At 73.0% G+C, this 56,916-nt stretch carries 50 protein-coding genes (1 of these 50 only partly in view); 26 read left to right on the forward strand and 24 right to left on the reverse strand.

What is annotated here, in order from left to right:
* Window positions 1-81: 81 nt before the first annotated feature.
* Window positions 82-597 (forward strand): pyridoxamine 5'-phosphate oxidase family protein, encoded by a 516-nt coding sequence (locus tag JQN72_RS13535; protein WP_204135655.1) that lies wholly within the window; start codon window positions 82-84, stop codon window positions 595-597.
* A 49-nt stretch (window positions 598-646) separates the two neighbouring features.
* Here the strand turns inward: JQN72_RS13535 and JQN72_RS13540 are convergent, their stop codons facing one another.
* Together JQN72_RS13540 and JQN72_RS13545 are read right to left on the reverse strand one after the other, a co-directional pair.
* Window positions 647-1,024, reverse strand: coding sequence for a hypothetical protein (locus JQN72_RS13540; protein ID WP_204135656.1), 378 nt, complete (start codon window positions 1,022-1,024; stop codon window positions 647-649).
* 314 nt (window positions 1,025-1,338) lie between these two features.
* On the reverse strand, window positions 1,339-1,989 hold the full coding sequence (locus JQN72_RS13545; RefSeq protein ID WP_204135657.1) for a nucleoside/nucleotide kinase family protein: 651 nt from the start codon (window positions 1,987-1,989) through the stop codon (window positions 1,339-1,341).
* A gap of 190 nt (window positions 1,990-2,179) precedes the next feature.
* On the opposite strand from JQN72_RS13545, the gene JQN72_RS13550 reads away from it, so the two are divergent.
* Window positions 2,180-3,364, forward strand: a complete 1,185-nt coding sequence (locus JQN72_RS13550; RefSeq protein ID WP_204135658.1) for a YibE/F family protein — start codon at window positions 2,180-2,182, stop codon at window positions 3,362-3,364.
* Entirely contained in the window at window positions 3,361-4,608 is a 1,248-nt protein-coding gene (locus JQN72_RS13555) for an arginine deiminase (protein ID WP_204135659.1), read from the forward strand. The genes JQN72_RS13550 and JQN72_RS13555 overlap by 4 nt, the downstream gene beginning before the upstream one ends.
* Window positions 4,609-4,646: 38 nt before the next feature.
* Here JQN72_RS13555 and JQN72_RS13560 read toward each other — a convergent pair whose 3' ends face one another.
* The 3 genes from JQN72_RS13560 to JQN72_RS13570 all read right to left on the reverse strand — a co-directional run bounded on the left by JQN72_RS13560 (window position 4,647) and on the right by JQN72_RS13570 (window position 6,501).
* Window positions 4,647-5,303 carry an SDR family oxidoreductase gene (locus JQN72_RS13560; protein WP_204135660.1) on the reverse strand — a complete coding sequence of 219 codons (657 nt, stop codon included), beginning with the start codon at window positions 5,301-5,303 and terminating at the stop codon, window positions 4,647-4,649.
* Window positions 5,304-5,502: 199 nt separating this feature from the next.
* On the reverse strand, window positions 5,503-5,688 hold the full coding sequence (locus tag JQN72_RS13565; protein WP_204135661.1) for a hypothetical protein: 186 nt from the start codon (window positions 5,686-5,688) through the stop codon (window positions 5,503-5,505).
* Between the two features lie 105 nt (window positions 5,689-5,793).
* Window positions 5,794-6,501 (reverse strand): GntR family transcriptional regulator, encoded by a 708-nt coding sequence (locus tag JQN72_RS13570; RefSeq protein WP_307812678.1) that lies wholly within the window; start codon window positions 6,499-6,501, stop codon window positions 5,794-5,796.
* A gap of 82 nt (window positions 6,502-6,583) precedes the next feature.
* On the opposite strand from JQN72_RS13570, the gene JQN72_RS13575 reads away from it, so the two are divergent.
* Genes JQN72_RS13575 through JQN72_RS13595 form a run of 5 tightly spaced genes read left to right on the forward strand, consistent with a single transcriptional unit; the run spans window position 6,584 to window position 10,877 of the window.
* Window positions 6,584-7,819: an NRAMP family divalent metal transporter gene (locus JQN72_RS13575; protein WP_204135662.1), complete on the forward strand. Its 1,236-nt coding sequence runs from the start codon at window positions 6,584-6,586 to the stop codon at window positions 7,817-7,819.
* Window positions 7,816-8,583, forward strand: a complete 768-nt coding sequence (locus JQN72_RS13580) for a 5-oxoprolinase subunit PxpA (protein ID WP_307812679.1) — start codon at window positions 7,816-7,818, stop codon at window positions 8,581-8,583. The genes JQN72_RS13575 and JQN72_RS13580 overlap by 4 nt, the downstream gene beginning before the upstream one ends.
* A gap of 10 nt (window positions 8,584-8,593) precedes the next feature.
* Window positions 8,594-9,211: an allophanate hydrolase subunit 1 gene (locus JQN72_RS13585; RefSeq protein WP_307812681.1), complete on the forward strand. Its 618-nt coding sequence runs from the start codon at window positions 8,594-8,596 to the stop codon at window positions 9,209-9,211.
* A complete protein-coding gene (locus tag JQN72_RS13590) occupies window positions 9,208-10,071 on the forward strand; it encodes a biotin-dependent carboxyltransferase family protein (protein WP_204135664.1) in 864 nt (287 codons plus the stop codon). Before JQN72_RS13585 ends, JQN72_RS13590 begins: the two co-directional genes overlap by 4 nt.
* Window positions 10,068-10,877, forward strand: coding sequence for a putative hydro-lyase (locus JQN72_RS13595; RefSeq protein ID WP_204135665.1), 810 nt, complete (start codon window positions 10,068-10,070; stop codon window positions 10,875-10,877). The genes JQN72_RS13590 and JQN72_RS13595 overlap by 4 nt, the downstream gene beginning before the upstream one ends.
* Window positions 10,878-10,911: 34 nt before the next feature.
* On the opposite strand, the gene JQN72_RS13600 is transcribed toward JQN72_RS13595, so the two are convergent.
* Complete coding sequence (locus JQN72_RS13600) at window positions 10,912-11,967, reverse strand: hypothetical protein (protein ID WP_204135666.1); 1,056 nt, start codon at window positions 11,965-11,967, stop codon at window positions 10,912-10,914.
* A gap of 78 nt (window positions 11,968-12,045) precedes the next feature.
* Between JQN72_RS13600 and JQN72_RS13605 the strand changes: the two genes are divergently transcribed.
* Window positions 12,046-12,624 (forward strand): TetR/AcrR family transcriptional regulator, encoded by a 579-nt coding sequence (locus tag JQN72_RS13605; RefSeq protein WP_204135667.1) that lies wholly within the window; start codon window positions 12,046-12,048, stop codon window positions 12,622-12,624.
* A 31-nt stretch (window positions 12,625-12,655) separates the two neighbouring features.
* Here the strand turns inward: JQN72_RS13605 and JQN72_RS13610 are convergent, their stop codons facing one another.
* A complete protein-coding gene (locus tag JQN72_RS13610; protein WP_204135668.1) occupies window positions 12,656-13,840 on the reverse strand; it encodes an MFS transporter in 1,185 nt (394 codons plus the stop codon).
* 46 nt (window positions 13,841-13,886) lie between these two features.
* Between JQN72_RS13610 and JQN72_RS13615 the strand changes: the two genes are divergently transcribed.
* Window positions 13,887-14,498 (forward strand): TetR/AcrR family transcriptional regulator, encoded by a 612-nt coding sequence (locus JQN72_RS13615; RefSeq protein WP_204135669.1) that lies wholly within the window; start codon window positions 13,887-13,889, stop codon window positions 14,496-14,498.
* A gap of 33 nt (window positions 14,499-14,531) precedes the next feature.
* Here JQN72_RS13615 and JQN72_RS13620 read toward each other — a convergent pair whose 3' ends face one another.
* A complete protein-coding gene (locus tag JQN72_RS13620; RefSeq protein ID WP_204135670.1) occupies window positions 14,532-14,996 on the reverse strand; it encodes a MarR family winged helix-turn-helix transcriptional regulator in 465 nt (154 codons plus the stop codon).
* Between the two features lie 66 nt (window positions 14,997-15,062).
* On the opposite strand from JQN72_RS13620, the gene JQN72_RS13625 reads away from it, so the two are divergent.
* Window positions 15,063-15,431, forward strand: a complete 369-nt coding sequence (locus tag JQN72_RS13625; RefSeq protein WP_204135671.1) for a VOC family protein — start codon at window positions 15,063-15,065, stop codon at window positions 15,429-15,431.
* Window positions 15,432-15,450: 19 nt separating this feature from the next.
* Here the strand turns inward: JQN72_RS13625 and JQN72_RS13630 are convergent, their stop codons facing one another.
* Entirely contained in the window at window positions 15,451-17,088 is a 1,638-nt protein-coding gene (locus tag JQN72_RS13630; RefSeq protein ID WP_204135672.1) for a glycerol-3-phosphate dehydrogenase/oxidase, read from the reverse strand.
* 163 nt (window positions 17,089-17,251) lie between these two features.
* Window positions 17,252-18,166: an oxidoreductase gene (locus tag JQN72_RS13635; RefSeq protein ID WP_204135673.1), complete on the reverse strand. Its 915-nt coding sequence runs from the start codon at window positions 18,164-18,166 to the stop codon at window positions 17,252-17,254.
* A 257-nt stretch (window positions 18,167-18,423) separates the two neighbouring features.
* Between JQN72_RS13635 and JQN72_RS13640 the strand changes: the two genes are divergently transcribed.
* The 6 genes from JQN72_RS13640 to JQN72_RS13665 all read left to right on the forward strand — a co-directional run bounded on the left by JQN72_RS13640 (window position 18,424) and on the right by JQN72_RS13665 (window position 24,794).
* Entirely contained in the window at window positions 18,424-19,590 is a 1,167-nt protein-coding gene (locus JQN72_RS13640) for a PP2C family protein-serine/threonine phosphatase (protein WP_204135674.1), read from the forward strand.
* Complete coding sequence (locus JQN72_RS13645; RefSeq protein ID WP_204135675.1) at window positions 19,587-21,536, forward strand: glycosyltransferase family 2 protein; 1,950 nt, start codon at window positions 19,587-19,589, stop codon at window positions 21,534-21,536. Before JQN72_RS13640 ends, JQN72_RS13645 begins: the two co-directional genes overlap by 4 nt.
* A complete protein-coding gene (locus tag JQN72_RS13650) occupies window positions 21,536-21,868 on the forward strand; it encodes an STAS domain-containing protein (protein WP_204135775.1) in 333 nt (110 codons plus the stop codon). Before JQN72_RS13645 ends, JQN72_RS13650 begins: the two co-directional genes overlap by 1 nt.
* Window positions 21,858-22,268 carry an ATP-binding protein gene (locus tag JQN72_RS13655; protein WP_204135676.1) on the forward strand — a complete coding sequence of 137 codons (411 nt, stop codon included), beginning with the start codon at window positions 21,858-21,860 and terminating at the stop codon, window positions 22,266-22,268. The genes JQN72_RS13650 and JQN72_RS13655 overlap by 11 nt, the downstream gene beginning before the upstream one ends.
* A 139-nt stretch (window positions 22,269-22,407) precedes the next feature.
* Window positions 22,408-24,153 carry a PHP domain-containing protein gene (locus JQN72_RS13660; protein ID WP_307812683.1) on the forward strand — a complete coding sequence of 582 codons (1,746 nt, stop codon included), beginning with the start codon at window positions 22,408-22,410 and terminating at the stop codon, window positions 24,151-24,153.
* A 23-nt stretch (window positions 24,154-24,176) separates the two neighbouring features.
* Window positions 24,177-24,794 carry a hypothetical protein gene (locus tag JQN72_RS13665; RefSeq protein ID WP_204135677.1) on the forward strand — a complete coding sequence of 206 codons (618 nt, stop codon included), beginning with the start codon at window positions 24,177-24,179 and terminating at the stop codon, window positions 24,792-24,794.
* Between the two features lie 15 nt (window positions 24,795-24,809).
* Here JQN72_RS13665 and JQN72_RS13670 read toward each other — a convergent pair whose 3' ends face one another.
* Together JQN72_RS13670 and JQN72_RS13675 are read right to left on the reverse strand one after the other, a co-directional pair.
* Window positions 24,810-25,505, reverse strand: coding sequence for a DUF429 domain-containing protein (locus JQN72_RS13670; RefSeq protein WP_204135678.1), 696 nt, complete (start codon window positions 25,503-25,505; stop codon window positions 24,810-24,812).
* Window positions 25,502-27,106: a hypothetical protein gene (locus JQN72_RS13675; RefSeq protein WP_204135679.1), complete on the reverse strand. Its 1,605-nt coding sequence runs from the start codon at window positions 27,104-27,106 to the stop codon at window positions 25,502-25,504. The genes JQN72_RS13670 and JQN72_RS13675 overlap by 4 nt, the downstream gene beginning before the upstream one ends.
* Window positions 27,107-27,323: 217 nt before the next feature.
* Between JQN72_RS13675 and JQN72_RS13680 the strand changes: the two genes are divergently transcribed.
* Window positions 27,324-29,714: an FdhF/YdeP family oxidoreductase gene (locus tag JQN72_RS13680; RefSeq protein WP_239100645.1), complete on the forward strand. Its 2,391-nt coding sequence runs from the start codon at window positions 27,324-27,326 to the stop codon at window positions 29,712-29,714.
* A gap of 21 nt (window positions 29,715-29,735) precedes the next feature.
* Here the strand turns inward: JQN72_RS13680 and JQN72_RS18950 are convergent, their stop codons facing one another.
* Both JQN72_RS18950 and JQN72_RS13690 read right to left on the reverse strand, forming a co-directional pair.
* A complete protein-coding gene (locus tag JQN72_RS18950) occupies window positions 29,736-31,544 on the reverse strand; it encodes a glycerophosphodiester phosphodiesterase family protein (protein WP_307812684.1) in 1,809 nt (602 codons plus the stop codon).
* 69 nt (window positions 31,545-31,613) lie between these two features.
* Entirely contained in the window at window positions 31,614-33,101 is a 1,488-nt protein-coding gene (locus tag JQN72_RS13690) for an MDR family MFS transporter (protein ID WP_204135681.1), read from the reverse strand.
* 80 nt (window positions 33,102-33,181) lie between these two features.
* Here JQN72_RS13690 and JQN72_RS13695 point away from each other — a divergent pair, with 80 nt between their 5' ends.
* A complete protein-coding gene (locus JQN72_RS13695; protein WP_204135682.1) occupies window positions 33,182-33,625 on the forward strand; it encodes a PPOX class F420-dependent oxidoreductase in 444 nt (147 codons plus the stop codon).
* A gap of 96 nt (window positions 33,626-33,721) precedes the next feature.
* Here JQN72_RS13695 and JQN72_RS13700 read toward each other — a convergent pair whose 3' ends face one another.
* A complete protein-coding gene (locus tag JQN72_RS13700; RefSeq protein WP_204135683.1) occupies window positions 33,722-34,120 on the reverse strand; it encodes an SRPBCC family protein in 399 nt (132 codons plus the stop codon).
* An 81-nt stretch (window positions 34,121-34,201) separates the two neighbouring features.
* Here JQN72_RS13700 and JQN72_RS13705 point away from each other — a divergent pair, with 81 nt between their 5' ends.
* A complete protein-coding gene (locus JQN72_RS13705) occupies window positions 34,202-35,212 on the forward strand; it encodes a DUF5914 domain-containing protein (RefSeq protein WP_204135684.1) in 1,011 nt (336 codons plus the stop codon).
* A gap of 190 nt (window positions 35,213-35,402) precedes the next feature.
* Here the strand turns inward: JQN72_RS13705 and JQN72_RS13710 are convergent, their stop codons facing one another.
* Genes JQN72_RS13710 through JQN72_RS13745 form a run of 7 tightly spaced genes read right to left on the reverse strand, consistent with a single transcriptional unit; the run spans window position 35,403 to window position 42,529 of the window.
* Window positions 35,403-37,022, reverse strand: a complete 1,620-nt coding sequence (locus tag JQN72_RS13710) for an NAD(P)/FAD-dependent oxidoreductase (protein ID WP_204135685.1) — start codon at window positions 37,020-37,022, stop codon at window positions 35,403-35,405.
* Window positions 37,019-37,759 carry a class I SAM-dependent methyltransferase gene (locus JQN72_RS13715; protein ID WP_204135686.1) on the reverse strand — a complete coding sequence of 247 codons (741 nt, stop codon included), beginning with the start codon at window positions 37,757-37,759 and terminating at the stop codon, window positions 37,019-37,021. The genes JQN72_RS13710 and JQN72_RS13715 overlap by 4 nt, the downstream gene beginning before the upstream one ends.
* A complete protein-coding gene (locus tag JQN72_RS13720) occupies window positions 37,746-38,084 on the reverse strand; it encodes a lycopene cyclase domain-containing protein (RefSeq protein ID WP_204135687.1) in 339 nt (112 codons plus the stop codon). Before JQN72_RS13720 ends, JQN72_RS13715 begins: the two co-directional genes overlap by 14 nt.
* Window positions 38,077-38,418 (reverse strand): lycopene cyclase domain-containing protein, encoded by a 342-nt coding sequence (locus JQN72_RS13725; protein WP_204135688.1) that lies wholly within the window; start codon window positions 38,416-38,418, stop codon window positions 38,077-38,079. The genes JQN72_RS13720 and JQN72_RS13725 overlap by 8 nt, the downstream gene beginning before the upstream one ends.
* Window positions 38,419-38,421: 3 nt before the next feature.
* Window positions 38,422-39,933 carry an isopentenyl-diphosphate Delta-isomerase gene (gene idi, locus JQN72_RS19075; protein WP_374190898.1) on the reverse strand — a complete coding sequence of 504 codons (1,512 nt, stop codon included), beginning with the start codon at window positions 39,931-39,933 and terminating at the stop codon, window positions 38,422-38,424.
* The gene (crtI, locus tag JQN72_RS13740; RefSeq protein ID WP_307812686.1) at window positions 39,930-41,432 is read right to left on the reverse strand and encodes a phytoene desaturase family protein; all 1,503 of its coding nucleotides are present in this window, start codon (window positions 41,430-41,432) and stop codon (window positions 39,930-39,932) included. The genes idi and crtI overlap by 4 nt, the downstream gene beginning before the upstream one ends.
* Window positions 41,429-42,529 (reverse strand): polyprenyl synthetase family protein, encoded by a 1,101-nt coding sequence (locus JQN72_RS13745; RefSeq protein ID WP_204135689.1) that lies wholly within the window; start codon window positions 42,527-42,529, stop codon window positions 41,429-41,431. The genes crtI and JQN72_RS13745 overlap by 4 nt, the downstream gene beginning before the upstream one ends.
* 145 nt (window positions 42,530-42,674) lie before the next feature.
* On the opposite strand from JQN72_RS13745, the gene JQN72_RS13750 reads away from it, so the two are divergent.
* Together JQN72_RS13750 and JQN72_RS13755 are read left to right on the forward strand one after the other, a co-directional pair.
* On the forward strand, window positions 42,675-43,928 hold the full coding sequence (locus JQN72_RS13750) for an NAD(P)/FAD-dependent oxidoreductase (RefSeq protein ID WP_204135690.1): 1,254 nt from the start codon (window positions 42,675-42,677) through the stop codon (window positions 43,926-43,928).
* Entirely contained in the window at window positions 43,928-45,421 is a 1,494-nt protein-coding gene (locus tag JQN72_RS13755; RefSeq protein ID WP_204135691.1) for a cryptochrome/photolyase family protein, read from the forward strand. The genes JQN72_RS13750 and JQN72_RS13755 overlap by 1 nt, the downstream gene beginning before the upstream one ends.
* Here JQN72_RS13755 and JQN72_RS13760 read toward each other — a convergent pair.
* Complete coding sequence (locus JQN72_RS13760) at window positions 45,405-46,037, reverse strand: hypothetical protein (protein WP_204135692.1); 633 nt, start codon at window positions 46,035-46,037, stop codon at window positions 45,405-45,407. The two genes, JQN72_RS13755 and JQN72_RS13760, sit on opposite strands and share 17 nt — an antisense overlap.
* A gap of 56 nt (window positions 46,038-46,093) precedes the next feature.
* The gene (locus JQN72_RS13765) at window positions 46,094-46,981 is read right to left on the reverse strand and encodes an alpha/beta hydrolase (protein ID WP_204135693.1); all 888 of its coding nucleotides are present in this window, start codon (window positions 46,979-46,981) and stop codon (window positions 46,094-46,096) included.
* A 230-nt stretch (window positions 46,982-47,211) separates the two neighbouring features.
* On the opposite strand from JQN72_RS13765, the gene gndA reads away from it, so the two are divergent.
* The 4 genes from gndA to JQN72_RS13785 form a co-directional block, all read left to right on the forward strand.
* On the forward strand, window positions 47,212-48,663 hold the full coding sequence (gene gndA, locus JQN72_RS13770; protein ID WP_204135694.1) for an NADP-dependent phosphogluconate dehydrogenase: 1,452 nt from the start codon (window positions 47,212-47,214) through the stop codon (window positions 48,661-48,663).
* Between the two features lie 268 nt (window positions 48,664-48,931).
* Window positions 48,932-55,612, forward strand: coding sequence for a hypothetical protein (locus tag JQN72_RS18955; protein WP_204135695.1), 6,681 nt, complete (start codon window positions 48,932-48,934; stop codon window positions 55,610-55,612).
* A gap of 386 nt (window positions 55,613-55,998) precedes the next feature.
* Window positions 55,999-56,277: a hypothetical protein gene (locus JQN72_RS13780; protein ID WP_204135696.1), complete on the forward strand. Its 279-nt coding sequence runs from the start codon at window positions 55,999-56,001 to the stop codon at window positions 56,275-56,277.
* A gap of 269 nt (window positions 56,278-56,546) precedes the next feature.
* Window positions 56,547-56,916: the 5' portion of a VOC family protein gene (locus JQN72_RS13785; RefSeq protein ID WP_204135697.1), read on the forward strand. It continues 53 nt past the right edge of the window; 370 of the gene's 423 nt are visible here — the first part of the coding sequence; it begins with the start codon at window positions 56,547-56,549; its stop codon lies off the right edge, out of view.

Genomic DNA, 56,916 nt, shown 5'->3' on the forward strand with positions numbered 1-56,916 from the left:
CCACCGAAGGTTCCCGCCTGAAGGCCACCGGCAGTAGTCGCCGCGCGCGGTCGGACGGCGGTCGGCATGCGACGCTTCGGCATGCCCATCACGAACCCGTGGCTCTCCGGTCCGGCGCCGACGGCCGTCCTCTCCCGGGACGTCCTCGAGGAGCGGATCCTCAACCTCTTCTCCACGCAGAACACCGCCGTCGTCGCGACGGTCAACACTGACGGGTCACCGACGGCCACGCCCGTGCGCTACTCCAGCCAGGGCTTCGAGGTCTTCTACACGAGCTGGAACGCGTCGGTGAAGTCGCGCAACCTTCGGCGGGATCCTCGGGTGTCGGTCGGGATCGTGGCTCCCCTGGTGGGCCAGGCGAGCAGCCGCGGTGCGCAGCTCTTCGGCACGGCCCGGACGCTGGAGCGGGACGACCCGGAGGCCGATGCGTACTGGGAGGGGGTGCGCTGGCAGGCCGACCATGTGGAGCGGGGCCGGCCCCTGCACGAACCTCCGGATGACCCGCTCACCGTGGTCACGCCCCACCGCATCGTCTACACCGAGCACTGGCTCCGGCGCAGCGGCTTCGCCCCGCGGCAGACCTGGGTCCCGGGGTGAGGGCTCGGTGGAGGGCGTGAGGAGCGGTGTGAAATCCTCCAGCAGCCGGTCAGTCGTCGATGATCACGGCGCTCACCCGGCCGGAGTAGCCGGCAGCGGCCAGCTCCTCGGCGAGGACGGTGCGCAGGGTGACGGCCATGGGGTCCTCGATGGAGCCCTGGCAGTCCAGATAGAGCTCGATGCCGTCGTCCGTGACCTCCGGTTCGCTCACGTAGCTCGGCGAGTCGGCGCCGTCGGCGAATGCCTGCTCCAGCGACTCTTGGGTTGCGTGCTCGACGCCGAAGGAGTCGACTCGCATGAAGCGGCCGGAGGCGCGCTCGAGGCCGGTGAGCACCTGAGGCGTGTCCTCGACGTCCCGCACCACAAACGTCTCGTAGGACCTGTCCACCGACTCCTGATAGGTGAAGACGTCGGGGTCGATCTCCACTCCTCCAGTGTCCTCTGCGCCGACAGTCTCGTTCGCGGTAGACGACGGAGCCGAGGGGTCGCCGGCCGGCGTGAAGGATCCACACGCCGACAACGCCGTCACGGACGAGATGACGACCACGACGGCCGTCAGGACATGGCGGGGTGTCATCGACACTCTCCTGGTGGTGCGGCGGCAGGTGTTTTCAGGGTGCGGCCTCTCGGCGGCATCCGGTGGCGCGGGCAGGTTTCTCGCCCCCCTTCCCACCGTAGGGCCGGGAGCCGGCCGCCGCTGGAGATCGGCAGGACCCGGGCACGGCAGACGGCAGCGTTCGGTCAGGCGGTGCGCCAGCCGTCCGTCCCGTTGACGACCACGAGGTCGGCCACGGCGCGTCCCGGCCGGACGAGGTCGGCGTTGCCCTCGTCGACCGCGCCGATCCACGCGACCGCGGCGTCCTGCTCCTTGCCGGACTCGACGTGCCGGGCGACGAGGCGGTCCATCCGCACGGTCTCCTCGGTCTCCACCCACCACACGGCGTCGAGCCGCGCGCGTGTCTCGTGCCAGCGCGGCTCGTCGAGCAGCAGGTAGTTGCCCTCCGTGACGACGAGCCGCGTCCCGGCGGGGACGACCATCGCCCCGGCGAGCGGCTGCTCGAGCTCGCGCTCGAACCCGGGCGCGTAGACGTCCCGTGCGGTGTCCTCGCGCAGCCGGCCCAGCAGCGCCGCGTAGCCCTCCGCGTCGAAGGTCTCGGGGACGCCCTTGCGGTCGCGCAGCCCGAGCCGGTCGAGTTGTACGTCGGCGAGGTGGTAGCCGTCCATCGGGACGTGCGCGACGAACCCCGGGCCGTACCGCCCGGCGAGCTCGGTGACCAGCGCCTCGGCCAGGGTGGACTTGCCCGCGCCGGGCACGCCGGCGATGCCGAGCAGCGCCCTCCCGTCCGGTGGCACGAGGTCGGCGGCGGCGCTGGCGAGGTCGGCGAGGCTCACAGGGCCACGGTGGCACACCGCCCGGCCGGTCGGCCCGGCGTGCTCCTAGACTCCTCGACGTGACCGCCGCGAGGACGGCCGACCCGGCCGACACCCGATGACCGGCCGCCACGCAGGCCCGGTGGGGCCGCCGGGCGGGCACCACCACGGGCATGCCGCACCGGCCGACCTCCCGGACACACCGACCGCCGTGCGCGTGGTGGTCGTCGCCCTCGTCGCGCTCACCGCCCTCGCCACGGCCGCCGGGATCGTCTGGCTCTGGCCCCGCGGGGACGCCGGCGTCGCCGACCCCTCCGACTTCGTCGTCCCCGGTGCGACGTTCCCGCACGCCGACGTCGTCTCGCTCACCGAGCCGTGCCCCGCCGTCGTGCCGGACTCGACCCTCGACGCCCCGCAGGGCTCGCCCGACTGCGGCCAGCTGACGGCGCGGCTCGACGACGGCGAGACGGTCACGGTGCGGGTCTCCACCGAGATCTCCCGCGCAGGGCTGGAGCCCGGCGACTCCGTCACGCTCCTCAAGCTGCCCGACGAGGCGATCTCCGACCTCGCAGAGCAGGGCGCCCAGCTCGACGGCCTCTACACGTTCCAGGGCATCGACCGGCCGATGCCGCTCGGCGTCCTCGGGGCCGTCTTCGTCGTCCTCGTCCTCGTCGTCGCCCGCTGGCGGGGCCTCGCGGCGCTGCTCAGCCTCGGCGTCGGCGGGCTCGTGCTCCTCGGCTTCGTCGCCCCCGCCCTCCTGCGCGGCGAGCCGCCGGTCGCGGTGGGGCTCGTCGCCTCCAGCGCCACGATGCTCGTGGTCCTCTACCTCACCCACGGCCTGAGCCTGCGGACCTCCACGGCCCTCCTCGGGACGCTCGTCGGGCTCGGGCTCACCGCGGTGGCGGGCGTGTGGGGGTCCGACGCCGCCCGCCTCACCGGGGTCGGTGACGAGGACGGCAGCCTCCTCCAGGGTCTGGCGGGTGGCGTGCGGCTGCACGACCTCGTCGCGTGCGGTGTGCTCATCGCCGCCTTCGGCGTGCTCAACGACGTGACGATCAGCCAGACCTCGGCCGTCTGGGAGCTTCGTGCCGCCGACCCCTTCCGTCCGCGCCGCGCACTGTTCGGCTCGGCGATGCGGATCGGCCGAGACCACCTCGCGTCCACCGTCTACACGATCGTGTTCGCCTACGCCGGCGCCGCGCTGCCGATCCTGCTGCTCGTCTCGCTCTCCGGCCAGGGACCCGGGATGCTGTTCCTCTCCGAGGGCATCACCGCCGAGGTGGTCCGGACGCTGGCCAGCGCCATCGGGCTGGTCCTCGCCATCCCGGCGACCACCGCCGTCGCCGTCCTCGTCGCCCCGCCACCGCAGCCCGTCCCCGAGGGAAGGACCCCATGACCACCACCGCCACGCTCGGCGTCCACTCGGAGGTCGGCCGGCTCCGCAAGGTCCTCGTCTGCCGTCCGGGTCTGGCGCACCGCCGGCTCACGCCGTCCAACTCCGACGAGCTGCTCTTCGACGACGTCATGTGGGTCGGGCAGGCTGAGCGCGACCACGCCGACTTCGTCGCCGAGCTCACCGGCCGCGGCGTCGAGGTCGTCGAGCTGCACGACCTCCTCGCCGAGACCGTCGCCATCCCGGAGGCCCGGGACTGGCTGCTCGACCGCAAGGTCGTCCCCAACACGGTGGGGCTCGGGCTCGTCGACGCCACCCGCGCCTTCCTCGAGTCGCTCGAGCCGGCCCGTCTCGCCGAGTTCCTCGTCGGCGGCCTCGCCATCGCCGACCTCCCGGACGACTACCGCACCCCGTGGACGATGCTCGCCCGCGAGCAGAGCGGCTCGCGCGAGTACCTGCTGCCGCCGCTGCCGAACACGCTGTACACGCGCGACACGACGTGCTGGATCTACGAGGGGCTCACGCTCAACCCGCTGTACTGGCCGGCGCGCGAGCACGAGACGCTCGTCTACAAGGCGATCTACACCTTCCACCCCGCCTACCGGTCCTCGACCATCTGGTGGGGGGACCCGGAGACCGACTGGGGCGAGGCCACCCTCGAGGGCGGCGACGTCATGCCGGTGGGCAACGGCGTCGTGCTCATGGGGATGAGCGAGCGCTCCTCGCGCCAGGGGATCACGCAGGTCGCGGCCTCGCTGTTCGCGCAGGGTGCCGCCGAGAAGGTCGTCGTCGCGGGGATGCCGCAGCTGCGCGCCGCGATGCATCTCGACACCGTCTTCACCTTCGCCGACCGGGACGTCGTGACGCTCTACCCGACGATCATGGACGGCGTGCACACCTTCGTGCTGCATCCGTCGGACGACCCCACCGGTGTCGAGGTCGAGGACGCGGGGGAGGGCCGGTTCACCAAGGTCGTCGGCGACGCGCTCGGGGTGGGTGACCTGCGGGTCATCGAGACGGGCGGGGACGTCTACGCCTCCGAGCGCCAGCAGTGGGACAGCGGCAACAACGCGGTGGCGCTCGAGCCGGGCGTCGTCTTCACCTACGACCGCAACACGACGACGAACGCGCTGCTGCGCCAGGCCGGCATCGAGGTCGTCGAGATCCGCGGGGCGGAGCTCGGCCGCGGGCGCGGCGGCGGGCACTGCATGACCTGCCCGCTCGTCCGCGACCCCGTCGACTACTGAGGTACGGGAGCGCGGCATCGTCCGCTCCGCGTCGGCGGTCAGCCGCCGAGGGCGTCGAGCTCCTCGGCCACCGGGGTGGAGCCGCCGTTGAACTCCAGGACGAGCCCCGCGGTCGCGGGGCGGTCGAGGACGTCGGCGACGACGAGCGCGACGTCCGCTCGCGGGACCGAGCCCCTCTGGGCGCCGGTGCGCGGCGTCTCGATCTGCCCGGTGCCGGGGTCGTCGGTGAGCCGGCTCGGGCGGACGAGGGTCCAGGCGAGCCCGGAGTCGACGAGGTGGGCGTCCGCGGCCGTCTTGGCGTCGGCGTAGGCGAAGAACGTGTCGTCCTCGGGCACCCCGTGGTCGTCACCGGCGCCGAAGTAGGACACCATGACGTACCGCCCGACTCCGGCGGCCAGCGCGGCGTCCATGGAGTGGATGGCGGCATCGCGGTCGACGGCGTAGGTGCGGCTCGGGTTCCCGCCGCCGGCCCCGGCGCTCCACACGACCGCGTCCTGGCCCCCGAGGAGGTCGGCCAGGGCGTGGGTGTCGAGCGACTCGACGTCCGCCACGAGGGGCATGGCCCCGTCCGCCGAGACGTCCGCGGCGTGGTCGGGGTTGCGGATGACGGCGGTCACCTCGTGACCACGCTCGACGAGGACCGGGTGCAGCTGGCGGGCCACCTTGCCGTGGCCTCCGAAGACGAGAACGCGCATGTCCGGGCCAACAGGCGCGCCGGTGATGATGTTCCGCAGCCCGTCAGGCGGTGGAACCGCTCCGCAGGGTGGCGAGGACGTCTGCGGCGTGCTCGTCCGGCGGGAAGACGGGGTAGAACGTGCGCACGACGACGCCGTCCCTCAGCTCACGGCACTCCTTCGGTAGGCGCCGTCAGCGTCGCACAGCCTCGACGGGAGGTCATCTCATCCGGGCGCGGCGGCGCAGCTCGCGGACGACGGCCGCCTGCCGGCGGACGGCCGAGAGGTCGGACGCGGTGAGCTCGCGGGTGTGGGTGCCCCGCAGGGCGTCCTCGGTGCGGGCGAGCTCCGCGATGAGCTCGCGGACCGTCGGTGGGTCTGTCTCCGGGGCCACGGACGTCGTCATGGAGACACCGTGGCGGGCGGCCCTCGGCGCCACCTCGCGGACGGCTGTGGCCCTGCTGTCAGGGTGGCGTCGTTGCGTCGGCGCTGTCAGCGTGGTCGGCCGGGTTCAGCCTCGGCCGGAGGCCGCGCCGAGCAGGTGGTCGCGGGCGCGGGAGAGGTAGCCGGCCAGGTGACGAGCAGCGGCGTCGCGGTCGCCGGCCTCGAGGAGGTCGCAGATCCGGGCGTTGTCCTCGAGGTAGGGGGTGTGGAACGCGCCGGGGTCGCCCATCGAGTGGAAGACGAGGCGCATCTCGGCGAGCAGGAGGTCCATCAGGGCGTCGAGCCGAGGGCTCCGCGCCACGGCGACGACGGCCCGGTGGAAGTGCTGGTTCGCACTGGCGACACCGTCGAGGTCGTCGTTCGCGAGGGCGGCGCGGCCCTCGTCGACGGCGGCGCGCAGTGCGGCGAGGCGGGCATCGGTGAGCCCCGGGCCGTGCTCCAGAGCACCGGGCTCGACGACGATCCGGACGGCGTAGAGGTCCCGGATGTCGTCCGGCCCCGGGGTGGCGACGACGACGCCGCGGTTCGGCTCGCGGACGAGGATTCGCTCGGCCACCAGCTGGCTCAGGGCCTCGCGAAGAGTGTTGCGGGACACCCCGATCGCTGCCGCGAGGCGTTCCTCGGGGAGCCGGGTCCCGGAGCGGAGCCGGCCCTCGACGACCTCCTCGCGGACCTGCCGGGCGGCGCGGTCGGCGGAGGTGCTCATGACGGTCCGGCGCGAGCGGCGCCCGGCGTCCAGCGCCGCGAGGACGTCGTCGAACTCCGCTGTCGGCACGCAGCGAGCGTAGTCCGGACGGAGGAAGGGCGGCGGGTCCACCTATTGCCGGATTGTTCAACAACTGCCATGCTCGCTCGGCATGGCAGACAAGACCACCGCAGGCTCCACGGAGCAGCGCACCGGAAGCAGTGTCAAGGACGCGGTCGGCCGCTCGGCCGTCCTCGGCGCGGTCTTCCTCATGGCCACCAGCGCCATCGGCCCGGGGTTCCTCACCCAGACGGCCACCTTCACCGCCGAGCTCGGGGCCGCGTTCGCGTGCGCCATCCTCATCTCGGTCGTCGTCGACATCGCCGTGCAGATGAACGTCTGGCGGGTCATCGGGGTGTCCGGGCTGCGGGCGCACGAGCTCGGCAACAAGGTGCTCCCCGGGGCGGGCTACGTGCTCGCGGGCCTCGTCGTCCTCGGCGGGTTCATCTTCAACATCGGCAACGTCGCGGGCTCCGGGCTCGGGACGAACGCCCTGCTCGGGCTCGAGCCGCGGGTCGGCGGGGCGATCTCGGCGGCGATCGCCATCGGGATCTTCCTCTCGCACCGGGCCGGCGTGGCCCTCGACCGCGTCGTCGTCGTGCTCGGCGTCCTGATGATCGTCGCCGCGCTCGTCATCGCGTTCACGTCCTCGCCGCCGGTCGGCGAGGCACTGCGCAGCACGGTCGCCCCCGACACGTTCTCGTTCATCGCGACGACGACGATCATCGGCGGCACGGTCGGTGGCTACATCACCTACGCCGGGGCACACCGGCTCGTCGACTCCGGGCGGACGGGGGTCGAGCACGTCCGCGACGTCGCGCGCTCCTCGGTCGTCAGCATCCTCGTCACGGGCGTCATGCGGGTGCTGCTGTTCCTCGCGATCCTCGGGGTGGTGGCCGGTGGCGCCGCGCTCGCCGACGACAACCCGGCGGGCTCGGCGTTCGAGCAGGCCGCGGGTGCGGCCGGGCTGCGCGTCTTCGGCGTCGTCCTCTGGGCCGCGGCCCTCACCTCGGTCATCGGCGCCGCGTACACCTCGGTCTCGTTCCTCACGACCCAGCGCACCGCGCCGCGTACCCGCAACCTGCTGACCGTCGGGTTCATCGCGGTGAGCGCGCTGACCTTCGTCGTCATCGAGAAGGCCCCGGCGCAGCTGCTCGTCTTCGCCGGGACGTTCAACGGGCTCATTCTCCCGATCGGCTTCACGGTGCTGCTCTGGGCGGCCTGGCGGCGGCGCGACCTGCTGCACGGCTACCGCTACCCCGGATGGCTGCTCGGGGTGGGGGTCCTGGCCTGGCTGCTCACGCTGTACCTCGGCTACAACGCGGTCCTCGGGCTGGGGAAGCTGTGAGCGGGCGGCCCGGAGTCGACCTCAACAGCGACGTCGGCGAGTCCTTCGGCCGCTGGCGGCTCGGCGACGACGAGGCCGTCCTCGCCCTCGTGACGAGTGCGAACGTCGCGTGCGGCTTCCACGCCGGCGACCCCACCACCCTGCGCCGTTGCTGCGAGACGGCCGCGGCCCAGGGGGTGGTCGTCGGCGCCCAGGTCGGGTACCGCGACCTCGCGGGGTTCGGGCGGCGGTTCGTCGACTGTGACCCCGGCGAGCTCGCCGACGACGTCACCTACCAGATCGGTGCGCTCGAGGCGATGGCGCGTGTGGCCGGTACGCGGGTCGCGTACGTCAAGCCGCACGGTGCGCTCTACAACACCGCGGTGCACCATGCCGGTCACGCACAGGCCGTCGTCGACGCCGTCCGGGCGTACGATCCGTCCTTGCCCGTGCTCGGGCTGCCGGGCTCGGAGCTGCTGCGCCGCGCCGAGGCCGTGGGGCTGCGGCCGGTGCGGGAGGCCTTCGCCGACCGCGGCTACACCCCCGAGGGCACGCTCGTGCCGCGCACGGAGCCCGGGGCCCTGCTCGACGACGCGCACGAGGTCGCACACCGGGTGCTCGGCCTCGTGACGACCGGTCGGCTCACCGCCGCGGACGGCTCCGAGGTCGCTGTCGACGCCGAGTCGGTGTGCCTCCACGGCGACACCCCCGGCGCGGTCGGGATGGCCGAGGCGGTGCGGTCCGCGCTCGACGAGGCCGGGGTCGACGTCCGGTCCTTCGTGTGAGGCTGGTCCCGTGAAGCTGCTGCCGTACGGCGACCGCGCCGTTCTCGCCGAGCTCGCCGACGGCGAGGAGGCGATGGCGCTCGAGGCCGCACTGCGGGGAGCCGCGTCGTCGGCCGTCGGGGCGCTCGTGCCGGCCGCCCGGACGGTGCTCGTCGTCGCGGCCGACGGTGTGCCGCTGCGTGAGGTGCGCGAGCTGCTGGCGGCCGTCCGTCCGGTGCCCCTCGACCCGGCCGACGACGCGGACGAGGTCGTCGAGGTCCCGGTCGTCTACGACGGCGAGGACCTGGAGGACGTCGCGCGGCTGACCGGTCTCGGGCGGGGCGGGGTCGTCGAAGCGCACACCGGCCAGACCTGGCGGGTCGCGTTCGGCGGCTTCGCCCCCGGCTTCGGGTACCTCGTCGGCGAGGACGACCGGCTGCACGTGGCGCGCCGCGAGGAGTCACGCACCCGGGTGCCCGCCGGGGCCGTCGGCCTCGCGGGGGAGTACGCAGGTGTCTACCCGCGGGAGTCGCCGGGCGGATGGCAGCTCATCGGGCACACGGACGCCGTGCTGTGGGACCTCGACCGCGACCCGCCCGCGCTGCTGCGGCCGGGAGTACGGGTGCGGTTCGTCGAGGCCGGCGGATGAGTGCCACGCTGACGGTGCGTGGCACCGGGCCGCTCGCGCTCGTGGAGGACCTCGGGCGGCCGGGGCTCGCGGGCGTCGGGGTCGGTCGCTCGGGTGCCGCCGACCGGGGCGCGCTGCGGCAGGCGAACCGGGTGCTCGGCAACGACGAGGGGGCGGCGGCGGTGGAGGTGACCGCAGGCGGCCTGGACGTCGAGGTCGGGGGCGAGGGGGTCACGCTGTGTGTCACCGGCGCGGTCTGCGAGGTGACCGTCGACGGACGGGCGGTGGGGTCGCACGGCGTGGTCCGGGTGCCGGCCGGGTCGCGCGTGCGGCTCACTGCCCCGCGTGACGGGCTGCGGTGCTACCTCGGGGTACGCGGCGGTCTCGACGTCCCGGCGGTTCTGGGGTCGCGCAGCCACGACGTCCTCGCCCACCTCGGGCCGTCACCGCTCGCGGAGGGCACCGTGCTGAGGGTCGGCAGCGCGGAGCGTCCGATGCCCGGCATCGACCATGTCCCCTGGCCACGTTCCGGGGCGGATGTCGTCCTGCGTGCCGTCCGCGGTCCGCGCGACGGATGGGTGCGCGACGCCGACGTCCTGACCACCGCCACCTGGACCGCGACGGACCGCAGCAACCGGGTGGGGATGCGGCTTGCCGGCGCCGCGTTCGAGCAGGCGCGGGACGAGCAGCTGCCGAGCGAGGGGGTGTGGCGCGGTGCGGTGCAGGTGCCGCCGAGCGGCGAGCCCGTCCTCTTCCTCGCCGACCACCCGGTGACGGGCGGCTACCCGGTCGTCGCGGTCGTGCTCGACGAGGACGTCGACCGCGCCGCCCAGGTGCGTCCGGGGGAGTCGGTGTCGTTCCGATGGGTGGAGGCGCCATGAGTCCCGTCGAGCCACAGCCGCTCCCGACCGACCCGGCCGCCCTCTCGCCGGCCGAGGCGCGGGCGCTGTTCCGCGGCGGCCTCGCCATGCCGACCGCCGGATGGTGCGCCGGGTGGACCCAGGCCAACCTGCTGGCCGTGCCGCGCGACATCGCCTTCGACGTTCTCCTCTTCGCACAGCGCAACCCGAAACCGTGCCCGGTGCTCGACGTGCTCGAGCCCGGCGTGGTCTCGGGGCCGCTGCTCGACGGAGACGTCCGCACCGACCTGCCCGCCTACCGGGTGTACGTCGACGGCGAGCTCGTCGAGGAGACGCCGGACGTCACCGGCTGGTGGCGGGAGGACCTCGTCGCGTTCCTCGTCGGGTGCTCGTTCACCTTCGAGGCCGCGCTGATCGACGGTGGGGTGCCGGTGCGGCACGTCGAGCAGGGCCGGAACGTGCCGATGTACGTGACGTCGCGGCGGTGCCGGTCGGCCGGGTCGATGGGTGGGCCGCTCGTCGTGTCGATGCGGCCGGTGCCCGCCGGTCAGGTGGCGGACGCCGTCCGCATCACCTCGCGCTACCCGGCTGTTCACGGTGCGCCGGTGCACGTCGGTGACCCGGGTGTGCTCGGCATCCGCGACCTCGCGCAGCCGGACTTCGGCGAGGCCGTCGAGCTGCACGACGGGGACGTCCCGGTCTTCTGGGGGTGCGGGGTGACGCCGCAGGCGGCCGTGATGGAGTCGCGTCCGCCGCTGGCCATCGCGCACGCGCCCGGGCACATGCTCGTCACGGACGTCCGCGACGCCGACTACGTCGTCCCCTGACCACATCCGACGGACGGTGTCGGTGGCTCACCGGCTAGGGCGAGATGACGAGCTCCGCTCCGGCCGCGAGGGCGACCTCCGGTCCGAACAGCCGTGCCGGGGTGAAGGTGCCGGGGCGCCCGTCGCCGTCGGCCAGCCGACGGGCCACCTCGGCGGCCGCGGCGGCCGTGAACTCCATGCCGTCGCCGGTGCGCAGCCATCCCTCGCGCACCCGGCCGGACGGCCACTCCACCCGGGCGTGGCCCCAGGATGACGGGCGGGGGCGCTCCCGGGCGGTGGTGATCCGGCTCCGGGCCAGCCGGCGGGTGGTGAAGGCCGCCAGGCCCGGTAGGCGTAGCACGCTACCGAGCGTCGGGACCGCTGCTCGCAGCACCGAGCTCGCCGGCACGAGTGCCGAGGCGCCGACCACCGATGCGGCACCGCTGGCCTGCCAGGCGGCGAACAGCTCGCCACTGCCCAGGGCGGCGGTGGTTACCACGTCGCCATCGGGTGTGGTCAGCCGCTGGGCGGCGCGGCCCGACCGGGTGCGGACCATCCGGCCCTCGCGCACCTCGCGTCCACCGTCGATCATTCCCTGCACGACCGACGCGGCCAGGGCCTCACCGACGACGCCCGATGGGGTGGCGACCGACGCCACGGCGTCGACCCGGACCTGTGCGGGTGCCTCCTCGCCCGCCAGGAGCTCGAGCAGGACGCTCTCGGTCGCAAGGACACCGAAGCCGGCCCCGCAGACGAGTGTGCGTCGGGACGTCCTCGCCTCCTCGTCCATCTCGTGCAAGGACTCGAACGCGCTGATCTCGTTGCCGATGTCGACGTAGCCCGTGCCCGGGGGGCAGGCCCGCGCGACCTGCGGCCCCGAGTCCGCGAAGGGGCCCACGGTGTTCACCACGACCGCGGGGGTCTCGGTGGACAGGTGGGTGCAGACCTCATCGAGAGAGCCCGTCACCGCGCGCAGGTCGCGGTGCAGGCCGCTCAGCCGTGCTCGGTCACGGCCGGCCACGACCACGTTGGCACCGGCCCCGCGCAGGAGGCGCACCACCTCACGGCCGACCCGCCCGGTCGCGCCGAGCACCCAGATCTCACCCGGCATCACCGGCTCCCTTCACGACACGTCATGTCATCACTATGTCACGCGACGACATGTCATGTCATCACTAGGATGTGACACATGGGTCGATGGCAGCCGGGTTCGACGGAGCGGCTGGAGCACGCTGCCCTCGACCTCTTCGCCGAGCAGGGCTTCGCCGACACGACCGTTCCCCAGATCACGGCCCGGGCCGGGCTCACGACGCGGACGTTCTTCCGCCACTTCGCCGACAAGCGCGAGGTGCTCTTCTCCGGTGACGACCTCCTGCCCGAGCGGGTGGCCGCCCTCCTGGCGGATGTCCCACCGACGGTCGGCCCGATGGAGCTCGTCGCCGACCGCCTGGCCCCGGCGGTGAGCGGGGTGTTCGAGGGTCGCAGCCTGGGCTATCTGCTCCGTCGCCGGGCCGTGGTCGCCGCCGAGCCCGCTCTGCAGGAGCGCGAGCTGCGTAAGTTCTCGGCGATGGTGGACGCCCTCGAGCAGGGGTTCGTGGACCGGGGAGTGGACCGGTGGACCGCCCAGCTGGTCGCCGAGCTCGCCGTAGCGGCGTTCCGGGTCGCCGCCGGCCGCTGGCTCGACCAGCGTGGCACGCCGGACCTGGCAACCGTCATGGACGAGACGCTGGCGGCGATGCGGCACGTCGTGTCGACGCCGTCGATGTGACGGCGCTCGTCACGGACGCTCGCGACGCCGACTACGTCGTCCCGTGACGCCCCGTGTCGGGGTCGGGGAAGCGCAGGAGCGCGGCGAGGGCGCCGGCGGCGGCGACGACCCCGAAGGCCACGGTCAGCCCTCCGTGACCGCTCAGCGTGCCCACGAGCGGTGCGCCGAGCGCCTGGCCGGCGGCGATGGCGAGGAACCCGGCCCAGACGCCGGCGGCGATGTGGTCCGGCCAGACGCGGGTCGCTCCGACGAGCACGAGCCCGGTCAGTCCGATGTAGGACGCACCGAAGACGCCCGCCGTCAGCAGCGCAGCGGCCCCGGCCGGCCACAGCGCCAGCGCCCCGGTGCTGCCGGCGAGGCACAGCATGAGCAGCCTCCAGGACCGGGCGGCGCCGAGCCGGTGGCTCACGTCCCCGCCCGCGGCCGCGAGGATGCCGGCGGCGCCGAGCACCACCCACAGCAGTGCCGAGGCTCGCGGGCTCGCGCCGCCGACGCTCTCGGCGAGATCCCGGCCGTACGTCCAGGTGGCGACGCTGACCAGGCCCATCGCCGCGGAGACCACGACCAGGCGGGCGCCGCCGGGCGCCCGCGGCGGCAGCAGCCGCACGGCCCGGGCGTCGGGGCCGACGTGGGTGGCGGAGCGGGGTACGACCACGACGACCCAGGCCGTCACGACGGCGGCGACCACGGCGAAGCAGAGCCAGGCCGCACGCCACCGGTCGGCCAGCAGTGCCGCTACCGGCCCGGAGGCCAGCACGCCGAGCCCCGTCCCGGCGTTGACGACGGTCTGCGACCTGTCGCGTCGTTCCACTGCCACCCAGCGCGCCACCGCCTGGGCCAGCGGCGGGGACGCGACACCCGTGCTCGACCCGGCGACCAGGACGCCGACGGCCAGCATCGTCGGGCCGGTCGAGGCGGCGACAGTGAGCATGCCGAGCATGGCCGTCGCCCCGGCCGCGGAGGCGACGAGGCGAGGGCCCCAGCGGGCCGTGGCGACGGTGCTCACGAGGATCGCGACGCAGTACCCGACGTACGCCCCCGACCCGACCCATCCGCTCATCGCCCGGGACACGCCCAGCTCCGTCCCCATCGCCGGCGCCAGGAGCCCGTAGGCGAACCGGGCCAGGCCGTAGCAGGTGGCGACGAGCGCCGTCCCCGCGGCGACGAGTGGCCATCTGCCGGTGGTGGGTGGGCTCGTCCTCGCCCGAGTCGTCATCCAGTCATGATAGAACGATCGTTCTATCAGCGCTATCCTGGCAGACATGCCCCGTGCGACGCCCCGGCAGCCCCGGGGCTCCGCGGTGCCTGCGCGGCGCCGGCTCCTCGACGCCGCCGAGGAGCTCTTCTACCGGGACGGCATCGCCGGGACGGGCGTGGACGCCGTGCTCACCAGGGCCGGCGTCGCGATCGGTTCGCTGTACCGCAACTTCGCCGGCAAGGACGGCCTCACGGTCGCCTACCTCGACGACCGGCAGGCCCGCTGGACGGCCTGCTGGGACGACGCGGTCGCCACGGCCACGACGCCCGAGGGCCGGGTGCTGGCCGTCTTCGACGCCCTGGAGGGATGGGCGGCCCAGGAGGGCGCGTCGCGCGGATGCGCCGACCTGGCGGCGCTGGTCTCACTGCCGCCCGGCCATCCCGCTGCCGTGGCCGCGCTGCGGCACAAGGCCGAGCTCGCCGCGCGGCTCCGGGCGCTGGTCGAGGAGGCCGTCCCGGCCGGCGCGGTGGACGCCACCACCGACCAGGTCGTCCTCGCCTACGACGGGGCGCTGGCCCGCCTGGCCGTGGGCGGGCCGGCGCCGGGCCCGGAGGACCCGCTGGAGGCGGCCCGGGCCGTCGTGCGAGGCAGCCTGCGATCCGCCGCGGCGCCCTGACGGGCCGTCGGCCCGACCGCCCTCTCGCATCCGTCAACCCTGTTCGCGAGCCTCGCCGTCGCCGCGCAGGGCCTGGGTCATGCTCCGCAGCAGCCGCAGGGCATCGGCCTGCTCGTCCTCGCTCAGGCCGGCCAGCATCCTGACCTCGACGGACCGGACGGCCGCACTCGCTGCGGCCAGGCGACGCCGGCCGTGCGCCGTGAGCCGGGTCGGAAGCACCTTGCCGACCGGCGCCCGTGCCGGGCGGGTCACCTCGCCGCCGCGTTCGAGGGACTGCAGCAGCGTGTTCATCGACTGCCGGGTCACGAACGCGCCTCGGGCCAGCTCGGAGCTCGACAGGCCCGGACGCTGGGCCAGCAGCTCGAGGCAGGAGTAGTGGGTGACGCTCATTCCGAGTGGTCGCAGGACCTCCTCCATGGCGGAGCGGAGCGCGCTGGACGCCTCCTTGAGCAGGTAGCCCAGCGAGGTCTCCAGGTCGACGCCCTCACCTTGACTCATGTCAGGAGTCTGACATACGCTTCTCGATGTCAGAAAACTGACACACATCGACCCCAGGAGAACCGCATGCCCGCCACCGGCCCCGACTTCATCTCGCTCCAGGCGCGCGACCTCGACGCGTCCCAGAGGTTCTACGAGAAGTACCTCGGCCTCGTCCGTTCGCAGGCCGGCCCGCCGCACGCCGTCGTCTTCGACACCGAGCCCATCGCCTTCGCGGTCCGGGACGTCGTCCCCGGCACCGACCTGGACGCCGTGGCCCGGCCGGGGCTCGGGGCGGCCGTCTGGCTGCACGCCACGGAGGTCCAGGCGATCCACGACGCCCTCGTCGCCGACGGCCACACGATCGTGTCGGAGCCGGTCGACGGCCCCTTCGGCCGGACGTTCACGTTCGCGGACCCCGACGGCTACCACGTCACGCTCCACGACCGCAGGTGACCGTGGTGCGGCACCGAGGTCAGCCGGCGGGGCGCGCCGCCTCCTTGGCGGCGAGGTAGTCGGCGAGGCGACGCTCGGCGTCGTCACCGAAGAGGATGCCGGCGACCTCGCGCATGCCGTCGGAGTCGACCTGGCGGTGGTCGCGCACGACGAGGTCGATCTTGCTGCGGCGCCGCATGAAGTCCTCCATCGTCACAACCATCTCGGCCTCGGCGGCGGTGTACAGCTCGGCGCGCAGGTAGTCGGCCGAGCCCATGACGTCCTCGCCCATCGACGGGTCGGCCCGGATGGCCTCGAGGAGGTCGAACGCCCGCCGCCCGTAGCGGCGCCACAGCCGGTCGGTGAGCGGCTCGGTGTCGGGCTTGGTGCGCAGCGAGTCCAGCCGCATGAGCCGCGCCTGGCGGTAGAACTCCGTGCGGGTCTGGGCCGCCGGCTCGCCGTACCAGTTGCCGAGATCCTTCTCGAGCGGGATGCCCAGGTGCTCGACCTCGGCCGCCACCTCCTCCCCGACGTTGAGGCAGTCGGTGAGCTTGCCGCCGAGCACGCTGACGACGCCCCGCTGGTCGTCCCGCTCGATCTCGTGCTTGCGGGACAGTGACGTCCAGTCGTCCTCGGAGTGGTCGCCGTCGCTGCGCTCGACGACGAGCGGACGTACCCCGCAGCGCTCGGAGATGACGTCGTCCGCGCTGAGCGGCCGCTCGAGGTCGAGCCGGGCGTTGATCTGCTCGAGGAGGAACTCGCGGTCCTCGTCCGTGACGTGCGTGTACGGGGTGTCGACCCGGGTGTCGGTGGTGCCGATGACCGAGCGCCGTCCCATCGGGATGACGTAGAAGAGCCGCTGGGTGTCGTCGAAGAACGCGAGCACGCGGTCGTGGCGGGTCGTCGTCAGCCGCGGGACGACGAGGTGGATGCCCTTGGAGTAGACGATCCGGTGCGCGGTGTGGACTCCGAGGGCGTCGGTGAGGTCGTCCGAGAAGGGGCCGGTGGCGTTGACGAGGACCCTTGCCGCGGTGGTGATCTCGGCGTCGGTGTCGACGTCCCGCAGCGTCACGAGCCAGCGGTCGGCGACCCGGGTGGCGTCGACGAGCTCGACGTAGTTGGCCGTCGCGGCCCCGGCCTCCAGCGCGGAGCGGACGAAGGAGAAGACGAAGCGGCTGTCGTTGTCGACGAGGTAGGCGTCCTGGTACTGGATGCCGCCGCGGACGTCCGAGGTGTCGATGGCCGGCTCCTCGGCCTTGATCTCCTCGGCGTCGAAGAGCCGCGGCCGCTGCGTACCGAACTGGCCGATGCCCCAGTAGGCCGCCGCGCCGAGCCCCGCGAACCACGGCGCGTACGGGGCGGAGTGGTCGAGCGCGGCGAGGAAGCCGATCTCCTTGACGTTGTCCGGGTAGGCCTTCATCAGCCGGTTGCGGCTGCGGGACAGCCCGAACACGAGGGGCAGCTCGTAGTTCTCCAGGTATTTGAAGCCGCCCCACACGAGGTTGGAGGACTCCTGGCTCGTGAAGCCGCCGAAGTCACCGCGGTCGACGAGCGCGACGGACGCCCCACGGCCGGCGAGGGCAGCGGCCGAGACGGCACCGTTGATCCCCGCACCGACGACGAGGACGTCGAAGAAGCCGCCGTCGATCCGGTCGATGTTGGCCGACCTGAGGCTCATGACCCCAGCCTAGGCGTGGGTCGCTCTCGACCGGACCCCGGTCGAGGTGAAACCCGACCCTGTGGAGGTCGCGCATCACCTCGACTCGATGGGAGCCGCACCGCCGGGCGAACGCGTCAGCCGGTGTGAGGTGCGCATGCCGCCATCCGCACACCGCTGCTGCTCAGAAGCCGTACGAGACCCCGGTCAGCTGCTCGGAGCGCTCCCAGAGGAGACCGGCGAGGGTCTCGTCACGGGCCAGCGCAGACATCCGGGCCTCGCCGACCGGCCCGCGCGTCTCCCCGAGCCTGGTGGGACCGCTGTACGAGCCCGGCTCGGCCGCGGTCGCCGCGTAGAGCACGCTCTCGGCGCCCTTCTCCGGGCCCGGGAACGCGGCCCGGACGGCGAACGTCGCCAGGGTGCCGAGCACCGGGATCGCGCCGAGGCCGTCCGCGCTGCCGAAGAGGTTCGTCCCCGAGATGCCGGGATGGGCGGCGGTCGAGGTCAGCGTCGTACCCGCGGCGGCAGCGCGACGCTGCAGCTCGGCGGCGAAGAGGAGATTGGCGAGCTTCGAGCGTCCGTACGCGATCTGCGGGTCGTAGCCCGCGCGCGGGCTGCCCTCGCACACCGCGCCGTCCCCGCTGCGGTGACCGATGGACGACACCGTCGTCACCCGGGCCGCGGGCGCTTCGAGCAGGGACGACAGGAGCAGCCCGGTGAGCGCGAAGTGCCCGAGGTGGTTCGTCCCGAACTGCAGCTCGAAGCCGTCCTCGGTCTCCCGGTACCGCGGAGGTGTCATGACCCCGGCGTTGTCGAGCAGGAGGTCGAGCGGGCCGGTGAACCCGTCCGCGAACGCACGCACCGACGCCAGTGAGGCGAGGTCGAGACGCCGCACCTCCACCTCCCCGGTGGCACCGCCGCGGCGGATGCGCTCGGCCACCTCCTCGCCCGCATCGGTCCGGCGGACGGCCAGCACGACGTCGGCGCCGTGCCGGGCCAGCTCGCGGGCCGCGACGATGCCGAGCCCCGAGCTCGCCCCGGTGACGACGGCGCGGCGTCCGGAGAGGTCGGGCAGGTCGTCGGCGGTCCAGCGTCTCATCCGTGTACTCCGTGGTAGTTGTGGGCGCCGTCCGGTGCGTCCGAGAGGGGTTCGGAGGCCTCCCCGTCTCGGAGTGGTGCGGGTACCCACCACTGTCGTCCATCGGGCGCCGGCTCGCCTGGCGTCTGCCCGCCGCCCGGACGGTCTCCCTGCCGCCGGCCTCCTGGACGCGCCGGGAGCGGCCTCACCGCTCGGGGGCGCGGGGCGGCTCTGGGGTGCTTACCCTTTCCCTGACCCTGCACCTCCCGAGGAGCCCCATGCCTTCTCACCCCGGCGCGGTCGCCCGTTCCGTCCACGGGGACCCGCAGCCCTCGCGCATGCGCGGCGACCGGCGCTTCGAGCCCGTCGTGCGCCTGGCCCAGCGTCTCTTCGACGTCCCGATGGTGTCGGTGAACCTCGTCGACGACTCGACTCTCACCCGGGTGGCGTGCGTCGGCCTGGACGGCAGCCCGATGCCCCGGGAGGAGTCGTTCTGCGCGACCGTCGTCGACGACGACGCCGGCCGGGTCGTCCCCGACCTCACCCTCGACGACCGGTTCGCCGTGAGCCCGCACGTCACCGATGCCGGCCTGCGCTTCTACGCCGGCGAGCCGCTGCACTCCCGCTCCGGGGCCGCGGTGGGCACGCTGTGCCTCCTGGACTCCCGCACGCACGACTTCAGCGACGAGGAGTCGCTGCTCCTGCGTGACCTCGCGGACTGGGTCGAGCGCGAGCTGGCCCGAGACGCCGAGGCCGAGCAGGCCCGCCGCATCCAGCGTCGCCTGCTGCCGCGCAAGGCCCCGGAGATCCCCGGCTACGCGCTGTCCGGCGGCTGCCGCCCGGCCCAGGGCGCGGGCGGAGACCTCTACGACTGGATGACGCTGCCGGACGGCACCGTCCAGCTGGTCGTCGCCGACGTCATGGGCAAGGGGATGGAGGGCACGGTCGTCGCCGCCGGGCTGCGGGCCATCCTGCGCGGGGCCTCCCGGTTCATCCCGCTCGTGCGGCTCCTGGGCAGGCTCGAGGCGTTCCTGGACGACGACGATGACGAGCAGTCGGTCACCTTCGTCACCATGTTCCTCGCCCGCCTCCGTCCCGACGACGGGGGGATCGAGTACGTCGACGCGGGGCACGGGCTGGCCTTCGTCGTCGGGGCCGGCGGCGAGCCCCGCCGGCTGACCGCCGTCGACCCCCCGGTCGGGGTCGTGCCCGGCACCGACTGGCACGTGGGTCGGGACCACCTCGCCCCCGGCGAGACCCTCGTCGTCGTCAGCGACGGCGCCCTCGACGCCTTCCCCGACGTCCCGAGCGCCCTCCGGGCGGGCGTCGAGCTGTGCACCTCGACCCCGGACGTCCGCGAGGTCGTCGCCGCCGTGACGGCGGTCGGCGGGTCCGTGCCCGACGACGACGTCACCGCCGTGGTCGTCCGGCGGGCGGGTCCATGAGGGCCCCCCTGACCCGGGTCCTCGGAACGCTGACCGTCCTGCTCGGCACGATCTACGTCGGCTGGCGCTGGACGCTGTCGGTGTACTGGGAGCATTGGTGGATCGCGGTGCCCCTCGCGCTCGCCGAGACCTACGCGCTGGTCGACGGCTACCTCTTCACCCTGACCGTGTGGCGGATGAAGCAGCGCGGCCGGGCGCCCGAGCCCGACCCGGAGACGACCGTCGACGTCTTCATCACGACGTACAACGAGCCGGTCGAGATGGTCGTGGAGACCGCGCGCGCCGCCAAGGCCATCACCTACCCGCACGAGACGTGGGTGCTCGATGACGGCGACCGGCCCGAGATGGCCGCGGCCGCCGCGGAGCTCGGCGTCGGCTACGTCACGCGCAACCCGGACTGGCGGGACAAGCCGCGGCACGCGAAGGCCGGCAACCTCAACAACGCGCTCTTCGTCACCGAGGGTGAGCTCATCCTCATCCTCGACGCCGACCAGGTGCCCGACCCGGCCATCCTCGAGCGCACCGTCGGCTGGTTCCGCGACCCGGAGGTCGCGCTCGTCCAGACGCCGCAGTGGTTCACGAACGTCACCGACTCCGACCCGCTCGGCAGCCAGGCGCCGCTGTTCTACGGGCCGATCCAGCAGGGCAAGGACGGCTGGAACGCCGCGTTCTTCTGTGGCTCGAACGCCGTGCTGCGCCGGGACGCCCTCATGCAGCTCGGCATCGTCGGCTACGTCGAGGAGGTCGAGGTGGCCGTGGCCGACGCGTTGCGCGCTGCCGACCGCATCCTCGCCCGCGCCGCCCGGGACGCCGCCCGTGAAGCGCCCCGGGCCGCCGACGCCCTGCGCTCGCTGCGGGGTGCGGCCGAGGAGGCCCGCGGCCGGCTGGCGTCCGGCGCCGCGGTCGGTGAGGTCACCTACGCCTTCCAGGGCGCCGTGGATGCGGCGAGCCGCGAGGTCGTCGACGACGACCTCGCAGCCATCCGCCGCGACCTCGAGGCCGTCGCGAGCCTCCCGATGCACGTGGACGGGAAGGCGGGCGAGCTCGTCCTCGACGATCTCGCCCTGGACCGGCTCTCGGACCGCGACTGGTCACCGCTCGGCGCCGTGGAGTCCGTGCGCGACCTCGTCCGCGCGGTGGACGTCGACCGGCCCGACGAGGCGATGCCCGTCATGCCGATGGCGACGATCTCGGTGACCGAGGACATGGCGACGTGTATGCGTCTGCACTCGCTCGGCTGGCGGTCGGTCTACCACCACGAGGTCCTCGCCCACGGTCTCGCGCCGGAGGACCTCGGGACGATGCTCGGGCAGCGGCTGCGCTGGGCGCAGGGCACCCTCCAGGTGCTGCTGCGCGAGAACCCGCTGACCCGCCGAGGGCTCACGGTCGGCCAGCGGCTCATGTACTTCGCGACGATGTGGAGCTACCTGTCCGGCTTCGCGGCCGTGGTCTTCCTCGTGGCGCCGGTCGTCTACCTCTGCTTCGGGGTGCTCCCGGTGCACGCCTACGGGCTGACGTTCGTCATCCTGTTCACCCCGTACGTCGTCGTCAACCAGCTGCTGTTCTACGTCGTCGGCTACGGGGTCAAGACGTGGCGGGGCCACCAGTACAGCCTCGCCCTCTTCCCGCTGTGGATCCGCGCGTGCGTCACGGCGGGCGCGAACGTCTTCCTCCGGCGGCCGCTCGGGTTCGTCGTGACGCCGAAGACCCGCACCGAGGGCGGCGGCTTCCCCGTCCGGCTCGTCCTGCCCCAGCTCGTCGCGACGGTGGTGCTCGTCGTCGCGTCGGTCGTCGGGGTCGTCCGGCTGTGGACCGGTGCCGCCGACAGCGTCATCGGCACCGGCGTCAACCTCGTCTGGGTGCTGTACGACATCGTCGTGATCAGCGTCATCTTCCAGGCGGCGCTCTACCGCGCCCCGACCCCCGAGAAGGAGAGCACTGCGTGATGGAGATCCACACCGAGCCGGTGACCGGGTACACCGTCCTGGCCTGCGCAGGGCGGCTGACGATGCAGTACGCCTCGCGGCTGCGTGAGGCCGTGGACGCCGCCGTGGGGTCCGGCACCCCGAACGTCGTCGTCGACCTGTCCGGCACCTCGTTCGTCGACTCGTCCGGGCTCGGCGCCCTCGTCGCCGGCCTGCGGGTGGCGCGCACGGCCGGCGGCGACCTGCGGATCGCCGCCCCGACCGAGCAGGTGAGCAGCGTGCTCTCGCTGACCAACCTGGACCGCGTCCTGACCCCCCATCCGAGTGTCGAGGAGGCGGCTCGTGGCTGGTGACCTGCGGCTCTCCGGCTTCGCCGTCCCCGAGGGCATCGAGGCCCTGCACGACCTCCTCGAGCGGGTGGGGAGCGAGCATCCCGACCTCGCGGCCCTCGACCTCAGCATGTTCGAGACCGCGGTCATCGAGATCGCGAACAACGTCGTCGAGCACGGGCTTCCGCCGGGTGAGGTGCGGTGGTCCTTCGCCGTCGAGGTGCGGCCCGACCGTGTCGTGGGCGTGCTGACCGACGACGGTCAGGCGCTGCCGGAGGGCCGACCGGTGGCCGACGCCGAGATGCCGGACGTCCTCGCCGAGGACGGCCGGGGCCTGCCGCTCGCGCACGCCGTGCTCGACGAGCTGGACTACACCCGCGACGGCCGGACGAACGTCTGGACGATGGTGCGCCGGCGTTCCTGACCGCGCGGAGGCGGCGGCCGGGGGACCCCTCCTCGCCCCGCAGTGTTCACGCCCCGGTCACGAGGGCGAACGGTGTGGGCCACCCGGTTCGGGTGGGCTGTGCGGCGCACCGTCCCGTCGTCCACACCGGAAGGCCATCGTGACCCACACCCACACCCACGAGCACGAACACCAGCACCAGCACACCCATGGCCACGAGCACACCCACGGTCACGAGCACTCCGCTCCCGACGACCTGACCCTCGCCGCGGCGTCGGACGCGTCCGACGCCGACCTCACCCCGCGCGAGCTGAGCCGCCGCGTCCTGATGCGCGCCGCCGGTGTCACGGGTGCCCTGACCGCAGGTGCCGCCGGGATGAGCGGTGTCACCCCCGCCATGGCGGCGGGCGAGGGGGCCGCGAGCCGTGGCGGCAGGAACCTCACCTGGCTCGCCGGCGACCACCACATCCACACCCAGTTCAGCTCCGACGGGATGTACCGGGTGCAGGACCAGGCGCAGAACGGCCGCGCCTACGGCCTGGACTGGATGGTCATCACCGACCACGGGGGTGCCGACCACGCCCGGTACGGCGTCGAGAAGGTCAACCCCGAGATCCGCGAGGCGCGCGAGCAGCTGCCCGGCACGCTGGTCTTCCAGGGGCTGGAGTGGAACATCCCCGCCGCGGAGCACGGCACGGTCTTCGTCGCGCCCGGCCGTCGGGAGGTCGAGGTGCTGAAGTCCTTCGAGAGCACCTACGACGGCAGCGTGCGCGACGCCCGCGACGGCACACCCGCCAACGAGAAGCTCGCCGTCGCCGCCATCCAGTGGCTCGGCACCCAGGTCGCCCGGCGGCGGGTCGACGACGCGCTCTTCCTGGCCAACCACCCCGCCCGCAACGGCATCGACTCCCCGCACGAGATCCGGGCCTGGCGCGACGCCGACCCGCGCATCGCGATCGGCTTCGAAGGGGCCCCGGGCCACCAGGCCGGCGGACTCCCGAAGGGCTACGGCCCCGGTGGCGCCCGAGGCGGCTACGGCAACAGCCCCGGCGGGAGCTCCTTCGCCGGCTACCCGCCCGAGAGCTACCGCACCTGGGGCGGCTTCGACTGGATGACCTCCACCGTCGGCGGGCTCTGGGACTCCCTGCTCGCCGAGGGCAAGCCGTGGTCGATCTCGGCCAACTCCGACTCCCACCGCAACTGGGGCGACACCTCGACGCGCCCCGAGGGCGGGTTCGTCGAGGGGCAGTACGGCGACCCCGTCTACGCGGGTGAGATCGCGCTCGACCGTTCCGACTTCTGGCCGGGCTTCTACAGCCGCACCCATGTGGGCGCGAGTGACCGCAGCTACCGGGCCGTCATGGCCGGTATGCGCGCGGGCCGGATGTGGGTCGACCACGGGCGCCTGGTCAAGGCCGTGGACGTGCAGGTGCGAGCCACCGGCAGGGGCAGGAGCGCCACGGCCGGTGCCACCGAGTCCCTCGGCGGCACCTTGCGGGCCGCGCGCGGCAGCCGCATCCAGCTGGTGCTCACGGTCACCGCGCAGGACCTGCCCAACTGGTCGCAGTTCGTGCCGAGCCTGAACCGCATCGACCTCGTCCGCGGAGCGGTCGACGTCTCCGGTCCCTCCGACCGCGACGCCTTCACCGCGCCCGACACCAAGGTCGTCGAGCGGTGGGACACCTCGGGTCGCACGGGCACGTTCACGATCACGCACGACCTCGGCACGCTGGACGCGCCGTTCTACGTGCGGCTGCGCGGAACCGACGGGAACCACTCGCAGCCGGGCGCCCTGGGCGCGCAGATCGACGCGGAGGGGCCGAAGCTGGACGTCGCGGGCGACGCGGACCCGTGGGTCGACCTGTGGTTCTACACCAACCCGGTGTGGGTCGTCCCGACCCGGTGAACGGCCGGGTCACCACCGGACGCGTGCCGCGGGGCCCCGTCCTCGGGCCCCGGCCCGGCACTGTCGGTCTGGACGCCGGCTCGAACGACACCGCCGCCGTCGAGCACCTCGTCGGCCTCGTCGAGCAGGTGCTCGGCGGGGCCGACGGCCCGCTCCTGGTCAGTACCCATCTCGTCGGGGCGCCGGGCCGGGGTGAGACCGGCCGCCACCACGCCGTCGCGGTCACCGCCGGGTCCGCCGTCGACCCGGTCGCCCTCGCCGCGTCGGTCGAGGACGCGCTGGACGCAGCCGTGGCCGTGACGCCCGGCGGCCCACCCGCTCGCACCGATCTCGAGAGCGGCGCGGCGGCGGCGGTATCGGAGCACACGGCGCGTTCGGCGGGCCGTCTCGCCCGGTTCGCCGGCCAGGACGGGGTCGAACGGGTGGTCACCGTGGGCGAGCTGCTGGAGTCGGGCACCGTCGACGCGGTCGAGGCGCTCCCGGGCATCGAGGTGACCCGGGCGTCGACGCTCGACCTCCGTGAGTGGGCCCGTCCCGTCTGGCGTGCCGGACGGCGCGTGCTGTCGGTCCAGGCCGGGGCCGGCGGGGTGTTGCTCCCATTCGAGCGACGCGTGCAGGTGCCCTGCTGCCACGACCACTGAGGGCCGCGCACCCGGTCAGACGTGGATGGCGGCCGGGATGCCGTCCGAGAACACCTCGGGCGGGTCCGGGAGCGAGTGCGACGTGCCGGCCGCGCGCCGGGCCGCGGTCCAGGCGACGGCGCACGCGTCGAGGACGTCGTCGGTGCCGACGCCGCGTCCGGGTGTCACGCGTGGCGGGGTGATGCCGGCGGTCCGGAGCGCGGCGAGCCGCACCCGGACGCCCTCCGGCGCGCGCTTCGACGGGAGGAGCGGGGCGCCGGCCATCGCGGCGAAGGACACCTCCGGATGCACCTCCAGCACCTCGACACCCGGCTCGTCGCGTACCCAGGCGTCGACCTCGAGGACCTTCGCCCGCAAGGAGAACGCCTGCGCGCCGACCTTCTGCCCGGTGAGCCGGGCGTTGACCGCGCTGGCCGTCGTGCGGTCGGACGCGAGGTAGGCGGCCCGGGTGAGCGTCGGGAAGACCGAGGACGCCTTGCCCGGGACGGCCCGGCGGGCCAGGGCGTCGGCGTGCCGGACGGAGGCGTCCGGCAGACCGATGGGGATGTCGATGCCGACGACCTCGAGCGAGGTGCCGGCGCCGACGTCCGCGACGGCCTCGGCCACGGTCCGTCCGACGACGATGCGCGGCCGACCCGTGCCGCCGGTGAGCAGGGCTCCGACCCAGCCGGCCCGGCAGCCGTCGAGGCCGAGCACGGACTCGGTGGTCACATCACTCGGGAGAGCACGCTGGTGGTTGCCGCCGGGTGGGTCATGCCGGAGCCGTCTACGGCGCGGACGACGACCCGGTGGCGTCCGGGCTCCACCGCGGTCGTCCACCGCGTGCCGTCCACACGGACGGGCGCGCCACCGTCGAGGCTCACCAGGTAGGAGGTGGCAGAGACCCCGGATGGCTGCGTCCACGCGACGGTGAGGCTCGTGCCGCTCGCGATCGCCCGGAGGCCGCGGACCGCCCTCGGAGATGTGACCTGCACGGTCGCGGCGTCGGGTCTGAGGCCGGTCAGTGTGATCTGCGAGTCGGTCACCGGGTCGATGACGCTCCTGCCGAGGCGCAGCGGCGCATCCGAGTCGCTCGACGTTGACGAGGTCGTGTCGAAGAGGTAGGTCTGCTTGCCCAGGCCGCGGTCGAGTCGCAGCGTCACCCCGTTGACCACCGGGTCGCTCGAGGCGAACGCGTCGAACAGGCCCGTGGGCCGGCGGTACTCGACCGTGACGGCCGTGCCGTCCGGCCGGGAGACCCGCAGCTCGCGGACACCGGAGGTCGTGTCGGCCGGCGCGAGCCGGACCGTCCGTGCCTCACCACCCGCGAGGCCGCGCGGGGAGATGAGCTGGTAGTGCTCACGTGCCGTGGCGTGCTGGAGGTACGGCGCTGCGCCCATCGTGGTGAAGGGGTCCCCGTACTCGGAGACGGCGCGGCAGCTCGCCGGCGCGGCGATGACCCCACCCGTGCAGTTGTAGGACGAGGCGTGGTGCTCGCCGAAGTTGTGCCCCAGCTCGTGCGACAGCACGTAGAGGTTCGGGTCGCTCGCGTTGATCCAGGTGAGGTTGCCCGGCAGCTGCCCGAGCCCGGCCCAGCCGCATCCGGGCGTGGCGCCGCGGCCCCACACGACCATGAGGTGGGTGTAGGCGGAGGTGTCGACACCGGCGTCGATCGCGGCCTGCTCGGCCGAGCGCGCCCAGTCGTAGTAGTCCGAGGACTCGCACGTGCTCGAGCTCGTGCGGCTCACCGTGTAGGGCCCGACGACACGCCCGCGCACGTCCCATTGCCCGTCGGAGAGGTCGTCGTAGTAGGCCCGTACGCTCTTCGACCCGGTGAAGAGGCGGCTGGAGAGCACGGACGAACTGACCGGGGAGGCGCTGGGCGTGTCCTTGAACCGCACCGTGACGGCCAGCACTCGCACCGTCTTCGGGCCTGCTTCCGCCACGGAAGGAGCCTCGGCGACGCCCGGGTCCTCGGGGGCGCCCGGCGAGGTCTCGGTGAGACCGGAAGCCGTGACCTCGATCCCGCCGTCCTTCGTCCTCCGGCCCTTCGCGACGACCTGCCGTCCGACGAGCTCGCGGACGCGCGACGGGTCGACACCGGTCACGCTGAGGGCCCGGCGACCGACCGTGCCCCCCGCCGGGTCGGTCTCGACGAGGTCGAGCTCGGTGCGGCTGCTGCCGCCGTCGAAGTCGTCGACCACGGTGGCGGTCAGGACGCCGGTGTCGTTGACGAGCGTGCCGGGCCCCTCGGCGTACCCGGGTAGGGCGGCGGTCCCGACAACGCCGATGGCGCTCGCGAGCACGAGGACGAGGCGCGTGGACAGACGCATGCAGGGACTCCGTCACGGGTTGCAGAGGGGGAGGATGAGCCGATGACAGGATAGGAAGGATCGGGGCCGACCGTCGCGTCGACGTCCAGACCATGGCCGTCCGGCCGATGCACGCCAGACCTGCGACGACCAGCAATCCAGGGGGACCCGACGGGCCACCGACCCCCGGTCGGATGACAGGCTGCGGTTCATGGCCTCCCGCCCTCGCAGATCCCGAATGCTCGAGCCCTGGAAGGGCGCCCCGGACGGCGACGTGGGGGCGACCGACGTCGACCGGCACCGGCGACGCTCGGCAGCGGCGGGGGTCGAGGCGGTGGCGGTGTCGATGAACCGCGGCGCCGGCCAGATGGGTCCGGTGCGCGCCGTGAACACGCTGCGCCGGCTCAACCAGGCGGACGGTTTCGACTGCATGGGCTGCGCCTGGCCCGACCCCGACCCCGAGCACCGCAGCTTCGCCGAGTTCTGCGAGAACGGTGCCAAGGCCGTCGCCGAGGAGGCCACGAAGCGCCGCGCCGACCGCGACTTCTTCGCCGAGCACTCCGTCGCCGAGCTCGCGACGTGGAGCGACTACCGGCTGGGCCAGCAGGGCCGGATCACCGAGCCGATGATCCTGCGCGAGGGCGGCACGCACTACGAGCCGATCTCCTGGGAGGAGGCCGTCGGCGTCGTCGCCGAGACGCTGCGCGGCCTGGACTCGCCCGACGAGGCGGTCTTCTACACGAGCGGCCGGGCCTCGAACGAGGCCGCGTTCACCCTCCAGCTCTTCGCCCGGGCCTTCGGGACGAACAACCTGCCGGACTGCTCGAACATGTGCCACGAGTCCACGTCCGTCGCGCTCGCCGAGTCGATCGGCATCGGCAAGGGCTCGGTGACGCTCGACGACGTCCACGACGCCGAGGTCGTCGTCATCGCCGGGCAGAACCCGGGGACGAACCACCCGCGGATGCTCAGCGCCCTCGAGAAGTGCGTCCGGAACGGTGGCCGTGTCGTCGCGGTCAACCCGCTGCCCGAGACCGGGCTGATGAAGTTCGACAACCCGCAGACCGTCCGCGGGCTCACCGGGGTCGGCACCGACCTCGCGAGCGAGTACCTCCCGATCCGGCTCGGCGGCGACCTCGCGCTCTTCCAGGCCGTGGGCGCGCTGCTCGTCGAGCGCGGAGCCGTCGACCAGGACTTCGTCGACCGCCACACCACCGGGTTCGAGTCCTACAAGGCGCACGTCGAGGGCCTCGACTGGGACGCCGTGCTGCGCGCCACCGGGCTGCCGCGCGAGCAGATCGAGCGGCTCGCCGACACCATCGCCGGCTCGTCCAGGACGGTCTACTGCTGGGCGATGGGCGTCACCCAGCACCGGCACGCCGTCGCGACGATCAAGGAGATCACCAACGTCGCCCTCCTCCGCGGCGACATCGGCAAGCCCGGTGCCGGCCTGTGCCCCGTCCGCGGCCACTCCAACGTCCAGGGCGACCGGACGATGGGCATCTGGGAGAAGCTGCCCGCCCACTTCGCCGAGTCGCTGCGCCAGGAGTTCGGGTTCGACCCGCCGCACCAGCGCGGTCACGATGTCGTCAACACCATCCGTGCGCTCGTCGAGGGCAAGGTGCGCGTGCTGTTCGGGCTCGGGGGCAACTTCGCGGCCGCGACGCCGGACTCCGAGGTGACCCACGAGGCGATGCGCTCGGTCGACCTCGGCGTGCAGGTGTCGACCAAGCCCAACCGCACGCACATGCTGCCGGGCCGGCGGATGCTCGTCCTCCCGTGCCTCGGCCGCACCGAGAAGGACGTCACGGCGGCCGGCTGGCAGGGCGTGACGGTCGAGGACTCGATGTCCGAGGTGCACCTCTCGGTCGGCCGGAACGAGCCCGCGAGCGAGCACCTGCGCGGTGAGCCGTGGATCATCTGTCGGATCGCCGAGGCGACGTTGGGCACGGCGCCCGAGGGCTCGGACCTCGACTGGGCCGTCATGGCCGAGGACTACTCCCGCATCCGGCACCACATCGGCAACGTCGTGCCCGGGTGCGACGCCTACGACGCGAAGGTCCAGCGGCCGGGCGGCTTCACCCTGCCGCACCCGCCGCGGGACACCCGCACCTTCGACACCCCCTCCGGCCGCGCCCAGATCGCGGTGAACCCGATCGAGGTCCTCGAGGCTCCCGAGGGACACCTGCTGCTCCAGACGCTGCGCAGCCACGACCAGTTCAACACGACGATCTACGGCCACGACGACCGCTACCGCGGGCTCGCCGGGGGCCGCCAGGTCGTCATGGTGCACCCGGACGACATCGCCGCCCTCGGGCTCGCCGAGGGGCAGCTGTACGACGTCGTCTCGGTGTGGACCGACGGCTCGGAGCGGGTGGCCCACGGCTACCGGGTCGTGTCGTACCCGACGGCGCGCGGCTGCGCCGCCGCCTACTACCCGGAGTGCAACGTGCTCGTCCCGCTCGACCACACGGCCGAGGGCAGCAACTGTCCGGCGTCGAAGTCGGTCGTCGTCCGGTTCGCCCCGCACGGCTCGTGCGAGCGGCACGACGCGGACGCCGACACCCGGGTCAAGGCCGGCACCGACCGCAGCCACCGCAGCGAGGTCGAGCCGGTCCACCTCAGCTGACCGACTCGACCCCGGGACGGCTCAGAGGTCGCGGACCTCCAGGAAGTCCGCGAGCCCGGCGAGGTCGTCGGTGTTGACGTGGTCGACGCCCGAGTCGAGGAGCACCGACCACAGGGCGGTCCGGGCCGGGCCGGGCGTGTCCGGGGTGTTCCAGAACCTCAGCCGGTAGCCGTGCTCGTGCGCAGTGGCGACCAGCCGCCGCAGCCTCGTCTGCTCCTCCGCGGGCATCGGCCCCTCGCCGGCCCAGGTGAAGTGGTTGGCCCAGTTGTCGCTGACCAGCGGCATCACCGTGTCCGGGAGCACGGGGGTCACGAGGTCGGCCATCCGCCCGTCGTACCCGGCGTACCGGGTGCGCTCGGCGACCATCTGCGCCAGGGGGCGGTTGCCGCTGATGACGACCTCGACCGCGCCGTCCCGAGGGGTCGGTGCGAACCGGGTGAGGATGCGCCGGTACTCGCGCAGCTGTCGGCTCACCGCCGCGTAGGTGGCCGGCCCGTCAGACTTGATGTCGACGAGCAGCTGGAACGGGCCGTCGTCGTGCGGGTACACCGACCCGCCGCGGACCCGCCGGCGCAGCGGCTCGAGGTAGAGCGACTCCAGCGTCCGGCCGGGTACCGCGTCCTCCAGGTCGTGGGCGACGAGCAGCTCGCCGTCGACGAGCCAGACGTCGGCCTCGACACTCGTGAAGCCCTGGTCGAGGGCGTCGAGCAGTGGCCGGTCGTGCTCGTAGTCGTTGTGCGCGTGGGCGTTCCGCAGCGGCGTGACGTGTCGCGAGGTCGGGTCCTCGTACGCCCGGGGGAGGCGCAGGTGCCGTTCGGCCATGAGGTCGCGGAGGACGTCCGGCCGGTCGGTGATGAGCCCGTCGACGCCGAGATCCATGAAGTGCGCCATCGTCGCGCGGTCGTCCACGGTCCACGGGACCACCTCGAGTCCGGCGGCGTGGGCCCGCCGGACGTCGGCCCGGTCGACGTACGGGACGAACGTCTCGTCCCCGACCGTGCCGTCCTGGGGCCGGCCCTGGACCGGCGACCACGCGGACGCGCCGAAGCTCGCGACGGCCGCGACCGGGTCGCCGCCGAAGTCGTCGATGTCGAGGCCGCCGAGCCACGGGGACGCTCCGGGCTGCCCGACCTCGAGGAAGTCCTCGTTGTCGAGCGCGACGAGCGGCAGCTCCGGCGCGACCTCGTGCATCCGCATCAGGGCGCCCCAGTCGAAGCTCTGGACGGTCACCTGGCGCTGGAGCCTCGCGCGGCGCACCTCACCCGCGACGACCCGGACGAACTGCTCGCGCGGCGCGGTCTCCTCCGGTGCCCCCGCCTCGACCTTGGTCTCGACGTTGAGCATCACGTCGCGGGCGCGGAAGCGGTGCACGGTGTCGAAGACCTCGGACAGCAGCGGCATCCGGGCGCCGGGCTCCGCTTCCTGGTCGGGGAACCGCGGCAGGGTCTGCGACCCGCAGTCGAGAGTGCGGACCTGCGCGAGGGTGAGGTCCTTGACGTGGTCGCCCACGTAGGGCCACTCGGGGTCGCCCGGCACGGCGGGTGCGGTGTCGCGGCACTTCGCGCCGTCGACGACCCGGTCGTGCGTGACGACGGCCCGGCCGTCCTCGGTGATCTGGACGTCGAGCTCGAGGGTGGAGACCCCGAGGCGCAGCGCCTTCTCGAACGCGGGCAGGGTGCTCTCGACGGTGAGGGCGACGCCGCCACGGTGCGCCTGCAGGTCGAACGTGCGGTACGGGGTCGCCGCGGCGGCCGGCGCGGTGGTGGCGACGGCTCCGGTCGCGGCGAGGACGGTGACGGCGGACAGGGCCGCGCGGATGCGGGAGGGCATGACATCCGTTGTCCCACGGGGTCCGCGACGCCCGGGTGAACCGGAACCGTCGGCTGTGCGAAAGGTGGGTCAGGCGGAGGTCTGCTCCACCGGAGCCGCGGCGCCCTCCGGTGCGGCCGGCACGCGGCCCGGCAGCAGCACCGCGAGCACGACGACGACGACTGCGAGCACGACCATCACCCCGAAGGCCGCCTGCATCCCGCCGACGTAGGCCGCGGCGTCCGAGGCCCCGTCCGCCGAGAGCCGGGCGGAGCGCCACGACAGGACGGTGACCGTGACCGCGGTGCCGACCGCCGCGGCCACCTGCTGCACCGTGCCGAGCAGCGAGCTGCCGTGCGAGTACAGGTACGGCGGGAGCGAGCCCAGGCTGAGCGTGAACGCGGGCGTGAGCAGGGCGGCGAGACTCACCATGAAGACCACCTGGACGCAGAGGATGAGCGCGTAGGGCGTCGTCTCGCCGATCCGGCTCAGCACGCCGAGGGCGACCAGCACCCCGACCGACCCGGGGATCATCAGCGGCCGGCCTCCGAGGCGGTCGAAGACGCGCCCGACCACCGGCCCGAGGAGCCCCATGACCACGCCGCCCGGGGCGACGAGCAGCCCCGTCTGCAGCGGAGACAGGCCGCGTAGGTCCTGGAGGTAGAGCGGCAGGAGGATCATCGCGCCGAGCATCGCGAGGAAGGCCACCGCATGCATGGTGAGCGCCGTCGCGTAGATGCGGTACGTCAGGGTACGCAGATCGAGGAGCGGCTCGGAGCGGTGCGTGAGCGAGCGCTGCCGCAGAACGAAGGCGGCGACCACGGCGATCCCCCCGACGACCCAGGCCCAGGCCGGGACGCCGCCCGCTTGCTCCTCACCGATCCGGCTGAGCCCGTACACGAGGCCACCGAAGCCGAGCCCGGCGAGGACGACGCTGGCCCAGTCGATGTTCCCGGCGCGGGTCTCACCGACGTTCTCGAGGCGGCGCAAGCCGATGACCGTGACGAGGGCCGCCATCGGCAGGACGACGATGAACAGCCAGCGCCAGCCGGCGACGGCGAGCACGACCCCGGAGAGCGCCGGGCCGAGCGCCGGTGCCACCGAGATCGCAAGGGTCACGTTGCCCATGACCCGGCCGCGGTCGCGCTCGTGCACGACGGTCATCAGCGTCGTCATGAGCAGCGGCACCATGACGGCCGTCCCCGCGGCCTGGACGACGCGGCCGCCGACGAGGACGGGGAACGTCGGTGCGAGCGCGCAGACGACCGTGCCGGTGCCGAAGGTGGCCATCGCCACGACGAACGCCGCGCGCGTCGTGACCCGCTGGAGGAGCCAGCCGGTCACCGGGATGACGACCGCCATCGTCAGCATGTACGCGGTCGAGAGCCACTGCGCGGCCCGTGCGGTGACCTCGAACTCGGCCATGAGCCGGGGGATGGCGTTGACCATGACGGTCTCGTTGAGGATGACCGTGAAGGCGGCGGCGACGAGCCAGCGCAGCACGGGGTAGGAGCCGCGCGCCGGGGCGGCGTCCGGGCCCTCGGGGACGGGAACGGAGGTGGGGTCGGTCGTCGTCATGGTGGGATCGGCTCCGACAGTACGTGGACACTCGGATTCGGCGCGCGCCGGCTCCCGGTCAGCCCTCTAGGCTGGGGCCGATGAGCGCCGCGGACCACCCACTCGCCGACGTGGGCTACGTCTCCCTGACCACCTACCGGCGCACCGGCGTGCCCGTGCCGACGGCTGTCTGGGTGGCTCCCGCGCTCGACGGCAGCGACCACCTCGTCGTCATCACCGTCGACGGCACCGGCAAGACCAGGCGGCTGGCCCAGACCTCCCGCGTCGAGGTGCGGCGGTGCGACGTCCGCGGGCGGGTGAAGGACGACGCGCCGACCTACCGCGGCGAGGGCGTCGTCGTCCGAGCACCCGCTGACGTGCAGGAGGTGCGCCGGGCGGTCGTCGCGAAGTACGGGTGGCCCGCTCGGCTCTCCGACGCCGTCGACGCCGTGGCCTCGCGCGTCGGCATCCGGCGCGCGCCACGGGCGGGCATCCTGCTCCGTCTCGAGCGCGAACCCGCCCCCGCAGGGCCTTCCACGTCCTGACGGCGACGTCCGATCGAGAAGGCCCGCGGCTGAAGGGTCACGGCTGCCGTGGTCGGCCGTCAGGTCGAGCTCGTTGCGCGGCCCTCACGAAGCCGCTCACGGGCTGACCAGCCGGCCCAGCGCCCATCGGGCGAGGGGAGCGTAGGCGAGCAGCACGGGCCACAGCGCGTGCCCGACGAGCCAGGCCTCGCAACCGTCCTCCGCCGGGTCGACCCCGTGCTCGAACCGCACGTGAACCCCGCCCGAGCGGACCTGCCAGGACCAGCGCCGGGCGTCGTGGTCGACGCTCTCGACGGTGAACAGCGCGACCACCCCGGCCACCCCGGTCACCCGTCCGCTGGTCCCCTGCTGCACGACCTCGTGGGGGTAGTCGACCTCGCGCAGGTGCGGTGCCCAGGACGGCCAGCGGCGGGGCTCGGTGTACCGGGCCCAGGCGTGCTCGGGGGTGACCGCTCCGGTGGCCGCGACACGGAGCGAGCCGTCGAGGGGTGACACCCGGCCATCGTCGCAGACAGGGGCTCGACGCGTCGGCTGCCCGCCCTGGCCCCGGTGCCCCGGCCGGGTTAGCGTCGGAGCATGAGCCTGTTGCGCACCGACCGCTCCTGGCGTGCGGAGGTGCGTGGCCGCGTCCCGGTCCGCTACCTCCCGCAGGCCACCCCGGCGCACCTGCGCGGCACGTGGCTCGAGGCGAGGCCGGCCCGGATCGAGCGGGCGGTCGCCGACGCGCTGGCCCGTCCGACCCACGGGTGGCTGGTCGTCGCGGCCTCGGCGGACGTCCCGCGCGGACGCTCCGTGGTGCGGCGGGTGGCCGGCCGGGAGGTCGTCCTCTGGCGGGACGCGGACGGCGGGGTGCTGGCCGGGCCCGGCGCCTGCCCGCACCTCGGTGCGCGGCTGCACGGCTGCGACGTCGTCGACGGCGCGGTCCTGTGCCGGTGGCACGGGATGCCGCTCGGCCGGGACACCCGGCCCCCGTGGGCGACCTTCGCGGCGCACGACGACGGCGTCCTCGTGTGGGCGCGGGTCGGGGTCGTGGAGGACGGGGCCGAGCCGACCCAGCATCCGGTGCTCGCCGCGCGGCCGGTGGCGGACGGCGCCATCGCGTCGGTCGTCTCGCTCGCGGCGACCTGCGAGCCGCGCGACATCGTCGCCAACCGGCTCGACCCGTGGCACGGCGCCTGGCTGCACCCGTACGCGTTCAGCGACCTCGCGGTGGACGACGCGGCGTCGTCGGACGACCGCCTCGTCCTCGAGGTCGCCTACCGGCTGGGGCGGACCTTCGCGGTGCCGGTGCGGGCCGAGTTCACCTGCCCGGACTCGCACACCGTCGTCATGACGATCACGGACGGCGAAGGGGTCGGCAGCGTCGTCGAGACCCACGCCACCCCGCTCACGGCGCCGGGGGAGCATCCGGCCCGCACCGTGATGACCGAGGCGGTCGTCGCGACGTCCGATCGGGCGGGGTTCCGGGTCGCGCGCCGACTCGCGCCGCTCGTCCGGGTGGGGATGCGGGCGTCGCAGACCCAGCTGTGGGCGGACGACCTCGAGTACGCCGCCCGGCGCTACGCCCTCCGCCGCGGGCTCGTCTAGCGCTGCGCGGCGAACCGTGTCCGGGTGCAGCCCGGAGCCGGTGCGGGCCGCGCGGGACGGCCGCAGTGATCACGAGCGGGCGCGGCCGCGGGCTTGGTGCGGGAACCTTCGGTCACGCACCCCGAAGTTCGGGGCGCGTGACCGAAGGTTCCGGCATCAGGCGAGAAAGTGGAGGTGCACGAGGGGTGGGTCAGGCGCGGAGGCGGCGGCCGGCGCGGATGGCCCTGCGGGCGACGGCGGGCACCCGGCCCAGCCGTGAGGTGAGCGGCACCGACCACACGCCGTGGCCGGGCAGGCCCCAGCCGGTGAGGAGCCGGTCGGCGGCCTGCCAGCCGGTGGTCGCCGCGCGCTCCATGAGGGCGACCGGCAGGTCGCAGCGCACCGCGTCCCCGGCGAGGACGACGCGCGGGTCCGGGGTCCCCACCCCCGGGTGGGCGGCCCACGGCCCGAGGCCGACGAGCACGCAGTCACGCTCCACGAGCCAGCACTCGTCGAGGACGTGCAGCCCCGCGGTCTCCGGGTACACCCGGTGCAGCTGCTCGAGCAGGGCGGCCCGCAGCTCGGGCTCGTCGGTGTCCTCCGGCAGCGCGTACGCGTGCAGCTCGACGACCGACCCGTCGTGTGCGTCCGCCCACGCGACCGCGTGGTCCTCGAACCGGTCGAGCACGGAGACGTTGTCGAGCGGGCCGTAGCCGCTCGTCCCGAGGAACGGCGCCCGCTCGGCCCGCAGCGGGCCGTCGAGCCACAGCCGCCAGACGGCGAAGGACTGCGCCGAGCGCAGCGCCGCCACCCGGCCCCGCCATCGCCCGCCGGGGCCGTCGTCACCACCGAGCGCCGGCGAGGCGCCGACGACCTTGCGCAGGCCCAGGGGGTCGAGGGCGAGGACGACGGCATCCGCGTCGAACACCTCGGGGCGCATCCCGCCGGTGAGGTCGAGGGTGTGCACGGCGAGCCGGCCGTCGTCACCCTCGAGGACCTCCGTGACCTCCCGGTGGACCGAGGTCTCGACTCCGAGCCCGTGCAGGTGACGTCCGAGCGGCTCCCACAAGGTGGTGTCGTAGTCGTCGCGGGGGACGTCGAACAGCAGGCCCTCGGCGGACCCGACGAAGTAGAGGTGGAACATCGTCACGAGCTCGGCGCCGGAGAGCTCGCGGGGGTCGGCGAAGAAGCTGCGCGCGAAGACCTCGAGCGCCAGATGCCGTGCGGCGTCCGGGAAGCGCATCCGGTCGAGCACCTCGGCCGCGCTCACGCCGTCGAGCTCGGCCCGGACCCGCCGCGGGTCGATGTCGAGCAGCCTGAGCGCGGCCTCGACGTCCACCCCGGCGAGCCCGCGGCGGTCGAAGCTCGGGCTGCGGGCGACGAACGCCGCGAGGTTCCACGGCGGGGTCGTCGGGAGCCCGGCGAAGGAGTCGGAACCGCCCCCGGCCCGGGCGAGCGGGTAGTCCTCGACCGGGCGCATGCCCTCGAGCGCCGGGTCGGTCCGCCGCAGCACGGCACGCAGGTTGTAGTACTGCCGGAAGAAGGCGTGGAATCCGCGGCTCATCCGGGACGGCGAGCCGTCCGCGAGCGTCACCGGCCAGGACCGCACCCGGCCCCCGAGACCGCCCTCGCGCTCGAGCAGTGTCACCCGCACCCCACGCTCGGCCAGCCCGAGGGCCGCGGTCATCCCGGCGATGCCCCCACCCACGACGACGACGTGCCGGTCCCCGGGTTCACGACCGTCCGGGGCGTCCGCGGGCCGCGGCGGCGGGTGGAAGACCGCTCGCGGGTCCGAGCCCGGCCGCCACCGCGGCGTCCGGCTCGAGGTCACGCGGGCCGCCCGCCCGCGACGGTGTGCACGACGCCGTCCTGCCAGCCGCGGTACGACCGGTGCCGGACATCGGTCAGCCCGGCCTCCTGCAGGCGACGGCAGATGTCCGCGACGGACTCGAAGTCACGCACGCTCGTGTACAGGTAGCGGTGCAGCGGGACGTCGGAGCGCTTGATCGCCGCGAGCGGCACGATGACGGCGTGGCAGACCGCCGCCCAGACCGCCCGGGCGCGGCGGCTGCCGGCCACGGAGTAGTCGTGGAGGACGACCGTGCCGCCCGGCACGAGCACGCGGGCGACCTCCTCCACGAGGGCCTGCCGGTCCGGGACGTTGCGCAGCAGGTACGCGCCGAGCACGCCGTCGACGGACGCGTCCGGGAGCGTGCGCAGGTACTCCACGGCGTCCGAGACGACGAAGTCCATCCCCGCGGGCCACGTCTTGCGACAGGCCTCGCCGATCATGCCGGCGGAGGCGTCGACCCCCGCGACGGCGATGCTGCCGGACTCGTACCCCGCGGCCGCCCAGGCGTCGAGCAGGGCCTGGGTCGAGGCGCCGGACCCGCACCCGAGGTCGAGGACGCGCGCCGTCCCCCACTCGTCGAGGGGGAGGCCCGCGACGAGGGCGTCCGCCGCGGTGCGCAGCTGCTCGTGGTAGCCGGGTGACAGCGCGACCATCGCGTCGTAGGTCGGGGCGGCACGGTCGAATGCGTCGGCGAGCACCCAGTCATGGGCTGTCATCGGTGACCTCCTCCATCGGCTCGGCCTCGCGGCCATGGCGGACCCATAGCATGACCCCGAGAGTGACCATGCTGAAGCCGAACAGGAAATCCTCCACCGGGATGTCCCACGGGGCGCGGACGCCGACGGTCTGCGTCTCGTCGTAGAGGACCACCGGGGCGGAGAGCTTGGTCAGCCATCCGTCGACCAGCACCTGGAACGCGGCCACGATGGCCATCGAGAGCCAGTACTGCGCCCGCCGGAAGACGCCCGTCCGCAGCCAGAACCGCTCCGCGAGAACGACACCGGCAACGGACGCGCACGCGAGCAGGGTGTACTCAGGCATCGTCCCTCCGCTCCCGGCGGGCCCACCCGAGGACCGTGCCCACCGCCTCGTAGGTGAGGAGCCCGCAGACCGGGACGACGAGGAAGAACACGAGCTCCTCGAGCGGGACGCCGAGCGGGAGCACGACACCCGTCGTGTAGCGCTCGCTGTACGTCCAGTGGCCGCGGGCGATGCCGAGGACGTCCCAGGCGACGAACAGGACGACGACGGGGAGCAGCGCACGCAGGAGCCGCCACGGCCGCCGGTAGACCCGGGCCCGCAGCGCGAGCTCGAGCGGCAGCGTGACGAGCAGGCAGGCCCCCATGAGGAGCAGGTACTGGTAGCGGTCGTCCACGGCTCAGCGGGCCCCGACCCCGCCACCGGCGCGCGCCGCGGGCGGCAGCCGGGCGGGGTCGGCCTTCGGCCAGGCGAGCGGGTCGGGGCCGAGGGCGGCGAGCAGCGGGACCTGCTCGGCGCACCAGGGGGACACGGACCGTCGCCCGGTGAGGACGTCGGCGGCGAAGGACTCCCACGGGAGCCATGCGGCGTCGTCGACCTCGGCGGGGTCCGGGCCGAGGCCGGTGGACGCCGCACGTGCGACGTACACCGGGCAGAGCTCGTGCTCGACGACGTCCCCCATCGCCGCGCGGTAACGGAAGTGCGGGAGGACGAGACGCAGGTCGACGAGCTCGACCCCGAGCTCGTCGCGGGCCCTGCGCCGCACGGCCGTCTCGAGGTCCTCCCCGGGGCGGGGGTGCCCGCACACGGTGTTGGTGAGGACGCCCGGGAAGCTCGGCTTGCTCGCCGCGCGGGTCGTGACGAGCAGGCGGCCGGCGTCGTCGACGACGTAGCAGGAGAAGGCGAGGTGCAGCGGTGTCGCGTCGTGGTGGGCGGACGACTTGGACGCCGTCCCGACCGCCTCCCCGGCGTCGTCGACGAGCACGACCCGGTCGTCGGCCACCCAGCCGCGCTCGGGGACCTGCGCCGCCCGGTCCCGGGCGACGATCCGTGCCGGGTCCCGGGCCAGGACCATCCGGACGGCCAGCGCCGCCTTGGCCGGGGTGGGGACCCGGGCCCGTCCGGAGAAGACGTCGTGGTCGCGGGCCTCGATGCGTTCGAGGATGCGCGCGTAGAGGACGCGGGCGGTCGCGACGCACCGGCGCGACCGGGGGGGCAGCGCGGCGAGCCCGACGTCGGCCTCGCGGTAGAGCCGCCGGTTGCGGGCGATCTGGAAGGCCATGAGAGCCCGCCACTCGTCGGTGACCACGCGGGTGTGCGGGTCGGCGCCGAAGCGGCGGAGGTCCTCCTGGGGCAGGTAGACCCGGCCGCGGTCGAGGTCCTCCCCGACGTCGCGCAGGAAGTTCGTCAGCTGGAACGCGAGCCCGAGCGCCCGCGCCGGTGCGACGACGTCGGCCCGGGGGTGGAGCACCGGCAGCATCATCTCGCCGATGACCGCCGCGCTGCCGTCCATGTAGCCGAGCAGGTCCTCCCAGGTCTCGTAGGTGCGCCGGGTGAGGTCGGTGCGCATCGCCCCGAAGAAGCGCGTGAAGCACTCCTGCGGGATGCCGCGCTCGTGGACCGTGGTCGTCACCGCGGCCAGGACCGGGTCCTCGGAGGTGCCGGAGTGCAGCGCGCCCTCGAACCGTGCCTCGAAGGCGTCCAGCGCCGCGGCGGTCTCCGGGCCCGGGTCGGGGCCGGCGAGGTCGACGATGTCGTCGGCCGTCCGGGCGAGGGTGTAGACGGCGAACACGTGCCGCCGGTCCTCCTCGGGGAGGAGGCGGGCGCCCCAGTAGTACGTCGTGCCGTGCTCACGGGTGACCTCCGCGCAGCGCGCGTACCCCGCGGCGAGGACGTCCGGGTCGGTCCTCATCGTCGTGCCCTCGCCGGGAGGCGGGGGGAGGCGGCGCCGGCGTACTCCCGCACTCGCTCGGCCGCCAGCCGGCCGCTGACCAGGACCATCGGGACCCCGACACCGGGCGTCGTGCCGGAGCCTGCGAAGACGAGCCCGGGGACCCGTCGGTCGACGTTGCCGGGGCGGAACGGGCCGGACTGGCGGAAGGTGTGGGCGAGGGCGAACGGCGTCCCGAGGTGCATCCCCTGGGCCGCCCAGTCGTCCGGTGTCACGAGCCGCTCCTCGACGACGTCGGTGGGGTAGCCGTGGCCGTCGAGGAAGGCGAGCAGCCGCTCGCGCAGCGGGCCGGCCTCGCGGGACCAGTCGAGCGCGGACCCGTGGTGGGGCACCGGCTCGAGGACGTACAGCGTCGTGCACCCCTCCGGGGCGGCGGCCTCGTCGGTGACGGTCGGGACGGTGACGAGCCGGGACGGGTCGGGCATCAGCTCGCCCCGCTCGATGAGCGCCTCGAACGCCTCGTCCCACTGCTCCCCGAAGTGGATGGTGTGGTGCGCCGTGCCCGGGGCGGGCGTGCCGCGCACGCCCAGGTGCCAGACGACGGCGGAGGGTGAGTACGTCCCGCGGCGGACGACCCGGGGGGCGGGCACGCCGGGCAGGAGGCGCTCGTACGCGACCGGGAGGTCGACGGTGCAGACGACGGCGTCCGCGGCGACGCGCTCGCCGTCCGTGGTGGCGACACCCGCCACGGCTCCGTCCCCCCGGCGCAGCACCTCGGTGACCTCGACCCCGCAGTGCACCGGAACCCCGGCGTCGGCGAGCGCCCGGGCCATGCCCCGGGGCACGGAGTGCATCCCACCTTGCGGGTAGTACACGCCCCGCACGGTGTCCATGTACGTGATGATGCCGAACACGGCCCGCGCGGTGGCCGGAGCGACGCCGGCGTAGAGCGCCTGGAAGCCGAAGATGCGGTGCAGCCGCTCGTCGTCGAAGAACGAGGCCACTTTGGGGCCGAGTGCTCCGAGCCCCCCGAGCCGCAGCAGCCGGGCCGCGGCAACGGGGGAGCGGAGGAGGTCGAGCGGCGAGGAGTAGTTGGCGTCGACGAACGGGCCGAACTCGACGTCGTGGAGGTCCCGGAGCCAGGACACGAAGCGGTCGAACCCCGCGGCGTCGCGGTCCCCGGACAGCCGCCGGACCTCCTCGCGCAGCTCGGCGAGGTCTGCCCGGACGAGCAGCTCGGAGCCGTCCGCGTAGACCGCGCGGTACCCGGGGTCGAGCCGCCGCATCGGCACGAGGGTCCCGGGGTCGCCGCCGACGGCCCGGACCGGCGCGTGGACGAGCTCGGGCATCGTCATGACCACCGGCCCCGGGTCCATCCGGAACGCTCCGAGGCGCAGCAGGCCGGCGCGTCCACCGACGACGTCCTCGCGCTCGAGCACCGTGACGTCGTGCCCCGCCGCGGTGAGATGGCACGCGGCGGAGAGCCCGGACAGCCCCGCGCCGACGACGACGACCTTCACGAGGTGCGCCAGGCGATCGACGAGACGAGCTCGCGGAGGGCCGCGTCGGCCGCGGGGTCGGCGCCGACCAGCGGCAGCCGCTCGCCGGCCGTCTCGGCGAGACCCGCGATGTCCTGCTCCGCGCGCTCACGGACACCGGCGGCGTCCATGGCCTGCTGGAGCGCGGTGACACCGTCCGGCTCGAGGGTGCCGGCGTCGCACGCGGCGAGCAGCGGGCGGGCGTGGTCGGGCAGCATCTCGTCGGCCCAGGTGAGCAGGACGGTCGGCTTGCCGGACGCGAGGTCGTCCCCGGAGGGCTTGCCCGTGACGGCCGGGTCGCCCCAGACGCCGAGGACGTCGTCGCGCAGCGCGAAGGCGTCGCCGACGAGGTCGCCCCAGGTGAGCAGGCGTTCGACATGCGCGGGGTCGGCGCCGGCGACGAGCGCGCCGAGCTGGAGCGGTCGGGTGATCGTGTACCGGCCGCTCTTGAGCCGGGCGATGCGTCGGGAGGTCGTGACGTCGCGGCGGCGGTCCGCGGCGTGCGTGACGTCGAGCAGCTGTCCCTCCACGAGCTCGACGGTCATGAGGCGCCAGACCCTGCGCACCTCCGGCGAGGTGGGGCTGACGAGCATCGCGGCCTCGGCGAGGGCGAGGTCACCGACGAGCACGGCGACGCTGTCACCGAAGAGGGTCGCGTCGCCGAGGCCGTCCGCGCGGCGGTGCCGTCCCGTGGCCTCGACGTGCAGGGTGGTGCGGCCCCGGCGGGTGTCGGAGCGGTCCATCACGTCGTCCTGCAGGAGCCCGAAGAGGTGCAGCAGCTCCATCGCCGCCGCGACCCGGACGAGGTCGTCGCGGGCGCTCGCGGGCGCGCCCGCGAGCACCCATCCCCAGTGCGTGAGCCGGGGGCGGATCCGCTTGCCGTGGTGCATGAGCCGTGTGCCGAGCTCGTCGACGAGCCCCACCCGCAGCGCCCCGGCGTCCACCCTCGCGTCCGGACCGGTGCCGGTGACCGCCCGGGCGAGCTCGGCGCGCACGTCGTCGAGGGTCTCGGTGAGGAGGTGGTCGACATCGGCCAGGGTCTGCTCGACCGGCGTCGGGGCAGCGGTGTCGAGGGCCACGGGACGCACCTGGGCACTCATCGCTCGCACCGCCTGACCTGTCGGGGCCTTCGATTCAACCAGAGCCCCGGACCGGGCCCTCAAGACCCTGGACAACCCTCGACGAGCCTCGCTGCGTCGCCGGTCGCGGCCCTAGGGTCGAGGGATGGAGGCGGACGTCGTGGTCGTCGGGGCCGGGCTCGCCGGGCTGCGCTGCGCCGACCGGCTCGCCGAGGGCGGCCGCAGCGTCGTGGTCCTCGAGCGGGACGCCACGGTCGGGGGGCGGCAGCACACCGACGAGGTCGACGGCTTCCTCCTGGACCGCGGCTTCCACGTGCTCAACCCGGCCTACCCCGCGGTCCGGCGCTTCGTCGACGTCGACGACCTGGGGCTGCGCCCGTTCGGGGCCGGGGTGCTCGTGCGCCGGGAGGCCGGCCTGGTCGAGGTGGCCCATCCGCTCCGTGAGCCGCGTGGGGTGCCGGCGACGCTCCGCAGCGGCCTGCTCAGCCCTCCCGAGATCGCCACGCTCGCCCGCTGGGCCGGGCCGGCACTCACCCGGCCGCGCTCGGTCGTCCACGGCCGGGACCGGTCCCTGCGCGAGGGTCTCGACGCAGCGGGCGTCTCCGGGCCGCTGCGCCAGGAGCTGCTCGAGCCACTGCTGGCGGGCGTCGTCGCCGAGGACCGCGGCGAGACGTCCGAGGCGTTCGTGCGGCTGCTCGTGCGGATGTTCGCACTCGGGGTCCCGGGGCTGCCCGCGCGGGGCATCCAGGCCCTGCCGGAGTGGATCGCGGACCGCTGCCGCCGGCGGCGGCACGGCCCGGAGCTCAGACCGTCGACCCCCGTCGTGGGGGTGCGTCCGGGCCGGGAGCCACAGGTGGTCTGCGCCGACGGGACGACGGTCACCTCCCGGGCCGCCGTGGTCGCGGTGGGACCGGACGCGGTCTCCGGGCTCGTCGACGTCCCGGCTCCTCCGACCCGTGGGCTGCGGACCTGGTGGTTCTCGGTGCCCGAGCCACCGACGGACTCCGCGATGGTCGTCGTCGACGGCCGCCGCCGCGGTCCGATGGTCAACGCGGCCGTCATGAGCAACGCCGTACCGTCCTTGGCGCCGCCCGGGGCGCACCTGGTCCAGGTGACGACCCTCCTCGGGAACGGGGTGGACCCCACCGAGCAGGAGGTGCGACGCCAGGCCGCCGACGTGTTCGGTGCCCCGACCGGGCGGTGGGAGACGATCCGGCGGGACGACGTCCACCACGCGCTGCCGGCCCAGCTGCCCCCGCTGCGGGTCACCTCGCCCGCCCGGGTCGACACCGGGGTCTACGTCGCGGGCGACCACCGCGACACGGCGTCGATCCAGGGCGCGCTGGTGTCGGGGGACCGCGTCGCCCGGGTCGTGCTCACCGACCTCGCCGACGCCTGATGGCGCCGCGTCGCCGGCTACGGGTCGTCTTCCCGCACCAGCTGTTCGAGGGCCTGCTGGACGAGCCCCGAGGGACCCGTTTCGTCCTCGTCGAGGACGACCTGCTGTTCCGGCAGCAGCCGTTCCACGCCCAGAAGCTCGTCCTGCACCGTGCCTCGATGCGCCTCTTCGCGCAGCGGCTGCGGGAGGAGGGCTTCGAGGTCGATGTCGTCGAGACCTCGACCCGACGCACGACCCGCACCCGCCTCGCCGAGCTCCTGGCCGAGCTCGACCCGGACGAGGTGCGCCTGCACGACGTCGTCGACGACTGGCTTCTGCGCGACGTGCGGCGGGCGTTCCGCGAGGCGAAGGTCGAGCTGACACCGGACGACGTCGAGGAGACGCCGAACTTCCTCACGACGAGGCCGCAGCTCACCACGTGGTTCGGGGAGCACCGCGCCCGGATGGCGTCGTTCTACGAGTGGCAGCGGCAGCGGCTCGACGTCCTCGTCGAGGGCAGGGAGCACGACCGGCCGGTCGGTGGGCGGTGGTCCTTCGACGAGGAGAACCGCAAGAAGCTGCCGAAGGGCCACGACGTGCCGAGGCGGGCGTCGGCGCCGCGGCTGCCCGAGGTCGACGAGGCGGTCGCGTGGGTCGCCGAGGCATTCCCCGACGCCCCCGGCCGGGCCGACGGCTTCGACTGGCCGGTCACCCACGAGCAGGCCCGGGCGGCGCTGCGCGAGTTCGTCGACGAGCGTCTGGACGAGTTCGGCCCGTACGAGGACGCGGTGTCCGTGGAGCATCCGTTCGTCTTCCACGCCGTCATCACCCCGGCGCTCAACTGCGGGCTGCTGGACCCCCGGGAGGTCCTCGACGCCGTGCTCGGGGCCGCCGACGAGCGCGACGTGCCGCTCGCCTCGCTCGAGGGGTTCGTCCGCCAGCTCATCGGGTGGCGCGAGTACATGCGCGCCACCTACCACCTGTACGGGCGGCGGATGCGGACCTCCAACCACCTGCGGCACACCCGCTCGCTCGCGGCCGGCTGGTGGGACGGCAGCACCGGGCTGGACCCCGTCGACCACGTCGTCAGGGGGGCGCTCGAGCGCGGCTACGCCCACCACATCGAGCGGCTCATGGTCCTGGGGAACGCGATGTGCCTGCTGCGCACCGACCCCGACGAGGTCTACGAGTGGTTCATGGCGTTCTTCGTCGACGCCTACGACTGGGTCATGGTCCCCAACGTCTACGCGATGTCGCAGTTCGCCGCCGGGACCGGGATCACGACCAAGCCGTACGTCTCGGGCAGCAGCTACCTGCGGAAGATGACCGACTTCGGCACCGGGGAGTGGCGCGAGGACTGGGACGCCCTCTACTGGAGCTTCGTCGACCACCACCGCGAGGTCTTCGAGGCCAACCACCGGGCGCGGATGGTCACGCGGTCGTGGGACGGCATGGATGCCGCGCGCCGTGACGAGCTGCTCGCCCGGGGACGGCGCGTCATCCGTCGTCTGTGAGGGCCCCCGGCCCCGCCGGCTCGGAGAGACCGGCCCGGAGGCCGGCCAGCACGACGCTCGCGGCGGTGTCGGCGTCGAGCCCCAGCTCGTCGCGCAGCACCGCCCAGGCGGACCAGGTGGTGGTCGTCACGAGGTGCAGGACGACTGCCTCGCGGGTGGGCCCGAGCCGGTCCAGCTCGGGGGCGAAGACCTCCTCGAGCTCGGCCCGTGAGTAGGTGAGGTAGCGGGTGCGGTTGTGCCGCGCCGCCGCGGAGCCGGAGCCGCGGAGCCGGTTCGCGCGCGCGAAGGGTGTGATGGCCTCGTGCGCCGCGACCCGCTGTGCGCAGAAGCGGGTGAGCCGTTCCTCGAAGTGGAGGTCCGTCGGGATCGTGACGGCGAGGGTCTCGGCATACCGGCGGATGCGCTCCCCCGCCGCCTCGTAGAGGGTGTCGAGGTCGGTGACGTTCGACCACAGCGTGCGCTCCGAGACGTCGGCACGCCGGGCGACCTGGGCGCCGGTCGGCCGGGTGTGTCCTTCGTGGACGAGCTCGAGGAACGCGGTGACGATGGCCTCCCGGGTGCGGGCCGACCGTGCGCGGCGGCGGTCCGGTCTGCCCGGTTCCCCTGCGGAGGTCATGCGCCCATGATGGCGAGCCGTCCACCCCTCGGGTGGACGGCCCGCGACACGTCACGTCAGCCCAGCGGGCAGCTGACCCGCGAGTCCGAGAGGGGGGAGCCGAACCCGGTGCTCGGAGCCGGGCAGAGGAACTGGTCGTAGCGGTCGTCGTCGTCCACGAAGCGCTTGAGCCAGGAGATGCTGTACTTCGCGATCTCGGTGTTGGAGAACGTGGGTGCGAGGTGCGACGCGCCGTCCAGCTCGAGGTAGGCGCGGTCCTCCGCCCCGGTCAGGCTGTTGTAGAACGGGATCGCGTGGGTGCGGGCGGGGGCGACGGAGTCGTTCTCGGCGCCGATCATCAGCGAGGCCGCGTCCACCTCGCTCCAGGTCTTGTCGGAGTTCCACGGGGTGAGACCGACCACGGCCTCGATCGAGCGCCGGTCGGACGCCGCCTCGAGCGAACCGCCGCCACCCATCGAGTGGCCCATGACGGCCTGGCGAGAGCCGTCGACCCGGTCGCGGACGGACGAGTCCTCGATGACGTAGTCGAGCGCGGCGAGCAGCTGGTCTCCCCGAGAGCTGGGGAAGTCGGTGCGGGAGTTGGTGTCGAAGCTGATGACGACGAAGCCCTGCGAGGCGATGCGCGGTCGCAGCCAGGCGATGGTCGACTCGCCCGCCGTGTAGCCCGGCGAGATCGCGACGACACCGAAGGTGCCCTCGCTCCGGGACGTCGGGTACGTGATGTTCGCCGCGCCGAAGCCCGGGGTCGAGAAGTCCGAGACCGAGATCGTCGAGACCGAGAACGGGCCGCGGGTGGCCTCGATGCTTCGCTCGGTGGGGTCCGGTCCGCGCTCGTACGGGCTGTCGGCCTGCGCCGCCGCGGGCGCGGAGACGAGGAGGCCGCCGGCCAGGACGGCAGCGGCGAGACGGCGGGTGAGGTGGGTCCGTGCAGGGATGCGCTTCATGGGTACTCCACTTCCGGTTCGTCCGGTGGACAGGGAATGCATCTGCAGAGGGACTGCAGATACTTCGAGAGTGCCCGGGGCCGCCCTGCCGCGTCACCATGCGCGGTGCACAGCATCGGTGGGGCGCGCCATCCGAGGCGTTCGACCCCGGGCAGCACGGGGCGGGAAGAGGGCCGGCGCGGGACCTGTTGTCCGGACAGCGCACCTGAACCACGACGACAGGAGACGACGTGCCGGACACCGCATCGACGACCTCGGGGACCGCACAGATCGGGGTGACCGGGCTGGCCGTCATGGGCCGCAACCTGGCCCGGAACTTCGCCCGGCACGGCTTCCGGGTCGCGGTGCACAACCGGGCGACGAGCAAGGCGGAGGCCCTGGTCGAGGAGTTCGGTGACGAGGGTGACTTCACCCTGGCCCGCTCGCTCGAGGACCTCGTCGCCGCACTCGAGCGGCCGCGGCGGATCGTCGTCATGGTCAAGGCAGGCGAGGGGACCGACGCGGTCGTCGACGAGCTCGTCCCCCTCCTCGACGAGGGCGACATCGTCGCCGACGCCGGGAACGCGCACTTCGCCGACACCCGCCGCCGGCACGCCGCACTCGCCCAGAAGGGCATCCGCTTCGCCGGGGTGGGCGTCTCCGGTGGCGAGGTCGGGGCACTCGAGGGGCCGTCGATCATGCCGGGGTGCGACGGCGACACCTACGCCGAGCTCGGCCCGTTCCTCGAGGTCGTCTCGGCGCACGTCGACGACGAGCCGTGCTGCACGCTCGTGGGGCCGGATGGTGCCGGGCACTTCGTGAAGATGGTGCACAACGGCATCGAGTACTCCGACATGCAGCTCATCGCCGAGACGTACGACCTGCTGCGCGGCGTGCTCGGGCAGGAGCCGGCCGAGGCGGCCGAGACCTTCCGGGCCTGGAACGGCACCGAGCTCGAGTCCTACCTCGTCGAGATCGCCGCCGAGGTGCTCTCCCACACCGACGGCGACACCGGTCGTCCGTTCGTGGACGTCGTCCGGGACGCCGCCGAGCAGAAGGGCACGGGCCGGTGGACCGTGCAGACCGCGCTCGACCTCGGCGTGCCCGTCACCGGCATCGCCGAGGCGACGATGGCCCGCGCCGTGTCCGGCGACACGCAGCGGCGGGCCGCGGTGCGCGAGGCCCTCGACGTGGCGGAGGAGCCGCCCGGTGCGGACCTCGCGGTGGAGGACCTGCGCGCCGCGTTGTACGCCGCGAAGGTCGTCTCGTACGCCCAGGGTCTCGACATGGTGCGGGAGGGCTCGACCGAGCACCACTGGGACGTCGACCCCGCCGACCTCGCGCGGATCTGGCGGGACGGCTGCATCATCCGTGCTCGTCTCCTCGGCGACATCACCGAGGCCGTGGAGGACCACCCGGATGCCCCGAGCCTCCTCGCGACCCCGACCTTCGCCGCCGCCGTGGCCGACCGGCTGCCGGGGCTGCGCCGGGTCGTCGGCGCGGCCGTCGCGTCCGGTGTGCCGGTGCCGGTGTTCTCGTCCGTGCTCGCGTACGTGGACGCGCTGCGCGCCGAGCGGCTGCCGGCCGCCCTCGTCCAGGGGCTGCGCGACTATTTCGGCGCGCACACCTACGGGCGGGTCGACCGCGAGGGCACGTTCCACACGCTGTGGTCGCAGGACCGCTCCGAGGTCGAGACCGGCTGAGTGCCAGGCCGGTTCGTGTGGTGGGCGACCGCGAACCCTGCCCGCGGAAAGTAAAGTCTTCGTAAAGTCAGCGCCGCTTTTCTGGACGGGGCCGTCCGTCGAGCCCTACTTTCTGCGCAATGCCACCGGATGCGGTGACGCGCGAGGCGGCAGTCGATTGTTCGGCTGTTGTTGGGGACGGGGTCTCGCGATGCGCGTTCGCGCTGCTTTTTCTGGGTTGTCGTTCGTTCAGGGTTCGCTGCTGCGGCCGCGGTGGCGGGTGTTGGCGGTGGGTGTCGCATGGACGTTGGCGGGCACGGTGGGGGTGGCTGTGCCGCCGCAGGTCGCGGTGGCCGCGGTCGATCCGCAGGCCCCGGCCGCGGTGGCGTCGGCAGCTGACCTGGTCTCGGCACAGCTGACGGCCAAGGCGCAGGGTGCGCGGGTCGAGGTCGAGGCGATGCGGACGGAGACCTCGACGACATGGGTGAACCCGGACGGGTCGTTGACGACGCAGGAGCATGCGGCGCCGGTCCGGTTCCGGGACGGCTCAGGGGTGTGGCGTGAGGTCGACCTGGGTGTGGTCGAGAGTGCGGACGGGTCGGCGGCGCCGAAGCGCTCCCGGGTCGATGTGTCGTTCGCGGGGCGCACCAAGGGCGCACGCGGGCGGGGTCGGTCGGCGGCGGGGACGGACCTGGCCAGCGTGGACGAGGGCAAGGGCAGGACGACGAGCGCCCGGCAGGTGGCGTTGGGCTGGCCCGGGACGCTGCCGGCACCGGCGCTGCGCGGGACGCGAGCGACGTACTCGGGGGTGAAGCCGGGGGTCGACGTGGTGCTGGAGGCGCGGCGCTCGGGGTTCGAGCAGCTGACGGTGGTCAAGGACCGGGCCGCTCTGGAGGGTCTGACCGACGCCGATGGTCGGGTCGCGGTGAGCCTGCCGCTCAGGACGCAGGGGCTGACCGCCCGCGTCGAGGACGACGGCTCGGTCGGCTTCGTCGACGGCACCGGCGCGGTCGCGTCCCGGATCGCGCCGCCGGTGGCGTGGGACGCGGTGGTCGACGAGCATTCCGGGGACCACGCGAACGTCTCTCCGGTGGCGGTCGAGGTGGAGCAGCAGGGCAAGGGCAAGGCGGTGCTGACCCTCGTCCCGGACGCGCAGTGGATCGCGGACCCGGCTCGGGTGTTCCCGATCACGATCGACCCGACCTACGCCACCGGAAGCAACGTGACGACATCGTTCGACACGTACGTGCAGTCCGGCAAGACCTGGGACACCTCGGCCGAGACCGAGCTGCGGGTGGGCACCTACGACGCCGGCTCCACCAAGGCGCGCACGTTCTTGAACTTCAGCAACGCGTTCAAGGGCAAGGACATCAAGTCCGCGTCCCTCTCGATCAACGAGACGTGGTCCTACTCGTGCACGAAGTCGACCGTGACGGCGCATCTGGCCAACCCGGCGTCGACCTCCACGCAGTGGAGTGCCCAGCCGAGCGTGACCACGTCGAAGGCGGGCTCGCTGTCGGCGGCCAAGGGGTACTCCTCGTCCTGTGCCGCAGGACGGATCAGCATCCCCATCACGGCCATCGCCGACGCCTGGTCCTCCTCCACGGCCGCCACGGTCGGGCTGCGCCTGTCGGCCAGTGAGAGCGACTCCTACGGCTGGAAGAAGTTCGCCTCCCGGGAGACCAGCACAGACCCGTACGTCACCTACACCTACAACCGCAAGCCGAACCTGGCGTCCGCACCGACCCTGGGCACGAACGCCGACGGCGCGAACACCTACGTGGTCCCGACCACGGGTCAGGCACAGATCTTCACCAAGGCGGCGACGCCGCGGTTCTACTCCAAGGCCACCGACCCGGATGGCAACAAGGTCGCGGTGACCTTCGAGGTGCACACCAGCACCGAGGGGAGCGCGTCGTCGAAGGTGTCGTCGTGCCAGACGCCGATGGGCGCCTCTGGGGCCAGCGTGTCCTGCGTGCCTGGAGTGTCGTTGCCCGAGGACACGTGGTACTTCGTGCGTGCGGCGGTCAAGGACGACCAGGGTCTGTACAACGGGGGTTGGTCGGCCTGGACGCAGTTCCGGACCCAGCGGACCACACCGCCCACGCCTCGGGTGTCGTGTGACCGCGGGTACAGCAACGGGGCGTGGTCCGATACGGATCCCGCCGGGGTGGTGACCTGTTCGGTGACCGCGGCCGGGATCGTGGGGACCTACCGCCAGCCGGCCTACCTGGACATCTCCGTGGGCGGGGTCGCGCAGCCACGCAAACTGGTCATGGTCACCGACGACTGGTCCGTCGTCCATCAGAAGGTCACCTTCCAGGCCTCCCAACGCGGGTACCACGAGATCAAGGTCACCGGCCTGTCCCGCTCACTGGTCCCGACCGCACAGGTGGTGTACGGGTTCGGGTGGGGGTCGGCGTCGATGAGCACGCCCACCTCGGGCACGGCCTCGTCGGGCACGGTCAAGGTCGTCGCCGGCGGGCCGCCGAAGGGCACCGCCACCGCCGTGACCGCGAAGACCCAGTGGCGCGTCGCGGGGTCCGGTAGCGAGACCACCGGATGGACCGACGCCGCAGCGGCCCCTGTCACGCTCAACCCGTCCTCGACGAGTGCCCCTACGACCTACACCGGCACCTTCGACTTGACCAGCGCCATCCGGGAGGCCGGTGCGAGCGACGACCTACCCTCCCGGACACCGATCCGTCTGGACGTGCAGGTGTGCTTCACCTACGCCGGCAGCTCCACCGGTGTGCAGTGCACCTGGTCGGAGTCTCCGGTGACCGTCACCCGGCTGCCGCACGCCTTCGGCAACGGGTACCCGACTGCCGACGCCGGCGTGGGGCAGGTGGCGCTGTACACCGGCGAGGTGGCCCTCGGCGGCACCGACGTGTCCGTGCCTGGCTACTCCGGTGATATCACCCTGTCCCGCTCGCATGTCTCCTTCGCCGGGGACGGCACCGTGGCGGGCTGGCCGTCGGATCCGGTGACGGGTGTGTTCGGGCCGGGCTGGAGCGCCAACCTCGAGGGTGGCGAGGCCGGTCTGGCCGGCCTGCAGGTCGTGGACAACACCGGTCTGGACGGGTCGATCGCGTTCGTCGACGGCGAGGGCGAGCCGCTGGTGTACGCCAACCCGTCCGGCACCCGCACCTACCCCACCACGACGAAGACCTACCTGCCCGCCACCGACGACACCGCCGCCTCGGCGATCAAGCTCGCGGTGACCGGTAGCGGTACCGGGATGCGGCTGACCCTGACCGAGGACGACGGAACCACGACGATCTGGAAGCCCAAGGCGGCGCCGTCGACCACGGCAGGCACGACCTGGATCCCCTTGAGCATCACAGAGCCCGGGCAGCCTGTGGCGACGACCTTCGGGCACGACACCACGGGCCGGGTCACGCGCATCGTCGCTGCGGTCCCCGACGGGATGGCCGGCGCCGACTGCCCCACCATCGGGGCCCTGGCGCGCGGCTGCCGTGCCCTCGACATCACCTACGCGACGACGACGACGGCCAACGCGAGCACTCCGGGTGACTTCGCCGGGCAGGTCAAGGCCGTCTCGGCGTGGCTGTGGAACCCGGCCACGTCCGCGATGGCCGCGACCACCGTGGCGACCTACACGTACGACACGTCGGGGCGTCTGCGGACGATGCGCGACCCCCGCGTCGGCCTGGGAACGGACTACACCTGGGACGCTGCCTCCACCCGGGTCGCCTCTGTCACGGCGAGCGGTCTCGCGGCGACCAAGCTCGCCTACTCCTCGGGCAAGCTGAGCGCCGTCACCCGCGAGAACCCCGTCGCCGGGCAGGCCGACGTCACCGTCGCCCGCTACGTCTACGGGGTCCCGACCAGTGGCAGCGGACGGCCTGACCTGACGGCCGCCAGTGTCGGCAGATGGGGTCAGGCAAAGATCCCCAGCACCGGCTATGCCGTCTTCGGACAGGACTACACCGGCCCGGTCGCCGGCACGGGCGTCGACTACAGCTACGCCGACCTGTCCTATGTCGACGACCTCGGCTACACGGTGAACACCGCCACCTACGGCGCCGGAGCCTGGCTGGTCACCGCCACCGACTACGACAGTGACGGCAACGTCGTCCGGGAGCTGGACGCCTCCGCCACCGCCTACGCGGCCGCGCACCCGGAGCTCGACCCGGACGACGTCAACGCCCTGTCCACCCAGACCTTCTACAACGACGAGGTCACCGCGAACGGGCAGGTCGTGCTCCCGAGCGGGTCCCGGGTCGCCGACACCTACGGCCCGGTCCGGCAGGTCGTCCTGGCCGACGGCACCGAGGTCGCCGCCCGCCCGCACACCCACACCGAGTACGACCAGGGTGCCCCCAAGAGCGACGACGATCTGCCGATCAACGAGGCGGTAGACCAGTACTTCTCCCTACCGACCACGGTCACCACCGGCGCCGCCACCCCCGCCGCCGCACCGGGTGAACCGGACATCGAGACCATCTCGACCACCAACACCGGCTACGCCAAGCTGTCCTCGGGCGACGCCACCGAGGGCGACGGCTGGGCACTGGGCCAGGCCACGACCACCACGACCGGCGGCATCACCCGCACCACCCGTTACGACAAGCTCGGCCGGGTCACCGACACCCGCCAGCCCCTGTCCACCGGCAACGACGCCGGCACCACCAAGAACGCCTACTACACCGTGGACGCCCAGACCGGAGCGAACGCCACGTGTGGTGGCAAGCCGGAGTGGGCCGGCATGGTGTGCCGCACCTACCCCGCTGCCGCGCCGAGCAGCGGCCTCACCCTGCCCGACGCCACCACTGAGTACTCGATGTGGCTGCTCCCAGTGACCGTCACCGAGAAGTCGGGCGGTGCCACCCGAACCACGACGACCAGCTACGACGCCGCAGAGCGTGCCGTCTCTACCCTGACTACCCTGGCCGGGATGTCCGGCTCCACCAGCAGGCCGGGCAGCTACACCAAGTACGACTCCACGACTGGTCTCGTCGCCTACTCCGGGTGGCTGCACTCCGGCGGCGAGGCCGCCAACCTCGCCGGGCGGTCCACGTACACCTACGACCGGTGGGGACGTACGACCACCCTCGTCGGGGACGCCGGCACCGTCACTACCAGCTACGACGCCGCGGGCCGGGTCGCGTCGGTCATAGACGCCAGGGGCAGCACCACCTACGGGTACGACGGCACCGGCGAACGCCGCGGCTTGGTCACGTCCCTGACCGTGTCCCGACATGGCGGGAAGGCGCTGACCTGGGGTGCGGCCTACGACGCCGACGGGAACATGACCACCCAGACCCTCCCGGGGCGTATCACGCAGAAGACGACCTACGACGAGGCCGGGGAGCCGGTCCAGCTGCAGTATCTCGGGCAGGTCACCCCGGTTACCGCCGGCGGCACTGATCCCGACACCGGTGAGACGATCTGGACCCCGGGAGCTGCGGTGCAGGACCAGCCGTGGATGACCTGGTCGGTCGGTAACGACGTCACCGGGCGGGTACGCACCGAGGCCACCGGCATGGGGGCTGCTTTCGACACCGGCGAGGGCGTCGGGTCCATCGATGACGTCGAGAGCTACGCCCAAGCCGTCGGCCATGCCACGAGCACGAGTCGTGAGTACCGCTACGACGCCGCCGGCCGGCTGGTCCACGTCACCGACGCCGCCAGCACTCTCGACCAGGACACCGGTGGGCTCGCCGCGTCCTGCACGGAGCGCGACTACTCTTTCGACAAGAACGGCCGCCGCACCGCCCTGGCCACCATCACGCGCGCCGACGGCGACTGCGAGAGCGCCGGAACGACAGCGACGGTCACGACCACTGGGTGGGACACCGCCGACCGGCCGACCACCGGCCGGGGCGGAGCCGGCAGCTATGTCTATGACCTGCTCGGCCGGCAGACCACGCTCCCTGCTGCCGACGCCCCTGACACGAGCGCCGGGAACATCAGCCTGCGCTACTACTTTGACGACCTGCCCAGGTCCGTCACCCAAGGCGGCACGTCGACGACGTTCACCCTGGACGCCGAGGCCCGCCGGTCCGTGCAGACCACCACCGACGCCGCCGGCACCACGACCACTACCCGCCGGTACACCGACAGTGGTGACAACCCCGCGTGGGTCGAGGTATCGGGTCCTGCTGGGGGCGCCACGACCCGGTTCGCCGAGTCCATCGGTGGGGATCTGTCCGCGAGCATCGACGACACCGCCGACGCCGCCACCCGCGGGGATGCAACCTTGTCCCTGGCCACCCTGCACGGGGATGTCGCCACCACCGTGGCCATCCCCGCCACCCAGACCAGCACCGCCTCTGCCACCGCGATCAACGGGTGGGCCAGCTACGACGAGTACGGCAACACCACCACAGCCGACCCCGTCGACGGACCCATCGGCTACGGATGGCTCGGCGCCAAACAACGCTCCACCACCACGGACACCGCAGGCCTGACCCTCATGGGCGTCCGGTACTACAACCCGACCCGCGGACTGTTCACCGCCCTCGACCCCATCCCCGGAGGCAACGACACCGCCTACGCCTACCCCAACGACCCCGTCAACACGTACGACCTTGACGGCCGACGCTGGAGCTGGCGCAAGGTAGGCAGATGGGCCTGGAAGCACAAATGGGATATCGCCCTGACCGCTTCGATGTTCATTCCAGGCGTCGGGATCGCCGGCATGGCTGTTCGAGGCGCGGTTTGGGCCGCGAGGGGTGCGCGGGCTTACAACTCGGCTAAGAAGGTGAAGTACGCAATGAGAGTATCGAATCGCTTTAATGGCGGACGAGCTCGAGTTACCATTCCAAGGCGCAATGGGAAGATGCACTATGATCTACATGGTCGTAGCCATGGAGGCGTGAAAACACCTCACAAGTTCTTCCACTACAACGGAAGACCGGGCTACATGGGTAAAAAGGGACCCCATTCCTCCATGAATTGGCGGGATCTCGCCAGAGTTCGGTGGCACCTAAGGAGGCGCTAGCTGGTGATTAGCGAGGTATCGGTCGACGGTGTTGATGACCATCGCTGGAGATTGACCGAGTTCGAACATGAGTTGATGACCGCCGATTTTGGACTCCTGGACCTGAAAGCGGACTTTGGAACTGACTCTTTGTGCCTAACGGCAACGTGCCTTGCCCTGTGCTTGAGCCAACCTCAACCGAGGATTCACGTTCACTTGGAGTGGAACCTAATTTCGGATCTGCGGGTGGAAAGCACCGGGCCAAATATCCTTGCCGAGGATGGGCGTAGTGGTTTAATCGGAATTCGACTCCTCTATTCGTCGGACGATTCCCTTGATTTTGAGATCGAGATGGATTGGCTGCGCGTCGCATTGACGTGTCAATCTCTCGGAGTTCGCGTATCTCAGTGAACCTTCGCATGCAATTGGTTTTCGCGCCAAAGGGGCTCTTCGAGGCCACCTTCGACCAAGGTCCAGGGGCGCAGTTCGACCCGGTGGAAAGCTGCGACGAAGTTGCGCGCACCGTGCGCGAACTTCTGGCGTCCAAGTGGCGCAAGGAGGAAGCGCCAGATGGGCATCGCGCCATGGCCTACTGTGAAGGCTCAATGTTGGTTGTTAAATTCGATCCTATCGGGGTTGATCCGGTAGAAATCGATGCGGAGGAGTTCGTCGTCGAGTTCGACTAGCCACGCGTGGTCTGCTCCCGGGCCGTGGACGCCTGGAAGAAGGTCTGGGCCGATATCCGGACAAGACTCGGGGAAGTCAGGTTCGTTCCAGGAGATCGGTCATTTCCATGGGCGAGTCGATCGATGACCGCTCGGAGGTCGAGATCGGCTGAGACCTGGCTGTGACGGGTGCCAGCACGCCCCATCCATCGGGGTGCAGGCACCATACCCGCGCTGGATGCCGCGGCGTAGCGTCCGTCGGGTCGGCAACGACGCACGCAGGAGGACTCATGGCGAGCCAGCTCAACCCGTATCTCAACTTCCCGGGCACCGCCCGGGCAGCGATGACCCGCTACCAGCAGATCTTCGGAGGTGACCTCCAGATCCTCACCTTCGGCCAGTTCGGCGCCGAAGGGCCGGGCGCCGACGGCGTCATGCACGCACACCTGGAGACCGACGCCGGCTTCGTGCTCATGGCCTCCGACCTCCCGCCCGGGTACGTCGATGAGGGCGTGATGCCGTCGAGCATGCACGTCTCCGTCAGTGGCGACGACGCCCGGCTCCGCGACTACTGGAACGGCCTCACCGAGGGCGCCGAGGTGACGATGCCCCTCGAACGACAGATGTGGGGCGGCCAGTTCGGTGCGCTCACCGACCGGT

Source organism: Phycicoccus sp. CSK15P-2 (genome assembly GCF_016888005.1).
GTDB lineage: Bacteria > Actinomycetota > Actinomycetes > Actinomycetales > Dermatophilaceae > Phycicoccus.

Excerpts from the sequence above, each read along its gene's own strand:
- JQN72_RS13535 (WP_204135655.1), top strand. The coding sequence starts at position 82 with ATGCCCATCACGAACCCGTGGCTCTCCGGTCCGGCGCCGACGGCCGTC.
- JQN72_RS13555 (WP_204135659.1), top strand. The coding sequence starts at position 3,361 with ATGACCACCACCGCCACGCTCGGCGTCCACTCGGAGGTCGGCCGGCTC.
- JQN72_RS13560 (WP_204135660.1), bottom strand. The coding sequence starts at position 5,303 with ATGCGCGTTCTCGTCTTCGGAGGCCACGGCAAGGTGGCCCGCCAGCTG.
- JQN72_RS13565 (WP_204135661.1), bottom strand. The coding sequence starts at position 5,688 with ATGACGACGTCCGTGGCCCCGGAGACAGACCCACCGACGGTCCGCGAG.
- JQN72_RS13575 (WP_204135662.1), top strand. The coding sequence starts at position 6,584 with ATGGCAGACAAGACCACCGCAGGCTCCACGGAGCAGCGCACCGGAAGC.
- JQN72_RS13590 (WP_204135664.1), top strand. The coding sequence starts at position 9,208 with ATGAGTGCCACGCTGACGGTGCGTGGCACCGGGCCGCTCGCGCTCGTG.
- JQN72_RS13595 (WP_204135665.1), top strand. The coding sequence starts at position 10,068 with ATGAGTCCCGTCGAGCCACAGCCGCTCCCGACCGACCCGGCCGCCCTC.
- JQN72_RS13600 (WP_204135666.1), bottom strand. The coding sequence starts at position 11,967 with ATGCCGGGTGAGATCTGGGTGCTCGGCGCGACCGGGCGGGTCGGCCGT.
- JQN72_RS13605 (WP_204135667.1), top strand. The coding sequence starts at position 12,046 with ATGGGTCGATGGCAGCCGGGTTCGACGGAGCGGCTGGAGCACGCTGCC.
- JQN72_RS13610 (WP_204135668.1), bottom strand. The coding sequence starts at position 13,840 with ATGACGACTCGGGCGAGGACGAGCCCACCCACCACCGGCAGATGGCCA.
- JQN72_RS13615 (WP_204135669.1), top strand. The coding sequence starts at position 13,887 with ATGCCCCGTGCGACGCCCCGGCAGCCCCGGGGCTCCGCGGTGCCTGCG.
- JQN72_RS13620 (WP_204135670.1), bottom strand. The coding sequence starts at position 14,996 with ATGAGTCAAGGTGAGGGCGTCGACCTGGAGACCTCGCTGGGCTACCTG.
- JQN72_RS13625 (WP_204135671.1), top strand. The coding sequence starts at position 15,063 with ATGCCCGCCACCGGCCCCGACTTCATCTCGCTCCAGGCGCGCGACCTC.
- JQN72_RS13630 (WP_204135672.1), bottom strand. The coding sequence starts at position 17,088 with ATGAGCCTCAGGTCGGCCAACATCGACCGGATCGACGGCGGCTTCTTC.
- JQN72_RS13635 (WP_204135673.1), bottom strand. The coding sequence starts at position 18,166 with ATGAGACGCTGGACCGCCGACGACCTGCCCGACCTCTCCGGACGCCGC.
- JQN72_RS13640 (WP_204135674.1), top strand. The coding sequence starts at position 18,424 with ATGCCTTCTCACCCCGGCGCGGTCGCCCGTTCCGTCCACGGGGACCCG.
- JQN72_RS13645 (WP_204135675.1), top strand. The coding sequence starts at position 19,587 with ATGAGGGCCCCCCTGACCCGGGTCCTCGGAACGCTGACCGTCCTGCTC.
- JQN72_RS13650 (WP_204135775.1), top strand. The coding sequence starts at position 21,536 with ATGGAGATCCACACCGAGCCGGTGACCGGGTACACCGTCCTGGCCTGC.
- JQN72_RS13675 (WP_204135679.1), bottom strand. The coding sequence starts at position 27,106 with ATGCGTCTGTCCACGCGCCTCGTCCTCGTGCTCGCGAGCGCCATCGGC.
- JQN72_RS13680 (WP_239100645.1), top strand. The coding sequence starts at position 27,324 with ATGCTCGAGCCCTGGAAGGGCGCCCCGGACGGCGACGTGGGGGCGACC.
- JQN72_RS18950 (WP_307812684.1), bottom strand. The coding sequence starts at position 31,544 with ATGCCCTCCCGCATCCGCGCGGCCCTGTCCGCCGTCACCGTCCTCGCC.
- JQN72_RS13690 (WP_204135681.1), bottom strand. The coding sequence starts at position 33,101 with ATGACGACGACCGACCCCACCTCCGTTCCCGTCCCCGAGGGCCCGGAC.
- JQN72_RS13695 (WP_204135682.1), top strand. The coding sequence starts at position 33,182 with ATGAGCGCCGCGGACCACCCACTCGCCGACGTGGGCTACGTCTCCCTG.
- JQN72_RS13705 (WP_204135684.1), top strand. The coding sequence starts at position 34,202 with ATGAGCCTGTTGCGCACCGACCGCTCCTGGCGTGCGGAGGTGCGTGGC.
- JQN72_RS13715 (WP_204135686.1), bottom strand. The coding sequence starts at position 37,759 with ATGACAGCCCATGACTGGGTGCTCGCCGACGCATTCGACCGTGCCGCC.
- JQN72_RS13720 (WP_204135687.1), bottom strand. The coding sequence starts at position 38,084 with ATGCCTGAGTACACCCTGCTCGCGTGCGCGTCCGTTGCCGGTGTCGTT.
- idi (WP_374190898.1), bottom strand. The coding sequence starts at position 39,933 with ATGAGGACCGACCCGGACGTCCTCGCCGCGGGGTACGCGCGCTGCGCG.
- JQN72_RS13750 (WP_204135690.1), top strand. The coding sequence starts at position 42,675 with ATGGAGGCGGACGTCGTGGTCGTCGGGGCCGGGCTCGCCGGGCTGCGC.
- JQN72_RS13755 (WP_204135691.1), top strand. The coding sequence starts at position 43,928 with ATGGCGCCGCGTCGCCGGCTACGGGTCGTCTTCCCGCACCAGCTGTTC.
- JQN72_RS13760 (WP_204135692.1), bottom strand. The coding sequence starts at position 46,037 with ATGACCTCCGCAGGGGAACCGGGCAGACCGGACCGCCGCCGCGCACGG.
- JQN72_RS13765 (WP_204135693.1), bottom strand. The coding sequence starts at position 46,981 with ATGAAGCGCATCCCTGCACGGACCCACCTCACCCGCCGTCTCGCCGCT.